The 51,635-nt window shown below is 55.3% G+C and carries 40 protein-coding genes and 1 rRNA gene; 23 read left to right on the top strand and 18 right to left on the bottom strand.

Annotated features, from left to right (window positions below):
* Positions 1-42 precede the first annotated feature (42 nt).
* A 5S ribosomal RNA gene (gene rrf / locus AC1AY0_RS11650) occupies positions 43-159 on the top strand.
* A gap of 106 nt (positions 160-265) precedes the next feature.
* On the opposite strand, the gene AC1AY0_RS11645 is transcribed toward rrf, so the two are convergent.
* Positions 266-1,663 (bottom strand): ATP-binding protein, encoded by a 1,398-nt coding sequence (locus tag AC1AY0_RS11645; protein ID WP_476524983.1) that lies wholly within the window; start codon positions 1,661-1,663, stop codon positions 266-268.
* A 374-nt stretch (positions 1,664-2,037) separates the two neighbouring features.
* Here AC1AY0_RS11645 and gluB point away from each other — a divergent pair, with 374 nt between their 5' ends.
* From gluB to nrdF, 6 genes are all read left to right on the top strand, one after another.
* Positions 2,038-4,494, top strand: coding sequence for a beta-glucosidase GluB (gluB, locus tag AC1AY0_RS11640; RefSeq protein WP_476524960.1), 2,457 nt, complete (start codon positions 2,038-2,040; stop codon positions 4,492-4,494).
* Positions 4,487-5,029, top strand: coding sequence for a GtrA family protein (locus AC1AY0_RS11635; protein ID WP_476524961.1), 543 nt, complete (start codon positions 4,487-4,489; stop codon positions 5,027-5,029). The genes gluB and AC1AY0_RS11635 overlap by 8 nt, the downstream gene beginning before the upstream one ends.
* A gap of 361 nt (positions 5,030-5,390) precedes the next feature.
* On the top strand, positions 5,391-5,642 hold the full coding sequence (locus AC1AY0_RS11630; RefSeq protein ID WP_476524962.1) for a glutaredoxin family protein: 252 nt from the start codon (positions 5,391-5,393) through the stop codon (positions 5,640-5,642).
* On the top strand, positions 5,639-6,067 hold the full coding sequence (gene nrdI, locus AC1AY0_RS11625; RefSeq protein WP_476524963.1) for a class Ib ribonucleoside-diphosphate reductase assembly flavoprotein NrdI: 429 nt from the start codon (positions 5,639-5,641) through the stop codon (positions 6,065-6,067). Before AC1AY0_RS11630 ends, nrdI begins: the two co-directional genes overlap by 4 nt.
* 166 nt (positions 6,068-6,233) lie before the next feature.
* A complete protein-coding gene (gene nrdE, locus AC1AY0_RS11620) occupies positions 6,234-8,426 on the top strand; it encodes a class 1b ribonucleoside-diphosphate reductase subunit alpha (RefSeq protein WP_476524964.1) in 2,193 nt (730 codons plus the stop codon).
* 249 nt (positions 8,427-8,675) lie between these two features.
* Positions 8,676-9,668 (top strand): class 1b ribonucleoside-diphosphate reductase subunit beta, encoded by a 993-nt coding sequence (gene nrdF, locus AC1AY0_RS11615; RefSeq protein ID WP_033889497.1) that lies wholly within the window; start codon positions 8,676-8,678, stop codon positions 9,666-9,668.
* A gap of 231 nt (positions 9,669-9,899) precedes the next feature.
* Here the strand turns inward: nrdF and AC1AY0_RS11610 are convergent, their stop codons facing one another.
* The 8 genes from AC1AY0_RS11610 to AC1AY0_RS11575 all read right to left on the bottom strand — a co-directional run bounded on the left by AC1AY0_RS11610 (position 9,900) and on the right by AC1AY0_RS11575 (position 17,314).
* Positions 9,900-11,225 carry an ATP-binding protein gene (locus AC1AY0_RS11610; protein WP_476524965.1) on the bottom strand — a complete coding sequence of 442 codons (1,326 nt, stop codon included), beginning with the start codon at positions 11,223-11,225 and terminating at the stop codon, positions 9,900-9,902.
* Positions 11,225-11,962, bottom strand: coding sequence for a LytR/AlgR family response regulator transcription factor (locus AC1AY0_RS11605; RefSeq protein ID WP_476524966.1), 738 nt, complete (start codon positions 11,960-11,962; stop codon positions 11,225-11,227). Before AC1AY0_RS11605 ends, AC1AY0_RS11610 begins: the two co-directional genes overlap by 1 nt.
* A gap of 103 nt (positions 11,963-12,065) precedes the next feature.
* Positions 12,066-12,815 carry an amino acid ABC transporter ATP-binding protein gene (locus AC1AY0_RS11600; protein ID WP_476524967.1) on the bottom strand — a complete coding sequence of 250 codons (750 nt, stop codon included), beginning with the start codon at positions 12,813-12,815 and terminating at the stop codon, positions 12,066-12,068.
* 85 nt (positions 12,816-12,900) lie between these two features.
* Complete coding sequence (locus tag AC1AY0_RS11595; RefSeq protein ID WP_476524968.1) at positions 12,901-13,434, bottom strand: L-2-amino-thiazoline-4-carboxylic acid hydrolase; 534 nt, start codon at positions 13,432-13,434, stop codon at positions 12,901-12,903.
* Between the two features lie 46 nt (positions 13,435-13,480).
* Positions 13,481-14,257 carry an amino acid ABC transporter permease gene (locus AC1AY0_RS11590; protein WP_476524969.1) on the bottom strand — a complete coding sequence of 259 codons (777 nt, stop codon included), beginning with the start codon at positions 14,255-14,257 and terminating at the stop codon, positions 13,481-13,483.
* Between the two features lie 3 nt (positions 14,258-14,260).
* Positions 14,261-14,911: an amino acid ABC transporter permease gene (locus AC1AY0_RS11585; RefSeq protein ID WP_476526482.1), complete on the bottom strand. Its 651-nt coding sequence runs from the start codon at positions 14,909-14,911 to the stop codon at positions 14,261-14,263.
* Between the two features lie 111 nt (positions 14,912-15,022).
* Complete coding sequence (locus tag AC1AY0_RS11580) at positions 15,023-15,868, bottom strand: transporter substrate-binding domain-containing protein (RefSeq protein ID WP_476524971.1); 846 nt, start codon at positions 15,866-15,868, stop codon at positions 15,023-15,025.
* Between the two features lie 264 nt (positions 15,869-16,132).
* Positions 16,133-17,314 (bottom strand): glycosyltransferase family 2 protein, encoded by a 1,182-nt coding sequence (locus AC1AY0_RS11575; protein WP_476524972.1) that lies wholly within the window; start codon positions 17,312-17,314, stop codon positions 16,133-16,135.
* 473 nt (positions 17,315-17,787) lie between these two features.
* Between AC1AY0_RS11575 and AC1AY0_RS11570 the strand changes: the two genes are divergently transcribed.
* Together AC1AY0_RS11570 and AC1AY0_RS11565 are read left to right on the top strand one after the other, a co-directional pair.
* A complete protein-coding gene (locus tag AC1AY0_RS11570) occupies positions 17,788-18,915 on the top strand; it encodes an ABC transporter ATP-binding protein (RefSeq protein WP_034535199.1) in 1,128 nt (375 codons plus the stop codon).
* Positions 18,916-19,090: 175 nt separating this feature from the next.
* Positions 19,091-20,497, top strand: a complete 1,407-nt coding sequence (locus tag AC1AY0_RS11565) for a DUF4032 domain-containing protein (RefSeq protein ID WP_101626506.1) — start codon at positions 19,091-19,093, stop codon at positions 20,495-20,497.
* 92 nt (positions 20,498-20,589) lie between these two features.
* On the opposite strand, the gene rlmB is transcribed toward AC1AY0_RS11565, so the two are convergent.
* Positions 20,590-21,588, bottom strand: coding sequence for a 23S rRNA (guanosine(2251)-2'-O)-methyltransferase RlmB (gene rlmB, locus AC1AY0_RS11560; RefSeq protein WP_101626505.1), 999 nt, complete (start codon positions 21,586-21,588; stop codon positions 20,590-20,592).
* 75 nt (positions 21,589-21,663) lie between these two features.
* Between rlmB and AC1AY0_RS11555 the strand changes: the two genes are divergently transcribed.
* Positions 21,664-22,920, top strand: coding sequence for an MDR family MFS transporter (locus AC1AY0_RS11555; RefSeq protein WP_101626504.1), 1,257 nt, complete (start codon positions 21,664-21,666; stop codon positions 22,918-22,920).
* A gap of 168 nt (positions 22,921-23,088) precedes the next feature.
* Here AC1AY0_RS11555 and AC1AY0_RS11550 read toward each other — a convergent pair whose 3' ends face one another.
* Positions 23,089-24,447 carry an ATP-binding protein gene (locus AC1AY0_RS11550; RefSeq protein ID WP_207553090.1) on the bottom strand — a complete coding sequence of 453 codons (1,359 nt, stop codon included), beginning with the start codon at positions 24,445-24,447 and terminating at the stop codon, positions 23,089-23,091.
* Positions 24,448-24,716: 269 nt separating this feature from the next.
* Between AC1AY0_RS11550 and AC1AY0_RS11545 the strand changes: the two genes are divergently transcribed.
* Positions 24,717-25,535, top strand: coding sequence for an alpha/beta hydrolase (locus AC1AY0_RS11545; protein WP_101626594.1), 819 nt, complete (start codon positions 24,717-24,719; stop codon positions 25,533-25,535).
* Positions 25,536-25,714: 179 nt separating this feature from the next.
* Entirely contained in the window at positions 25,715-28,753 is a 3,039-nt protein-coding gene (locus tag AC1AY0_RS11540) for a cation-translocating P-type ATPase (protein ID WP_476503845.1), read from the top strand.
* Positions 28,754-28,863: 110 nt separating this feature from the next.
* Here AC1AY0_RS11540 and AC1AY0_RS11535 read toward each other — a convergent pair whose 3' ends face one another.
* A complete protein-coding gene (locus AC1AY0_RS11535) occupies positions 28,864-30,567 on the bottom strand; it encodes an FIVAR domain-containing protein (protein ID WP_476524973.1) in 1,704 nt (567 codons plus the stop codon).
* A 98-nt stretch (positions 30,568-30,665) separates the two neighbouring features.
* Entirely contained in the window at positions 30,666-31,247 is a 582-nt protein-coding gene (dcd, locus tag AC1AY0_RS11530) for a dCTP deaminase (protein ID WP_476503847.1), read from the bottom strand.
* Positions 31,248-31,626: 379 nt separating this feature from the next.
* Between dcd and AC1AY0_RS11525 the strand changes: the two genes are divergently transcribed.
* The 3 genes from AC1AY0_RS11525 (at position 31,627) to AC1AY0_RS11515 (ending at position 34,226) form a co-directional block, all read left to right on the top strand.
* The gene (locus AC1AY0_RS11525; protein ID WP_476503848.1) at positions 31,627-32,496 is read left to right on the top strand and encodes a hypothetical protein; all 870 of its coding nucleotides are present in this window, start codon (positions 31,627-31,629) and stop codon (positions 32,494-32,496) included.
* Between the two features lie 106 nt (positions 32,497-32,602).
* Entirely contained in the window at positions 32,603-33,361 is a 759-nt protein-coding gene (locus AC1AY0_RS11520; protein WP_476503849.1) for an alpha/beta hydrolase, read from the top strand.
* A 61-nt stretch (positions 33,362-33,422) separates the two neighbouring features.
* Complete coding sequence (locus AC1AY0_RS11515; protein WP_476503850.1) at positions 33,423-34,226, top strand: sulfite exporter TauE/SafE family protein; 804 nt, start codon at positions 33,423-33,425, stop codon at positions 34,224-34,226.
* Between the two features lie 102 nt (positions 34,227-34,328).
* Here AC1AY0_RS11515 and AC1AY0_RS11510 read toward each other — a convergent pair whose 3' ends face one another.
* Positions 34,329-36,401: a Na+/H+ antiporter gene (locus tag AC1AY0_RS11510; RefSeq protein WP_476503851.1), complete on the bottom strand. Its 2,073-nt coding sequence runs from the start codon at positions 36,399-36,401 to the stop codon at positions 34,329-34,331.
* Between the two features lie 116 nt (positions 36,402-36,517).
* On the opposite strand from AC1AY0_RS11510, the gene AC1AY0_RS11505 reads away from it, so the two are divergent.
* Together AC1AY0_RS11505 and AC1AY0_RS11500 are read left to right on the top strand one after the other, a co-directional pair.
* Positions 36,518-36,994, top strand: coding sequence for a nucleoside deaminase (locus AC1AY0_RS11505; protein WP_476503854.1), 477 nt, complete (start codon positions 36,518-36,520; stop codon positions 36,992-36,994).
* A 124-nt stretch (positions 36,995-37,118) separates the two neighbouring features.
* On the top strand, positions 37,119-39,446 hold the full coding sequence (locus AC1AY0_RS11500; protein ID WP_476503852.1) for an alpha-galactosidase: 2,328 nt from the start codon (positions 37,119-37,121) through the stop codon (positions 39,444-39,446).
* A gap of 364 nt (positions 39,447-39,810) precedes the next feature.
* Here AC1AY0_RS11500 and AC1AY0_RS11495 read toward each other — a convergent pair whose 3' ends face one another.
* The gene (locus AC1AY0_RS11495; RefSeq protein WP_476526480.1) at positions 39,811-41,025 is read right to left on the bottom strand and encodes an ROK family protein; all 1,215 of its coding nucleotides are present in this window, start codon (positions 41,023-41,025) and stop codon (positions 39,811-39,813) included.
* A 178-nt stretch (positions 41,026-41,203) separates the two neighbouring features.
* On the opposite strand from AC1AY0_RS11495, the gene AC1AY0_RS11490 reads away from it, so the two are divergent.
* The 5 genes from AC1AY0_RS11490 to ilvA all read left to right on the top strand — a co-directional run bounded on the left by AC1AY0_RS11490 (position 41,204) and on the right by ilvA (position 47,844).
* Positions 41,204-42,493 carry an ABC transporter substrate-binding protein gene (locus AC1AY0_RS11490; protein WP_476526478.1) on the top strand — a complete coding sequence of 430 codons (1,290 nt, stop codon included), beginning with the start codon at positions 41,204-41,206 and terminating at the stop codon, positions 42,491-42,493.
* 22 nt (positions 42,494-42,515) lie between these two features.
* Positions 42,516-43,439, top strand: a complete 924-nt coding sequence (locus AC1AY0_RS11485; RefSeq protein WP_476526477.1) for a carbohydrate ABC transporter permease — start codon at positions 42,516-42,518, stop codon at positions 43,437-43,439.
* 23 nt (positions 43,440-43,462) lie between these two features.
* Positions 43,463-44,335: a carbohydrate ABC transporter permease gene (locus AC1AY0_RS11480; RefSeq protein ID WP_476526474.1), complete on the top strand. Its 873-nt coding sequence runs from the start codon at positions 43,463-43,465 to the stop codon at positions 44,333-44,335.
* Between the two features lie 341 nt (positions 44,336-44,676).
* Positions 44,677-46,497 carry a glycoside hydrolase family 13 protein gene (locus AC1AY0_RS11475; protein WP_476524977.1) on the top strand — a complete coding sequence of 607 codons (1,821 nt, stop codon included), beginning with the start codon at positions 44,677-44,679 and terminating at the stop codon, positions 46,495-46,497.
* Positions 46,498-46,578: 81 nt separating this feature from the next.
* Positions 46,579-47,844 (top strand): threonine ammonia-lyase, encoded by a 1,266-nt coding sequence (gene ilvA / locus AC1AY0_RS11470; RefSeq protein ID WP_476524978.1) that lies wholly within the window; start codon positions 46,579-46,581, stop codon positions 47,842-47,844.
* Positions 47,845-47,909: 65 nt separating this feature from the next.
* Here the strand turns inward: ilvA and AC1AY0_RS11465 are convergent, their stop codons facing one another.
* Both AC1AY0_RS11465 and AC1AY0_RS11460 read right to left on the bottom strand, forming a co-directional pair.
* The gene (locus tag AC1AY0_RS11465; protein WP_476526473.1) at positions 47,910-49,199 is read right to left on the bottom strand and encodes a hypothetical protein; all 1,290 of its coding nucleotides are present in this window, start codon (positions 49,197-49,199) and stop codon (positions 47,910-47,912) included.
* 150 nt (positions 49,200-49,349) lie between these two features.
* Complete coding sequence (locus tag AC1AY0_RS11460) at positions 49,350-50,096, bottom strand: LuxR C-terminal-related transcriptional regulator (protein ID WP_476526472.1); 747 nt, start codon at positions 50,094-50,096, stop codon at positions 49,350-49,352.
* A gap of 116 nt (positions 50,097-50,212) precedes the next feature.
* On the opposite strand from AC1AY0_RS11460, the gene AC1AY0_RS11455 reads away from it, so the two are divergent.
* A complete protein-coding gene (locus AC1AY0_RS11455; RefSeq protein WP_476526470.1) occupies positions 50,213-50,551 on the top strand; it encodes a hypothetical protein in 339 nt (112 codons plus the stop codon).
* A 25-nt stretch (positions 50,552-50,576) separates the two neighbouring features.
* On the opposite strand, the gene AC1AY0_RS11450 is transcribed toward AC1AY0_RS11455, so the two are convergent.
* The gene (locus AC1AY0_RS11450) at positions 50,577-51,329 is read right to left on the bottom strand and encodes a Sir2 family NAD-dependent protein deacetylase (protein ID WP_476524982.1); all 753 of its coding nucleotides are present in this window, start codon (positions 51,327-51,329) and stop codon (positions 50,577-50,579) included.
* Positions 51,330-51,635: the final 306 nt, after the last annotated feature.

The following is a 51,635-nucleotide window of genomic DNA, read 5'->3' as shown; positions in this document are numbered from 1 at the left end:
AATGCCGGCGGACGATACGTCCGGCCGATAGAATTGAAGATTTGCGGCGGTCATGGCCCAGGGGAGACGCCCGGTCCCATTCCGAACCCGGAAGCTAAGGCCTGGCACGGCGATGGTACTGCACCCGACAGGGTGTGGGAGAGTAGCACACCGCCGCATTCACACTTTGAAGGGAAGGCCCCCACGCTGATGCGTGGTGGCCTTCTTGCATATAAGGACATAAAGGAGCCAAAGAACAGAATCCACTAACATCAGCGCGTATGACTTAGCACAACGCCCATTTCCAGGCGGGCAGCACATTGATGCGTCCCGAATCCGTGTCGATTGTTTCCTCATCGTGCATTGTCAGGATGATGCCATTGCTGAGTTGTGTGCGGCGCATTACTGCATCCAATGAACCGACTTCCCGTGCACGGGTTCTAGCGGATGTCATGTCGGCTGTTACTTGGATTAACGCGTATGGCTCGGCAGCCAGCGCATCGCCGATTAGAAAATCAACCTTTTCCTGACGCTCGCCAGGCATTGTATAGGAAGTCACAGCTTCGGTTCGTCGTCCTGTAGTACGGCGGCGCAGTTCGCAGAACACCGCCGTCTCTAGCCTCTTGCCGAGATCCTGCTGATTGGCGCGTGAGACGGCGTATACCATGCCCTGATCAACTGCATACGTTTTTGGTACGTCAGTGCTGCCTGGTTTGAGTGCGGTTCGGTATTCACGCAACTCATAGACCAGATATGCCTGTCGGAACAGTTCTAGTAATGCATTGATTTTGTCCCAATACACTTTCCAACCGTCAGTCTTAAGTGCCGCCGTCAATGAGTTGACTGACAACTCACACGCCGTGTTGCGCAGTAGATACAATGCGGTCTGTGTAGCGAGTGCAATGTTCTCGCGCCCCAGACGTTCAGCCACATCGCGTGCCACTACGTCGCGCATATAACCTTGTAGCATTTCGATGCGATCTGCTTCCATGAGCTGTTGCACGCCCGGGAATCCGCCAATGGTGAGGTACTGTGCATAAGCGCTTTCGAATTCGGTAGTCTCCTGAGGCGAGAATGCAAGGTCATTGAGACCCTCACTGATAGCTTGTGAGTCAGTTTGCTCCATGGACGGTACGTCCATATTGCGGAATGTGCAGAATTCTCGGAAAGATAATGGCAACATCTCGTGCGGATGTGAGCGCCCGCGGAAGTTGGTGGCAATTTCGTCGCTGGAGAGTTTCGATGATGACCCGGTGATGGTGAGCGTCACTTTCTCGTGCTCGGCGATACGCTGGCAGAATCCTTGCCAGTTAGCACATTCCTGTACTTCATCTAGGAACAGGTATGCGCCATCGCGCCGGGCCTCGGGAACTTGTCGCCAGTATTCGTTGACGATATCGTCGAGCACACTGTTTGGCATCGGCCGCAGCCGGTCGTCGGCGAAATTGAAATAGAAAATTCGGTTTCGTGGTATGCCGGCATCTAGCAGGTCGTGGATTTTCTGGAAGAGGTAGAACGTTTTGCCGCAGCGACGCACGCCGGTAATGATGTGCACGATGTTGAACATGGCGGGTTCATCAAGTTGACGGATGACTTCATGACGTCGGGATGGTGTAGGTAGATCCGTGCGCATCGCTTCGCGCACCAGCATCGCATACGATTCACGAGGGTTGTCCGGTACCATTGCGGTCACCTGCCTTCTTGCCTGGGCTTTCTGTGCTATCTACTATTCCAAGGTATCACTTCTTAATTTTTTTGAGAAGATAGAGCAAAATCTTCCCAGAAATTTTGAGAAGTACTCAGTCGAAGGGCTGTATAAACACCGTCTATGAAATAGAGCCGCAAGGCGTTAAGCTCCTTCCGACCGATTGTGCGTGCGAAATGACAGGTTGTGTAATGTACGGGGTGAAGCCTTGCAGAACCTGATTGAATCAAACTAGCGGCGAGATGTCCGAACGTCACAGCGGTGTCACATCGGACTGGTTTCAATCGCAGGACAACTGCGAAAGCCACAATCGCCTGGAGCGAGCAATTAGTGCAAGGAAGGACGAGTCAGCGATGGAACTCGAAGAACTCTCGGTAGCCGAAAAAGCGGCGATGCTTTCCGGTGGCTCTGAATGGGATTCGCGCGGTAACGATCGCGCAGGCATCCCCAGCTTCGTGATGAGCGACGGCCCCCACGGTGTGCGTCGTCAGCTCGGTGAAGGCGATCATTTGGGCCTGGGCGCATCCAAGCCCGCCACATGCTTCCCGACAGCTGGCACAGTGGCCAATTCTTGGGACCCTGAGCTCGCCGAAGAAATGGGCGAGGCGCTGGGCCGTGAAGCCCACGATTTAGACGTGAACGTGCTGCTGGGCCCGGGCCTCAACATTAAGCGAAACCCGCTGTGCGGTCGTAACTTCGAGTATTATTCCGAAGACCCGATTGTGGCCGGCCGTATGGCTGCCGGCCTGATTCGCGGCATCCAGTCCAACGGCGTTTCCGCATGCCCCAAGCACTTTGCGGTCAACAGCCAGGAGTTGCGTCGCCAGGCTTCCAACTCGGTGATTGATGAGCGCACGATGCGCGAAATCTACCTGACTGGTTTCGAGATTGCCGTACGCGAGGCGGCTCCGATGACCATCATGACCTCCTACAACGAGATCAATGGTGTTTACGCACATGAGAACAAGCACCTGCTGCAGGATATTCTGCGCGACGAGTGGGGCTTCGACGGTATGGTTGTCTCCGATTGGGGTGGTTCGAACTCTGCTGTAGCTGCCGTTAAGGCTGGCGGATCGCTGGAAATGCCGTCTCCTGGCTATACCTCTGTGCGTGAGCTTGAAGGTGCTGTGGCTGCCGGAACGCTTTCTGAAGCGGACATCAATGCTCGCGCTGCTGAAGTGGCAAAAATCGCACGTTTGACCCGCGCTGAAGGCGTTGGTCGTGATGATCTGCTGACTGACGCTATCGTCGCCGCCCATCACGAAGTGGCTCGCAAGGTGGCTGAAGGTTCATCCGTGCTGCTGAAGAACACGGATGCGACGTTGCCGTTGAAGTCCGGCGTGCGTGTGGCTGTTATTGGCGATATGGCGAAAACTCCGCGCTTCCAGGGTTCCGGTTCCTCCAAGGTCAACGCCACTCATGAGGAAAATATTCTTGATGAGCTCAAGGCTGCAGCGGAATCCACTGGCATTACCGTAGCCGGTTACGCGCAGGGCTATGACCGTCAAGGCGGGGTCAATCGCGAGCTGGTTACCGAGGCTGCCGCTCTTGCTGCACAGCCGGACACTGATGCAGTGATTGCTGTAATCGGACTTGATGAACGCAGCGAATCCGAGGGTCTTGATCGCTCGACCATGGCTATTCCGCAAGTGCAGAATGATTTGATTGCTGCCTTGGCTGCTACCGGTAAGCCCGTTATCGTGGTGCTCGTAGCAGGCTCTCCGGTTGAGCTGCCTTGGTTTGATGATGTGGCCGCTGTGCTGTATGTGGGACTGTCCGGCCAAGCTGGCGCTTCCGCTACTGTGCGTGCGTTGACTGGTCAAATTAACCCGTCCGGCCATTTGGCTGAAACCTGGCCGCTGGCGTACGATGACTGCCCGTCTTCTGGCTGGTACCCGGCTGTGGGACGCGATGCCATTTACCGTGAAGGCCCGTTCGTTGGCTACCGTTATTACGAAACCGCTCAGGTTCCTGTCCGCTTCCCGTTCGGCTATGGTTTGAGCTATTCGAGCTTTGCATATAGCGATTTGGTGGCTGATGAAACCGGTGTGCAGTTCACGGTAACCAATGATTCCGATGTGCCGGGCGCTACTGTCGCTCAGCTCTATGTTGCTGGTCCGTCTCGCTCTGAAGATCATGCTGCCGGTGTGCTGCGCCCGGCTCGCGAGCTCAAGGGCTTCACCAAGGTTGCTTTGGATGCCCATGAATCCAAGACTGTGCGCATCGAATTCGACCGCTACACGTTCCGTCATTTCGATGTTGCTGCTAACCGTTGGGCTACCGAATCAGGTATTTGGACGTTGTCCGTAGGCGCCAATGCTGAAGATCTGCCGCTGAGCACGCCGTTCGCAGTTGCCGGTGATGTGGATGCAGTTCCCGCTGATTCTGCTCTCGGCCACTATCTGACCGGCGACGTCAAGCATGTCACCGATGCAGAAATGGCCACGCTGTTCAACCACGAGGTCATTGCTCCCGGCAAGCCCACTACGTTTGGTGTGAACGACCCCATCTCCAGCTGGGTAGATTCACGAGGTTTCGTGGCTCGCACCATCGCCAAAACATTGAGTAATCGTGAGGCTTCAGTACGCCAAAAAACCGGCGCGCCTGATCTCAATACTCTGTTCATTCTCAACATGCCACCGCGCGCGATGAGCAAGATGACTCAAGGCATGGTCGATTCGACCATGGTGGACGCCATCGTCACTATCGCAAACGGGCACACCTTCCGCGGGCTCGGCGGCTTGATCGCCGGATTCTTCCGCAACCAATCCGCCAATAAGCGCACAGCAAAGGAGCTCAACAATGACTGATACCAACACCGCCAACGCTTCCGAAGGCAAGAAGCTCGGCCCGATTCGCCAGTGGATTAAGGATCACCCCACCATTTGGGAGTTCATCCTGTTCAATGTGCTGTCGAACATCTCCACGATTTCCCGTTTCGTGGTGACGTGGATTGGTACTGCGATTTTCGTGGCTGGTCTTGGCATCACGACGCCATTCCACTTCCTGATTTTCAACTATCCGGAATCCGGCAACGGTCTCGGCGGCTTCCTTACCTTCCTCTTCGCTGAGGTTATTGCTCAGGTAGTGAACTTCTTCGTGCAGATGAAGTGGGTGTTTAAGTCTGACTCCAGTTTCAAGGATGCCGCATGGAAGTACGCCATTCTTGCTGTGGTGATCGTGGTAGTGAACCTCGTGCTGCCGGGCTATGTGACCTCCCTGTGCCAGGGTTGGGGCATGAACGCCGGCGTGGCTGGCACTATCGCTTCCGTGGTCAACACCCTGCTGGCTGTGGTGGTGAGCTACCCGTTGCTCAAGTTCTGGATTATGCCTAAGAACAAGTGAGGCATGCCTATTGAACCTACTGCAGTAAATCGAACTTCTCTCTAAAACTTCTTCCTCTACTTGGCTGGCGGCACTTTTCCCAGAGTGCCGCCAGCCAAGTTTTTTTATGAACTCCTAATAGATTCCGCTTCCTGCCAGAGATAGAACCAGCGGCAAATGTGAACAATGCCACATCTCGCGTTTGGCCAGCGTAGAACCCTTAGTGATGATCAGTGTGATAAATGGCGGAAAATCAACGCAAAACACTATATCTAGTGATATTTACTGCAACACGCCACTACACATAGTGGCTTGATTGCAAATCACACGGTTGTAATATGGCTCTCGCTTCATTTTGAATTGCTGCCAGAAGGGGAGTTCCATGACCATTACCGTGTTCACCAAGCCTCATTGCCCGCAGTGCGAGGCCACCAAGCGTCAGTTCACCAAGCTGGGTGTTCCGTTTGAAACCGTGGACCTGACGGAGAACCCCTCCACTCTTGAACAGTTGCAGGCCGCAGGCTTCCAGCAGGCCCCAGTTGTTATCACTCCGGACAACTCTTGGACCGGCTACCGTCCGGATCTGATTCGCGAAGTTGCCAAGCAGGCCGCTGCAACCCCGGTGAACGCGTGACGGGAGCGCTAGTCTACTTCTCATCGGCCTCCGAAAATACCGCACGATTCGTTGCCGGATGTCATCTGGAGGACCATGGCATCAACGTATACCGGATACCGCTCAAAGCCTCCGAACCAGCATTGAACGTGCGCGAACCCTACGTCATCATGGTTCCTACCTATGGCGGGGGAGTCATCAAAAAAGCAGTGCCGATTCAGGTCAAACGCTTCCTGAACGATCCTGAGAACCGTAAATGGATTCGCGGCGTTATCGCATCAGGTAACACGAACTTCGGTGAGGCGTACTGTGCGGCAGGAGACATCATCGCCGCCAAATGCCATGTGCCTTTCCTCTACAAATACGAGCTGATGGGCACCCCGGAAGATACCGCTGCAGTCACCAATGGCCTTGTGCGGTTCTTTGCCGACTCAGCGAAACAGTGACGGCGGCCCAAAATTTCGAAGAAAACGGCGACTTCGTGAAAATGCGCCATTGAGTTGCTGCCAGCGGCGTATTTTTTCGAGATAAACCCACTGTTCGTGAAAATATGCCATTGAGTCATCGTCAGTGGCTTATTTTTTCGAAAACAAGAAAGATTCTCACCTAACTATGACCGACTTCACCAATACCGAACTGGCTCTCGACAACACATCGCATGCTGCCGAGCCCACTGATCCGGCACATGATTACCATGCGCTGAACGCGATGCTCAACCTTTACGATTCCAATGGCCAGATTCAGTTCGACAAGGACAAGGCTGCCGAGCGCGCTTACGTAACCAATCACGTAGCTGCCAACACAGTCACGTTCCCCACTACCGCCGAGCGATTGCAGTACCTTATCGAAAACCAGTACTACAACCCGCAGGTGTTCGCCCAGTATTCTGCCGAATTCCTCGACAGCTTCTACGAGCACGTGGAATCTTCCGGTTTTGAATTCGGCACCTTCCTGGGCGCCTTCAAGTTCTACACGTCTTATGCGCTAAAAACCTTTGACGGCAAGCAGTACCTCGAAAACTTCCCGCAACGTTGCGCCGCCGTGGCATTGGAACTTGCAGCCGGCAATGAACAGCAGGCCGTCGAATACGTGGACGAAATGCTGGCCGGACGCTTCCAGCCCGCCACTCCGACCTTCCTGAACCTCGGTAAGGCTCAGCGAGGCGAGCCGGTGAGCTGCTTCCTCGTGCGCATCGAAGACAACATGGAATCCATTTCCCGCGGCATCAACGCAGCTCTGCAGCTTTCCAAGCGTGGCGGTGGCGTGGCGCTGCTGCTGAGTAACCTGCGCGAACTTGGCGCTCCGATCAAGCACATCGAAAACCAGTCCAGCGGTGTGATTCCGGTGATGAAGCTGCTGGAGGATTCCTTCTCTTACGCTAACCAGCTCGGCGCTCGCCAGGGTGCCGGCGCAGTGTACCTGAGCGCCCATCACCCGGATATTCTGCGATTCCTTGACACCAAGCGCGAGAATGCCGACGAGAAGATTCGTATCAAGTCCCTAGCCCTTGGCGTGGTGATTCCGGACATCACCTTCGAACTCGCCAAGCGCAAGGAACAGATGGCGTTGTTCAGCCCCTACGATGTCGAGCGCGTCTACGGCAAGCCGTTTGCGGATATCGCCATCACCGAGCACTATGCGGAAATGGTGGCGGACAATCGTATTCGGAAGACCTACATTGATGCTCGCAAGTTCTTCACCACCATCGCCGAATTGCAATTCGAATCCGGCTACCCGTACATCGTGTTTGAGGACACCGTCAACCGTGCAAACCCGATTGAAGGCCGCGTGACCATGTCGAACCTGTGCTCCGAAATCCTCCAAGTTCAGGAGCCCAGCGAATACAACGAAGACCTGACCTATAAGTATGTCGGCCGCGATATTTCCTGCAACCTTGGCTCCCTCAACATTGCTAAGGCCATGGATGGCGGACTGGCCCACACGGTGGAAACCGCGATTCGTGCACTCACCTCAGTCGCCGAACACACGTCGATCAACGCCGTGCCATCCATCCGCCGCGCCAATGAGGAAGGCCACGCCATCGGTCTCGGACAGATGAACCTGCACGGATTCTTGGCCCGCGAAGGCATCATGTATGGTTCCGAGGAAGGCCTTGACTTTACGGACATGTACTTCATGACCGTGGCCTACCATGCGTACCGCGCCTCGCATGCGCTCGCCGTTGAACATGGCCAGGCATTCAAGAGCTTCCCAACCTCCGACTACGCCAAGCCAGCCGGTCAAGGCAACTACTTCGACAAGTACACCGATGGCCGCCGCTCCCTGGAGCCGCGCACCGCTCGTGTGCGTGACCTGTTCGCCAAGTTCGGCATCACTATCCCGACCGTGGCTGATTGGGAAGCGTTGCGTGACGCAATCCTCAAGGATGGTATCTACAACCAGAACCTGCAGGCCGTGCCGCCAACCGGCTCAATCTCCTATATCAACCATTCCACGAGCTCAATTCATCCGATTGCTTCCAAGATCGAGATTCGCAAGGAAGGCAAGATCGGCCGCGTCTACTATCCGGCAGCCTACATGACCAACGACAATCTCGAGTATTACAAGGACGCTTACGAAATCGGCTGGAAAGCCATCGTAGACACCTACGCCGAAGCTACTCAGCACGTCGATCAGGGCCTGTCGCTGACGCTGTTCTTCCCGGACACCGCCACCACCCGCGACCTCAACAAGGCTCAGATCTACGCCTGGCGCAAGGGCATCAAAACCCTCTACTACATCCGCATCCGACAGCAAGCCTTGGAGGGGACAGAGGTCCAAGGCTGCGTAAGTTGCATGTTGTAATTGACGCGGTGGGGAATGGTATGTGTTGCTCGACACACTCAAGGCCGTTCGGCCAAGCTTACGGTCGAGCAACACATACCATTCCCCACCGCTGCGCTCTGCTGATTCACAAATCGTCATAATTATTCAATAGGTAAGCGGTTGGTTGGTGGACGTGTTGTCAGACCGTAAAGACTTGGCCAGAGCGGCCTGGAGCGTGTCGGACAACACGTCCACCAACCAACCGCGCCAATCAAATAAGGAAGAACAATGCCACCGATTTCTATTCCGCGTAAGCCGTTGAAGCTTATTGATCGTGTTTCTGCAATCAATTGGAACCGTTTGGAAGACGAGAAAGACCTTGAGGTCTGGGATCGACTGACTGGTAACTTCTGGCTGCCTGAAAAAGTGCCGGTTTCCAACGATATTCCTTCTTGGCAGCAGATGAGCGAAGAAGAGCACACGCTCACTATGCGCGTTTTCACTGGCCTAACTCTCCTCGACACCATTCAGGGCACGGTCGGTGCAGTCTCCCTGATTCCGGATGCGCTCACTCCGCATGAGGAGGCCGTGTACACGAACATTGCGTTCATGGAATCCGTGCACGCCAAGTCATACTCCTCGATTTTCTCCACCCTGTGCTCCACCGAGCAGATCGATGCAGCATTCGACTGGAGCGAGCAGAACGAATTCCTGCAGAAGAAGGCTGAAATCGTACTCGACTACTACGAGGGCGATAACCCGTACAAGCGCAAGGTGGCTTCTACGCTGCTCGAATCCTTCCTCTTCTACTCCGGCTTCTACCTGCCGATGTACTTCTCCGCACACGCCAAGCTCACCAACACCGCGGACGTGATTCGACTCATCATTCGCGATGAAGCTGTGCACGGCTACTACATTGGGTACAAGTATCAAAAGGGTATTGCCCAGCTCACCGATGCTGAGCGCGCTGATCTGCAGGACTACACCTATGACCTGCTCAACGAACTGTATGACAACGAGGTGGGCTACACCGAATCCCTGTACAGTGGCGTTGGCCTCGTGGAAGATGTGGAAAAGTTCCTGCATTACAACGCCAACAAGGCGCTGATGAACCTCGGCTATCCGGCACTGTTCCCGGCAGAAATCTGCGATGTGAATCCTGCGATTCTCGCCGCACTGAGCCCGAACGCTGACGAAAACCACGACTTCTTCTCCGGCTCCGGCTCCTCCTACGTGATGGGCAAGGCCGAGGAAACCGACGACGACGATTGGGATTTCTAGCGCATTCCTTGAGACCACGGGGCGAACGGCGTCTCTCCCGTATGACTTGACTGTCGGATTTCCAACGTTGACTGTAGGTTTTCAGTCACTGACTGTAGGGTTTTGGATATTGACTGTAGGGTTTCCAACGTTTTTCGTCGGATTCCCTACAGTCAACGTTCGATTCCCTACAGTCAGTGTTGGAAAACCTACAGTCAACGTTGGAAATCCGACAGCCAACTATTACTAGAGTCACCGCGGAATGAGCGCGGTCAGTACGAACCAATGATCGTCAGTGCGAATCGTCACTTCGCCGCCGTATTGTGCGGCGATGTGACGAATCGACTTCACACCAAAACCATGCCGTGAAGCATCGCGCTTCGTTGTGCGCAACGCGCCAGTCGAATCCTTCTTCAGTGCGGAATCGTAGTAATTCTCCACACGAATCACAGTGAACTGCCCCTGGCCATACAAGGCCAGTCGAATCAGACGCTGCTGCTTATTCGGCAGTTTGCTGGTTGCTTCAATCGCATTATCCAACGCATTGCCAAACAATGAAGCAATATCCATCGATGACATACCATCCAACAGTTTGCCATCCGCCACTGCGGTCAGGGTAATACCACGATCCGCGCAGGTGCGCATTTTGGAGGTCAGAATCACGTCCAGTACCGGATTGCCGGAATGCTGTTGGGCGCTCGCCGCAGCCACGGACGCCTCCAACTGCTCGAATCCGGCCGCTGCATGTTCCGGATCCACTTCAGCTCGCAACGCAGCGATCTGATGCTTCAAATCATGAGCCAGTCGACCAATAGACTCAATATTTTCCTTGGACGCCAAATATTCCTGATGCTGGCTGGCCAATTGCGCATTGATAGACGCCAGCTCCGCGTTGGCTGCCATACGCCGTGCCTGCTCCTGCTGCGCGTACAGAATCGCGAACCCGCAGAAATCCACCAATGTGCGAATGTAGAACACCTCTTGGCCGACCGATCCAGAGAACGGGGTGTTAGTGGAAATAAAGCTCAGGTTACTCATGGCGAACGTCACGATGGTGATGGCGATTGTGCCCACCGAAAGCTGCCAAGTAGTGCTCGTAGGCGCATCGTGCGCGAAATTGCCGCGCTCAACTAGCCATGCCACAGCGAATGCAACCGCATACGTACCAATCAGCACCAGCGTGGCGAATGGCTCATGTATCTCCTTGCCAAGCCCATATTGCAGGAACGTCACCAGCTGCCAATGCAAAGACGCCACCAACTCAGCCAGTACAAATGCGCGGGCAGTAATATACAAACCCTCGCGATTACCAGTACCCGCACCAAAGCGCACAATCGTCCACATGCCGCTGAATGCCAACAGCATGCCGATAACCCAGAACCATAGCGGCATCGCGCCATCGAGATATTGGATGCCAATCATGCCAGCCAAACCGACGATGCTCACTGTGGCTGTCCGCTGCCAGCTCACACGCCGGTAAATGGCCATGATGTACACCATGCATGCCAGCCACTCGCACAAAGCGGTGTACAGACGCGGAATATCCGGCAGCGCGTTGGTAATGGTGCTGGTGTCCATCAGAGAGCGCCCATACCCATGTAGTTCGTCAACGCAGTCAAGAACGCTTTCTTGCGCGGACGGCTCACACGCAGCGCCTCTCCATTCGACATCACGCAATCCTGCCCGTCCACGCCGGTCACATGGCGCAGATTGACTAGATAACAGGAATTCGAACGGAAGAAGTCCTGCTCAGCCAAGCGCTCTTCGAAATCCTTCAGCGTACCGGTCACCGACAGTTTGCCGCTCAACGTGTGCACAATAATCGTGTGCCGAATCGATTCGATATACAGCACATCCGCCAGCTCCACACGCATCTGCCGACCGCCGGTATCAATCATCAGCGAACCATCGCTGCGCCGCCGAACCATGTCAATAGAACGCTTGATTTCCTGTCGGAAGGCAAAATATGGTACCGGCTTCAGCAAATACGAGAGAGCCTGCACCTCATAGCCATTAATGGCATATTGCGGGGCGGCGGTGATGAACACAATAACCACCGAATTATCGCGCTCGCGGATTTTACGGGCTGCAGCCATGCCGTCCATGTGCTGCATTTCGATGTCCAGCAACAGAATGTCATACGTCGGCGTGTATTTTTCAACAATTGCCTCGCCGTCGTCGAATACGGAAATCGTGAACTGCGTGCCGGTTTCGCTCTGATATTGGTTCAGATAATCAAGTACTCGCTGGCAGGCGGTGGGATCATCTTCGACCACTCCAACCCTGATATCGCGCATGACCAACCCTCCCGTCATGGTTCTCCTTGAGCCATCTTATCCGCATGCCTCGGCCTCGCGCGGATTTGAACAGCACTATTGAAAAAGCCCGGCTGATAAGGCCGGGCTTGAATAAGGCAGATTACTTGTCGTTGATGCGACTCAGGAAGGCTTTAGTGCGTTCATGCTTCGGATGGTCGATAACCTCTTCAGCAGTACCTTCTTCCACAATGACGCCCTCGTTGACAAAAATGACTTTGTCTGCGACTTTGCGCGCGAATCGAATTTCGTGCGTGACAACCACCATGGTGATGCCCAGCTGAGCCACTTTCGTCATCACGTCGAGTACATCGCTAACAAGTTCAGGATCCAAAGCTGAGGTTGGCTCATCGAACAGGATGACAGTTGGGTTCAGCGCCAAAGCGCGGGCAATGGATACGCGCTGCTGCTGGCCGCCGGACAACTGAATCGGATAGTAGTCGGCAAAGTCCGACAAGCCAACCAGTTCCAGTTGCTTGCGTGCAATGGCCTCAGCTTCAGCCTTTGACTTCTTCTTAACGGTGATAAGACCTTGGGTGATGTTCTGCAGGGCTGTCTTGTTCTTGAACAGGTTGTAATCCTGGAACACCATGGCGGTTTGGCGGCGCAGCGCCAGTGCGTCAGCATGCTTGATTTTCTTCCCGCAGTCCACGCTAACTCCGCCGATGGTAATCACACCGGAATCAGGCGTCTCCAACAGATTCATGCTGCGCAACAGCGTTGTTTTACCGGAACCACTAGGGCCGATAATCGCCGTTACTTCGCCTTTAGTGGAATGCAGAGAAATGCCTTTAAGGATTTCCCGGTCGCCGAATGATTTATGCAGGTTTTCGACGTTGAGTGCGTATTCCATGAAACGACCTTTCTGGGGGATAGTCCTTCAGCTCATCCCTAAATCAGTCACCGAAGTGGGTAAGAAGTGGGTAAAACAATTGCGATCAGTTGTTGTCGGTTTTAATGAAGCCATCGGCTTCCTTGCGGCGGGTGAAGCGCAGCGTGCACACGTCCTTGCCATCAGCGATAGTGCCTTCCAAAGCAAAGTCGAGGCAGGGGAATTCCTTGGCGAAAGCATGGTCACCAGCCATGGCGATTTCGCACAGTCGCGAGATTTGATCCGGAGTCTTGCCCTGCTTCACCCATTCGGTGACGTACGGGCAGTAGTGGAAGTGGATTTCCAGTTCGTCGTCGTTATCGACCACGCGCTCCATTTCGTAGATGTCCTTGTTGTGGTCAACGCCGAAGCCGTCAGCGAACTGGCGGAACGTCGGATTCTTGCCCAAAGACTGTGCGTATTCCTTGCCGTTATCCGCGCCATACGTCCATACAGCGTCATAAGCGAACTGGTCGTCCAAGCCGCGCTTTGCAGCTTCGTCGATCATGTTGCTGATAGTGGCTGCACGCCTAGCGGAAATATCGCGCAGGCCATCCACAACGGGGTTGACGATATGTGGTGTGTTGTTTTCAAAAGCCATAATGATGCTCCTTCAGTGGTATTCGATGCTGACCTTACGCCTAGGATTAGGCGATAACCGATGCGACGTTGCGTAGACGAGACTGGTTCTTCTTGCTCGAAGAACGTTCGCCAGGAGCGCCATCCTTGAAATTGAATCGACCAAGCTTGCTGTACAGCAGTTGCAGCAGACGCTCAGCAATCACACAGACTACCCAATACAGCAGCGCAGCTACCAAATAGGCTTCCAAGAAGTCGTAGTTTTGGCTTGCGCTGATTTTCGCAGTGCCGAGCAGCTCAGCCACGCCAACCAGTGACGCGACGCTCGTGCCCTTGAGCAGCCAAATGAAATAGTTGCCCATATCCGGAATGGATACCACAACCACTTGGGGCAGCAGAATATGCCAGATGATCTCTCGGCGGCGCATGCCGCAAGCTTTGCCTGCTTCAATCTGTCCGTGATCGATTGCTCGTACGGAAGAAACCACAACATCAGTGATGTATGCGCCGAAGTTCAAGCCGAGAGCCAGAACCGCAGCAGGGAAGTATGGAGGGTTACGAGGATCGAAATGATATCCCAGGAAGCCATCAAGTCCCTTAGCCACAATAGGAACCGCGTAATAGCAGAACAGCAGCTGGATGACCAGCGGAACACCTTTGATAAAGGTATTGATTGCAATAACCAGCTGCCACAGCACCGGTATGCGAATGAGAATAAAGGCTCCGCACAGAATAGCGAAGGCAAGGGCCACAATCATCGACCACAAAGTGAGGTTGAGCGTGGCAGGCAGTGCGCGCAACAGGACGGGAATATCCTGCCCCATGAACTCATAATCGAGCGTCATGACTCATACCGCCTTTCCATAACGTTCGTAATGCTTGGCAGCCAAGTTGAACAGCGTTTCGAGAATCGCGCACAGAGCGAAATAGATCACTGCTGCCGTGCCAAGCACCCACAGGCGGCCGACGCCCGAATTCAAACCAATCATGCGATCGGCATATCCCATGACTTCAATGGCACCGATGGTGTACGCGAGCGAAGCGCCCTTGAGTACATCAATGGAAAGATTTTTCAGGTTCAGTACGGCGTTCTGCAGAGTTCCAGGAACAATCACATGCAGGAAGCATTGCCAGCGGCTGTAACCAATGCTGTAGCCGGCTTCGATTTGGCGATAATCCATGGCAAGATAGCCGCCACGATATGCTTCAGCCACAAAGCACGACAGATTCAGTGCCGTGGCGATGATGTAAAAGGTTCCCGCAGACAGGTCGCTGATATCAATGCCGATAAGCAGGAACAACCTTGGCAGGCCGTACAGAATGAGGAACAGCTGTACCAGTTGTGGTGTTCCACGGAAAAATGACACGAACAGGGAGACCAGCCAATAGATAACCCCTCGTTCCCTCAATCGTGCTTTGCAGATGGCTATGGCCAACAATGCCGCGATGACGCTTGGCACAATTGTGTACACAAGCGTCATCGGGATGTATTGGATCATACCCGGCAGCACATTCCCAATGATTTGCAGACCGGAATTCATATGGACCTTCGTTCGGAACCTGATGCGGTGTATGCGTTATATGCGTGGTATGCGTGAGGTCTCAGCAGATCAGCCGTTGTCGGCAATGCCGAGCTTCTCAGCCAGGGCGAAGTTATCCTGCTTGAACCACTTCTTGGTGAGCTTGGCCAGGCTGCCATCCTTGGTGAGTGCCTCGATGGACTTGTTGACTTCCGCCTGGGCGGCCGTGTTCTTCTTGTTGAGCAGGAACACGGTGTCGCGGCCGTCGACCGGGTCGGTGACCTTCATCTGGTAGCCGAGGCTGTCCTTGACACCGTCGAACTGGTCCTTGGAGAGGTACACGGCGTCATACGTGCCGTCATGCACCTGCTGAATCATGTCAGTGAAGGTCGGCTGGGTGGAGGAGGCCTCCATGGTGATCTTCACATCCGGGTGCTTCTTCTGCCAATCGCGGAAGGCCACGTAACGGCCGTCGGTGGATTCGATCGGTACAACGGACTTGCCGTTCAAGTCATACATGGTCTTGATGGTGCTGTTCGGGTTGACGATGAGGTTCAGGAAGTAGTAGTTGTACGGCTTGGTGACCAGGTAGTCCTTCTCGCGGGCCGGAGTGCGGAAGAACGTGCCGCTAACCAGATCGTACTTGCCTTCCTTCAGGCCGATAAGAGCGTTCTGATACTCCTGAGTGGTGTATTCGAACTTGAGGTTCTTGTTCTGAGCGTCGATTTCCTTCAGTGCCTCGTATTCGAAGCCTGCCGGGCTGCCGTCCTTTTCTGCATAGGCGTACGGCTTGTTCGGCACAACGAGTGCAACCTTCAGCGTCTTTTCGCCGCTGTCGCTAGCGTTGGCGGTGCCGCATGCGGCCAATCCCATCAAAGTGCCCAAGGCCGAAACTGCGGCAATTGCTCTGACAACTGTCTTCTTGATATTGCGCATTTGGAGTCATTCCTCTCTCTTGTCATCACTCCACATGGTTTTGATATTCGAAGCAATACGAAAGAAGAGCCGCAAAAGACACCCTCAGCGTACAGAGGATTGAGATTTCTGAATCTTCTTCCCGAATAACGGTGTTGATTCTAGAAGCCTCATGCCGGGCAAAGCGGCAAAATGCTCGTTATCTCGTATATGGATTATTGATAGCCCTTTAACAATCCTTGGAAAATCAAGGTTTTTGAGGTTGTATAGCTTACGGGGCGGGTCCTATTCCTGTTCAAAGGTGACGCCATTGCGGGCGGCGAGGCGTTCGGCTTTACGCTCATCCTTGCGCTCTTCTACGGCTTCGATGTGTTGAATGCGCAGTTGACGCCAATCATCGCGCATATCGCGGAAGCGTTCGGACAACGTTGGTTCGGGCTCTTCTTCGCCTTCCTCCGGCGAGGAAGGCGCCAGTGCATCCACGGCATTATCGGCGAACTTCGTCACGCCGAGCTTGAGCAGACCAAGCAGCTCGCGCAGCGTATCTGGAATTGGCTCGTCGCTTTCGTTAGCGGTTTTGGACAGTCGATCGATACGGCGCCGGATGGCGTCGGCGTCTTCGGGATCGATTTTCAATCCGGCAATCAGCGACTGGCGGATGGTTTCATAATCGAGATTGGCGAAGAAGTTGAGCTGCTGCAGTGTCATAAAGCCCTTGAGTTCAGGGAAATGCGACACAATATATTCTTCGCGATCGTCGGCAGCGCGAGTCCAATCGCGCGTGAGTTTCGGATCCCAGCTGGCGGTGATGGAACCTTCGCGCATGCGGTAGTGGTACAGCACTTTTGGAATGCGCACTACGCGCGTCGCTTCGCCGATTACATTGCAAATGCGGGAAAGATCTTCGATTTTGCGGCCGACTGGGAATGCAAAACTTGTGTTTTGGTATGTGGATGCGGGGGCAAGGAAAGCCCAGAAATATCCGTCGATTTCTGCTTTGACTTGTTTTTTAATTGCCTCGACTGGGGTGAGAATTTGGACCTCGTCAAAGTCGTTATGACGGTAGTTGGAGAGCAGCGGCTTGCCATTTTCGGAAATAGTGTCGAACTGGAACATCACGAGATCGGCATCGTAGTTGCGCATGTCGGCAAGGCAGTCTTCGACCAACGTGGGGGCCACGGTGTCGTCGGAATCCGCGAAATAAATATAGGAGCCGGTTGCCTGCGCGATGCCTGCGTTGCGCGCATCGGAAAGACCGCCGTTGGCTTTATGAATCACGCGTACGCGAGAATCTTTGCGTGCCCAAGCATCACACATCGCGGGGCAAGAATCAGGAGAGCCATCATCGACGAGCAGGATTTCGAGATTCCGGTATGTTTGCGCGGTTACGCTGGCCACGCAATCGTCGAGAAACTGCTCGACCTTGTAAACCGGAATGATAATGCTAACCAGTGGCTCCTGTTCCATGGTTTAAGGGTAGCGCCGGCCCTCGCCGCATTCCGGGGATTGCGCCGCTCGTGGTGAGATTTTTCGCCGCATTCCCGGAATTGCGTCGTGAAACGTACCGTGAAACATGCGTTTTGCGCTACTTTCCGGTAATTGCGTCGCTGGTGGGGCGGTTGTGCGTCGCATTTCGGGGAATGCGTCGCTATGGGGAGGGCGTGCACTGCATTCCCGGGAATGCGCCGCGGGGAGGGAGTCCTTTGCGACACGCTTCGCGAAATATTTCGCGTTTCCGGCCTTGTTTTTGTACCTGGCGCGTGTATAGTGAATGGTGGCTCAACGAAGAGAACCTTCACTGAACCGGAAAAAGTAAACGCTGAAGCTTGCAGTTCCGAGAAGCGACGTTGTATGTCGGTGTTGTGGGTAGAAGCAAAAGGAAACAAATCCCTTTACAACGGATCGTGAGGCACGTACCTGCCTCTGAAAGGATTGAAATTATGGCAGAAGTCGTATTCGACCACGTCACTCGTATCTACCCGGGCAACGATAAGCCCTCTGTGGATGATTTGAATCTTGATATCAAGGATGGCGAGTTCCTCGTCCTCGTTGGTCCTTCTGGCTGCGGTAAGTCTACGACCCTTCGTATGCTCGCCGGCCTGGAAGAGGTCAACAAGGGCCGCATCCTCATCGGTGGCAAGGACGTCACCACGATGCAGCCGAAGGACCGCGACATCGCAATGGTGTTCCAGAACTACGCTCTGTACCCGCACATGACCGTCGCCGACAACATGGGCTTCGCTCTGAAGATCGCCGGCACCCCGAAGGAAGAGATTCGCAAGCGCGTTGAGAAGGCCGCTGAGATCCTCGACCTGACCGAGTACCTCGACCGCAAGCCGAAGGCTCTGTCCGGTGGTCAGCGTCAGCGTGTTGCTATGGGCCGTGCAATCGTTCGTGAGCCGAAGGTCTTCCTCATGGATGAGCCGCTCTCCAACCTCGATGCAAAGCTTCGTGTCCAGACCCGTACCCAGATCGCTGCTCTGCAGCGTCAGCTGGGTGTCACCACCCTGTACGTGACCCACGATCAGACTGAGGCTCTGACCATGGGCGATCGCATTGCCGTCATCAAGCTCGGCATTCTGCAGCAGGTCGGCGCTCCGACCGAGCTGTACGATCGTCCGGCCAACGTCTTCGTCGCTGGCTTCATCGGCTCCCCGTCGATGAACCTGAACACCCACCCGGTGGTCAACGGCAAGGCAAAGATCGGTGAGGACACCGTGGATCTGCCGGCTGAGGCTGTCAACAAGCTCACTGCTGAAGACAACGGCCAGATTGTGGTCGGCTTCCGTCCTGAGGACGCAAGCCTGGCTGCTTCCGACGACCCGAACGCCTTCTCCCTGAAGGTTGTGAACGTCGAGGATCTGGGCTCCGACGGCTACATCTACGGCAACATCATCACCGATGGCTCCGCAGCTGAGGCTTCCCAGGTTATGTCCGACCAGAACAAGCTCACCACGATTCGTGTGAACCCGCGTGCGCTGCCGAAGGTCGGTGCAACCGTCAAGATCAAGATTGATCCGGCCAAGATGCACCTGTTCGCTCCGTCGACCGAGCTGCGTCTGAACTAGTAGATACTTGGCGAGGTCTAACCGCTTCGTCAACCATTAAACGAGGTTATTCTCTTCCTCTCTTATGACCTCGTTGGAAAAGCCCTGCACAGCTGCGGGGCTTTTCTTTTTCTGTGCCTCGCCACACCTATAATGGCAACCAGTTATTCCCTCTAACTCAGTACGATGGAGTGCTATGGAAGTAAACAATCTGCCCCAGATGGATCCGCGTGCGTTGAAAGCCACTTCTGTTAAGGCTGAAGACGAGCACGCCAATTCTGCCGAGCCGCAGGCACTGAAGATTACTGCCGCAAGCTCGAACCCGAAGATGTTCACACTGCCGTGGCACAAGCCATTGGCTACATGGCCGGAAGATTTGCTTGCCAACCTGCCGCGAGGCATTTCCCGCCACGTGGTGCGTTTCGTGCACGTGGGCGATGAAGTCTACGCCATGAAGGAAATCACCCGTCAGGTGGCTGAACGAGAATATGAGATTCTGCGCCGTCTGCAGAAGCTCGAGCTGCCTACGGTTACCCCGATTGCCGTGGTCACCGGTCGTCATGATAAGAATGGTGAGCCGCTTGAAGCTATTTTGGTAACGCGTCATCTCAAGTTCTCGCTGCCGTACCGTGCACTGTTCGCCCGCAATCTGCAGCATGATACTGCCGAACGACTGATTGACGCGCTTGCCGTGCTCATGGTTCGTCTGCACTTGGCTGGCTTCTACTGGGGCGATGTATCTCTGTCGAACGTTCTGTTCCTGCGTGATGCTGATGCTTTCTCCGCCTTCTTGGTGGACGCCGAAACCGGCGATTTGCAGGTGCAGCTGACCGATGGTCAGCGCGAATACGATATCGATTTGGCTCGAACCAACATCATTGGCGAACTGATGGATTTGGCTTCCGGCCGACTGCTGCCGAGCGACGTGGACGAAATCGAAGTAGGCAACCGCTTGGTTGACCGTTATCATTCGCTGTGGAGCGCTCTGACCGATACCGATAAGTTCGGTCCGGATGAAATGTGGAAGATTGAGCAGCGCGTCAATAAGCTCAATGAGCTGGGCTTTGATGTGGACGAGCTCGAAATGAAGACTGCCGAGGATGGTAAGCGTGTGCTGGTACGTCCGCGTGTGGTTGATGCTGGTTATGCAAACCGCAAGCTGCTGCGTTTGACTGGTCTTGATGTGCAGGAGAACCAGGCTCGCCGCCTGCTCAATGATCTCGATGCCTACCGTGCTTCCACGTGGCGCGATGGTGAGGAACTTGAGATTGTGGCCACCGACTGGATGCGCGAAGTCTATGAGCCGACTGTTCGCATGATTCCGCGCGATTATCGCTCGCAGATTGAGCCTGCCCAGTTCTTCCACGAGGTGCTCGATCACCGCTGGTTCCTGGCAGAAAAGGCCGGCCACGATGTGCCGATGGCTGAAGCCGTGACCAGTTACATCGACAATGTGCTGCCAAAGTACAAGCTCGATAAGAAGGATCTCGACGAGCTCAACGCCGAAGCCGATTCCGGTGTGGTGGATGACGAATACACCTATGGCGACTACGACGGCTACAACCCCGACGACGACCCCGACGCGGCTGTGTGGAGCCACTGAGCAGTAACACGAGTGAAGCCCCTCACCTGAGGGGCTTCACTCATATCAATTGCAATAACTCTAGTTCCGCTTTGAAGAGGGGAGTTACTCGCTTACTTCGCGGCTTCGCCAGCCTTACGACGTGCATTTGCCACAGCGTACAGGCTGATGCCTGCAGCCACCGAAGCGTTCAGCGATTCCACGGTCGAGCTGATCGGAATACCGGCAATCGCGTCGCACGCCTCACGAACCAGTCGGCTCAAACCGGAACCTTCGGAACCGAGCACCACAACCAGCGGATCGGTTTCAAAGCCGGTTTCGCCGACGAGCTTATCGCCGCCGCCGTCAAGGCCCACCACGTAATAGCCGCGTTCCTTCAAGCCCTCAATAGCCTTGGTCAGATTCACCACGCGAGCCACCGGCATATGAGCGGCAGCGCCAGCAGATACCTTCCAAGCCGCAGCGTTCACCGAGGCAGAGCGACGCTCCGGCAGAATCACACCATTAGCACCGAATGCAGCAGCCGAACGAATCACGGCACCGAGGTTCTGCGGATCCGTCACACCGTCCAAAGCAATGAACAGCGGACGTGCGGCGATGCGAGCGGCAGCGGAATTCGCGGCCTCCATAGCCTTCGCCTTCTTTTCCGCGCGCTCCACCAGCTCATGCACTGAGGAATACTGGTACGGTTCCACCTTCAAGATCACGCCCTGATGGTTGCCGGAGCGAGCGATACGATCCATCTCCAGACGGTCGGCTTCCATCATGTGCAGGCCGTTCGCGCCAGCAATCTTCACGATTTCGCGCGTGCGATCATCGTGCTCGATGCGGGAGAGAATATACAGCGTGGAGCTTGGCACGCCTACGCGCAGTGCTTCCAGCACGGAATTGCGGCCGAATACCAGATCGGACGTATCCGCGGATGCGAACTTGTCCACGCGGCGGCGGGCTGCCAGACGCGGATCAGAGCGAAGTCGGCGCTCCGCTGCCTTCTTGGCCTTGTAGGCCTTGTGATACACGCGGTCCTCGGCCTTCGGAGTGGGGCCGTATCCCTTCAACTTATTACGATGTTTTCCACCCGACCCCTTGGTCGGTCCCTTTTTGATAGCCATAGGTGCCATTGTCCCAGCACCCCGCGCCAAATGCCCGGACTGTAGCGCCTCAGAGCTCCGAGTACAGTATTACTAGTGAAGAAGCAACGCGAATTATTCGGACTGTCCCCGCTGTACTGGGGTTTGTGGCTGGCAATCCTGATTTTGTGGATGGGGCGCTTCGTCACATCATTCCTATCCATTTACCTGGTGTCCGCGCTGCATATCAACGAGGGCGTGGTAGGCACAGTCGTTTCCATGTACGGTTTCGGTTCCATCCTCGGCTGCCTATTCGGCGGCACCTTATCGGACCGTTTTGGTCGGCAAGTGATGATTATCATCGGCGAAATTGGTGCAGCAGCAGCTCTATTAGTGGTGTCTGTGCTCACTCATCCGATTGGACTCGGCGCGGCTCTGTTCGTATATGGCACGTTCGCATCCCTGCCGAGCCCAGCCATCGCCGCATATATTGCAGACGTGGTACCGATCCAGCGCCAACAACGCGCGTATGTGCTGCAATCCTGGGCCATCAACTTTGGTTACGCCATCGGTCCGATTGTGGCGAATCAGCTGGTCAAGATTTCGTATTCTCTGATGTTCTACGTTGAGGCTACGGTGATGATCGGCGTCACAATATTGCTTATGATTTTCTTCCGCGAAGTCAAGCATCTGGGAATGGCAGTACCGGCGCCGGGCAGTGAGCTTCCCACAAGCGATTCCGCATCGCCACAATCCGGCTCTATGGCTAGCAATTGGCGGCGGGTGCTCACTGATATGCCATTCCTCGCATTCTCAGTATTGATGTTCGGCTACTTCCTGGTGTATTTCCAAAGCACATCCGGCCTGCCCATCGCCATGACCAACCTGGGCTTAGGGCTCGGTGATTACTCGATTCTGCTCACCATCAATGGATTCATGCTCTGCGCATTGCAGATTCCAGCGATGAAATTATTCGCGCGCATGGGCAATTCGCGTGTGCTGATAGCAGGCCTTGCCGTGACCGTGCTGGGCTATGCAGTGCAGATTGTGGCCGATTCGTGGGCTGGTTTTGCGCTCGCCGTAGTTCTGTGGACGCTCGGCGAGCTGGGCACTTTCCCCATCGCAACTACTACAGTTGCCGCGATGGCGCCAGCAGATGCACGCGGCACATATCAGGGTGTGTACAACGTGCTGTGGTCGCTATCGATTGCTTTGGCGCCAATGATCGGCGGCTGGATTATCAGCGATTTTGGCGGCCGCGTGCTGTGGATCGCTTGCACAGTGATGCTGATCGCAGTAACTCTTGGCCTGCGCGTGACCAAAGGTTCCCGGGATCGTGCGATGGCCGCCAGCTTGCGCGATGCCTCACGGTAGATGATTCTCGCCAGGAACAGTGTGAGGCAACCGAACTTCTCCGCACATTCAAGCAGGCCTGAAACGGCGGGATATCGCGGATATGATGCTCTGTATGCGCGATTGGGATTCAGTAATCCTCTCACCTTTCTTGTTGAGAATCATTTGCTGAGATACGTTCTAGAATCATCACAGGCAATGCGCCATATACAACGGCAGATATAGTCGGTCTCCTTCAACGCGCATTGGTCTGGGATGCAGCACGTATTGCATGCCAACCCGGCTGTCGAATTTATTCTTGAACTTATCGAGCGATGTGGTTTTGTATCTCTTTGTCGATTTGACCTCCACGGGGCAGACCCTGGCCTTCATGGCGGCGTTCGAATACTCTCCGATAAGCAAAAAATCAATTTCCATGCGATCTTCTGCCTGACGGGAGTATCGGGAATAGAAGAACAGACGATGACCTGAGGCTCGGAACTGCTGTGCAATAGCATTCTCCACCAGCATGCCTTCGTTCACTTCCAGTTTGCCGAACAGGATATCGCGGTACAGCTCATTCGACGTGTATGCGCGGTCGGCAAACACCTGTGTTACCAACAATCCGGTGTCTCCCATATAGCATTTCATCGTGGAGTCCTCTTGATGCAAGCGTAGGCCCACATGTGGATCCGTGGCGTTCATGCAGCGGTTGATTAGGAACGATTCATCTAACCAGAAGAAAGCGTCGCCATATTCACGTTCGCGTGCGTTTTCGCCTAAAGACGACAGTGTGAACTTCTTTTCATGCTTGGAAAGCTGCCCCGGGATTTCATCGAAGATACGTTTGACCCGTTCTTTCGAATCGCCGCCGTATTTCTCGATGTCCTGAGCGTACAGACGTAAGATTTGACGCTTCACTCGGTCGACATTGCCCATATCGGATGTTTCCAGATAACGCTCTATGGCCTGTGGCATGCCTCCCACCAGCATGTATTCACGGAACAGGCGCTCCGCCTTGTTGTCCAGCAGCGGAGACATCGCCTGCCTGTCTGCGAAAGATTGCCGTATCGCATCAGCGAGTAATTCTTCTCCTCTGGCCCATAGAAATTCCTCAAAATCCATGGGAAACATGCTCACCGATTCTTCCTCGGAAGGAATCAAGATGTTTTCGACGTTCTTCTTAATGGAGATTAGGGAGCCGGTCTCCATGAAGTCATATCGGCCATCCGCAACGAGTTGTTTAACCGCGCTGCGGGCAAAGGGAAAGAGTTGTACCTCGTCGAAAATAAAGAGGGTGTCACGCTCATACAGACGTACGCCGTAGTAGACGGAAAGGTCCATGAACAGTGTGTCCAAATGATTCAGATTGTTGCGGAACGAGTCTCGCACTGCCTGCGGAGCCTTCTGCCAGTCAATAAGGATGTATGAACGGTATTCGTTTTTCGCGAATTCCTCGGCGATGGTGCTTTTGCCGACGCGGCGGGCTCCCTCGATCATCAGCGCAGTAGTTCCATTACTTTCGGACTTCCACTGCCGTAGACGGTTGTATATCTTCCTCTTATACATGACGAGCTCGCATTCCCAGTATTTTCAGGACTCTTCATGGTATTGTATCACGATTCCTAAGTTATAAAATGACGTTATGTACACGAATCCTAAGTTATGAAATGCTTGAATTCTCACGATTCCTAAGTTATGCATCAAATGGGGCAGGCCGGCATGTCTCCTTCCTCTCCTCTTCATCATGCCGTTGCGCACTATGATGTAAGGCTGAGATAAGTCTGAAGCAAGACGGGCGCAGGCCGATGCAGGCCGTCGCTCGCGGGGAGATGCGGATGCAATACATTGAGCGCGCAATCACTGGAATCGACGGCAGCGAGGCCCGATTCATCGGCTATGTTCCAGACAATAGCCCAGAAATGGATTCTGACCGACACCGCACTTCGATTCTGATTCTGCCCGGCGGCGGGTATGCCATGACGTCCGACCGTGAATCCGAACCAGTGGCTCTGCGATTTCTGGCCAAGGGCTTCAACGTGTTTATTCTGCGATACTCGGTGAAGCCGAGTCGATACCCGGTAGCGTTATTGGAAGCTGCCGAGGCGATGCGGCTTATCCGCGCACATGCCGACGAATGGCACGTAAAGCCCGAAGCAATTGCCATACTCGGCTTTTCTGCAGGCGGCCATCTGGCCGCTAACCTGGCCACCAGTGCTGGCGACGATACGATGCGCGCGCATAACGTCAACCCAGACGAAGTGCGACCAAACGCGCTGATGCTTGCCTACCCGGTAATCACTGCTGGCGAGTTCGCCCATCGCGGTAGCTTCCAATGCCTGCTTGGCCTGGAAGCTCATAATCCAGAGCTGCTTGACGAGCTCTCCATTGAGCGCCATATCGACGCCAAAACTCCACCGGTGTTCGTTTGGCACACTATGACCGACGCCACTGTGCCAGTGGAAAATACGCTGATGCTCATTCAAGCATGCCGCGCGGCGGGCGTGAGCGTGGAAGCGCATCTGTACCCGGAAGGCACGCATGGCTTGTCCCTCGCCAATGAGGAGACCGCGGGCGCCGGCAAATATGCGCACATAGTCGAATGCCTGCAATCCTGGCCCGAGCTGGCCGAAACGTGGTTGCGCCGCCTGTTTTAGTCAAAACGCATTACGCTGTACGCCGACCAATCCACGGCACTATGCAATAATGGCAAAGTATGCATCGGCAGCAGTTGCGTCGGTGCCCACAACCGCGCAGTTCTACGGGCAGCTGGGGGAGATAACCCGGTGGTGATAGGTAGGGCTGACTACTCCGCGGCAATACCAAGGAGAACATCATGGTTGATCGCCAGAATGATCAATCCGCCAACGCTGCGACCGCAACGGAAGAGGTCGCGCTGAATACCGCGCAATCGGTGCAATCTGTGCAGGATCAAGCGGTGGAATCAGAAGAAGTCCGCGCCCAAGAGGCGTTATTGGGGGATACCGACCCCAGTTTGACCAGTGCCGAAGACGTGGCCAAAGCCTTGAACGTCGACCCAAGCCGGGGCTTAAGTGATGAAGAAGCCAAGCGTCGACTGGCCAAATTCGGTCCGAATGAGCTGGCCAGTGCGCCGCCAGTGCCGAAGTGGAAGAAGTTCCTAGCCCAGTTCCAAGATCCGCTGGTGTATTTGCTGCTCGCAGCAACTGTAATCTCGGTTATCGCTTGGTTTATTGAAAAAGCCAATGCTGTACCGGGTGCTGAAGGGGGAGAGGCACTCCCGTTCGATGCTCTGGTTATCGTCCTGATTCTGATTGTTAACGCTGTGCTCGGCTATATGCAGGAAGCCAAAGCCGAGGCGGCAGTAGAGGCACTTGCCCAAATGACTGCGCCGCAGACGTCAGTGCTGCGTGACGGCAAGGTTCAGCGTATTAATACCACGGACGTTGTGCCAGGCGACATTATCGTCCTCGCTGAGGGTGATTCGGTATCCGCCGATGGCCGCTTGGTCAATGCAGCCAGCCTGCGCATCGCCGAAGCCAGCCTGACCGGCGAATCAGTGCCGGTCGGCAAGAAGCCGGATACGCTGGCCGAAGCCAAAGCTCTGGGCGACCGCGCCAATATGATTTTCAACGGTACTTCGGTGACCCAGGGTACCGGCCGCGCGATTGTGACCGGCACCGGCATGAACACGCAGGTCGGCAAGATTGCAGACATGCTCTCCGCCACTGAAGACGAGAAAACCCCGCTGCAGAAGGAAATGGACTACGTTTCCAAGATCCTCGGTATTGCAGTGTGCATTATCGCCGTAGTGGTACTGGTGGCGCTCGCTGTACTGGAAGGCTTCAATGACATTCATGATGTGATTGATTCCCTCCTGCTTGCCGTTTCCCTGGCTGTTGCTGCCGTGCCGGAAGGCTTGGCTGCGATTCTGACCGTAGTGCTGGCGCTCGGCGTGCAGCGTATGGCCGCGCACAACGCCATCGTCAAGAAGCTGCATTCAGTGGAAACGCTCGGCTCCGCATCCGTGATTTGCTCGGATAAAACCGGTACGTTGACCCGTAACGAAATGACCGTGGAACGTGTGGTCACGCCTAGCGGCGAAGTGCAGATTACCGGCACGGGGTACGCGCCTGAAGGCCGTATGGTGATGACAGGCGGCATCGACCCGCAATCCGAACAGGCCAAAACCGTGGCCGATGAAGTTGTGGCTACTTTGCTTGCCGGCACGCTGGCAAACGATGGTGAACTGCGCCAAGATGCCAACGGCCGTTGGGAGACGGTTGGCGATCCTACTGAAGTGTCCCTGATTGTGGCCGCCCGCAAGGTCAAGGCCGATCACAAGGCACAGCGTTACACGCGCGTTGGTGAAATCCCGTTTACCTCCGAGCGCAAGCGCATGTCCATCATCGCCAAGGACGACACCGATTCCGGCAAGCTCACCGTATTCGCCAAGGGTGCTCCCGACGTGCTGCTGAGCTACTGCTCCCGTATTCGCGTGGGCGGTCAGGTCAGGAAGCTCACCGAAGGCGACCGCCAGACCATCCTGTCCACCGTCGAACGCCTCTCCTCTGAGGCATACCGCACGCTCGGTGAGGCATGCCGCCCGCTCGAAACCAGCTCACTGGCTGACGTGCCTGGCGTCGCCGTCAATGCGGCCGGCCAGGTGGCCGATATCGCTGACCAGGCGGAAACGCTCGAAACCGACCTGATCTGGAACGGTATGGTTGGCATTATCGATCCGCCGCGCACCGAAGTCCGCGATTCCGTGGCCGAAGCGCATCGTGCCGGCATCCGCACGGTAATGATTACCGGCGATCACCCGCTGACCGCAGCCCGTATCGCTTCCGACCTTGGCATTATCGCCAAGGATGGTAAGGCGCTTACCGGTGACCAACTTGACGAGCTGAAGAGCGAAGCCGAGTTTGATAAGGCTACCGCAGACGTTTCCGTCTATGCGCGCGTGGCTCCCGAGCACAAGCTCAAGATTGTGGAATCCCTGCAGCGCCAAGGCAACATCGTGGCCATGACCGGCGACGGTGTAAACGATGCTCCGGCAGTCAAATCCGCAGATATCGGTGTGGCCATGGGCATTACCGGTACTGAAGTGACCAAGCAGAGCGCCAAGATGATTCTGGCGGATGACAATTTCTCCACCATTGTGGCTGCCGTACGCGAAGGTCGCGTGATCTTCGATAACATCCGCAAGTTCCTGCGCTACCTGCTGAGCTCCAATGTGGGCGAAGTGTTCACCGTGTTCCTTGGCGTGGTACTGGCCGGCTTCCTTGGCATTCGTCAGCCGGAAACCGTGGGTGTTACGGTGCCGCTGCTCGCCACACAGCTGTTGTGGATTAACCTGCTCACTGATGCTGCGCCGGCGCTCGCCATGGGCGTGGATCCGCAAACCGAAGATGTGATGGGTCGCAAGCCTCGCAAGATGACCGACCGCGTGATTGATGCTTCGATGTGGGGCGACATTATCTACATCGGCATCATCATGGCCATTGTCACGCTGATTGGTATGGATATGCACTTGGCTGGTGGTCTGTTCACCGATCGCTCGGTGGAAGCGATTGGCCACGAGGCTCAGATGACTGAGGCTCGCACCATGGGCTTCACCATTCTGGTGTTCGCGCAGCTCTTCAACGCACTGGCTTCCCGCTCTCACCTGCAGTCCGCATTCGTAGGCCTCTTCTCCAACAAGTGGCTGTGGGGCGCAATCGGCTTGTCTGTGGCATTGCAGCTCGTGGTGATTTACGTGCCGTTCCTCAATGGCCCGTTTGGCACCACGCCGCTCAGCCCGCTCGCTTGGGTGGAATGCCTCGGATTGGCTGCCATCGTGTTCGTTGCTTCCGAGCTGCGCAAGGTAGTTTTGCGAGCTATGGCTAAGCGATAGTCGCACATGTAATTAACTCGCGTATAGCAGAGGGGCTGATGGAAATCGATTCCATCAGCCCCTCTGCTTTGCTATAGCGCTATAGCTCTGGCTCGTGCAATCAAAGAAGATTACTCATTAGTGTCAGTGGAACCAGAAGAAGTGCCGCTATCAGTGCTGCCGTTGCTGTTCTGCTGATTCTGCAACTGCTGCTGAGCCTCTTCCTGTGCTTTCTGCTGAGCTTCCTCTTGTGCCTGCTTATCAGCATCAGCCTTCTGCTTGGCCTGCATAGAAGCATTGACATCAGATTCAGCCTTCTGCAATGCGGAAATAGCATTATCTACGTCTGCATCAGACGGGTTGGAGCTGTTCGCGATGGTGTTGGCGTTAGTGATAGCCGTCTGCAGGGCGGTACGAGTATTTTCGTCCGCAACATTGCCGGCAGAGTTATTCAACGTGCTTTGGGCTTGAGACACTGCAGAGCTGAGCTTGGACTTCTTAGAGTTGGTATCCGCGGTTTTCTCCGAAGCGTTCACCGCCTTGATGGCACTATTGATGGCATCAGTTTGATCAGTCACCGTGCTGATTTGCTTCTGCATATCCTGAGTCTGCTGCTTGAGCTGATCTGCAGAAAGCGAAGAATCACAGCTGGCAGTATCCTCAGGATTCTGGCCCTTTTCCACAGCCGCATTCAAAGTATCAATGGTGGTGCTGTCCGCAACCTTACCCTTGGAAACCTGCACAGAAGTCTGGCCCTTAGACACTGCGGTGGCGAGCTTCTTCTTGGCGGCATCGTATTGCTTTGCTGCAGCCTTGCATTCCACCAGTGCGGCAGCCTGGCTTACTTTGCTGCTGTTAGAACGCCACCAGAACAGGCCGCCGCCAATCAAAGCAATAACCAGCACTACCACGCCAGCGATAATCGCAATTTTGCGTGTATCTTTTTTGTTTTCGCCACCGTTATGACGGCCGTTCTTGTCGCCATCGCCAGACTCATCTTCATCGGCGAATTCTTCAAGCGGAGAGATGGTTGGCGGAAGCGGCTGAGCGGGCTCTTCAAGACCGGCAAGCTTAACCGGAGCGTTGGTGACCGGCTGGAATACCTGAGTAGCTTCCCCATCGGCCGGGGTGTTGCCGGCCGGAACTTCTGCAGATAGTGGGGTTGCGGGAGTCTGATTCAGTGCGGAATACGCCTGAGTGGCTTCAGTCTGGGGTGCATTGCCGAATGGAGAAGCAGCTGCTGGGGTCTCGACAGCAGAGAAGATCGCCGGCTGGAATACCTGAGTGGCACCCTCCGTTGCTGCTCCTGCATAGGTTGGCTGCGGAGCTGCAGGCGCGTAAGGAGACTGCTGTTGCGGCTGTGCATAGGGCATAGCCTGAGTCGGTGCCGCGGGAGTAGCCGGTGTGGCTGGTGCCGTAGACGTAGCCGGTGCTACTGGGGCTGCCGGAGTAGCTGGAGCGGGAGCAACCGGGCGGAAGCTTTGCGTGGCCTGATCCCAGACGTACTGCTGCTGGCCAGGTGCAGCAGCTACCGGCTGGGTTGCCGCAGGCGTCGCAGGAGCTGCTGGAGCTACAGGTGCGGTCGGCTGCGTATAGGCTGCTGCTGCCGGCTGAGCAGGCTGCGCAAACTGACTGGGCGCGGCAGGCGCTGGCTGAGACGGGGCGAATGGATTGAACGCCTGGGTCTCCTGACCTAGATCAGTAGGGGCTGCAGCGGGCGATTGCGCCGGCTGCAGCGGCTGCTGCGCTTGTGTGGGGAGCGGCGGTACTACCGGCTTGATTGGTTCGCTATTGTTCTGGAAATCGAACTGAAAACCACCATCACTGTTGGTCATTACATCTCCTTGATGTGCGAGCAAAGCACCGGTGCATAGGCCGGTGAGTAGTCATCAGATGGTTGCAGCCATCTGTGTTGGATAGACGAAAAGTGGCCTCAGTCGTCGATATGAGCTCGATAGAAGTTCTCGTAAGAACGGCTTGGCGTCGGGCCGCGCTGACCCTGATAATGTGAACCGGTACCTGCGGAGCCATACGGGTGCTCGGCTGGAGAGCTCAACTGGAAGAAGCACATCTGGCCGATTTTCATGCCCGGCCACAGCTTGACTGGCAGCGTGGAAACATTAGACAGCTCCAGCGTGATATGCCCCTCGAAACCAGGATCAATAAAGCCTGCAGTGGAATGAGTCAAAATACCCAAACGACCCAGCGAGCTCTTACCTTCCAAGCGAGCTGCAATAGTCGGATCAAGCTTGACATATTCCCATGTGGAGCCGAGGGCAAATTCACCCGGGTGCAGAATCCACGGTTCATCCGGGCCAACCTCGAACTGTTCGGTTAGCGCACCTTGATTTTCTGCCGGATCAACATAGGTGTACGCATGATTGTTGAATAAACGGAAATAACGATCCAGCCTCACATCAATGGAAGCAGGCTGCACCATTTCTGGGGTCCACGGTTCGAGTGAAATATGGCCAGCGGACTGTGCGGCGATAATATCGCGGTCGGACAGCAGCATAGAAACTCCTTGAATTACAGTATTGTCCCCAAGTCTAGCGCCCAGTGCGGAAACAAATAGGGCAGAGACAGCAGAACCGAGCTGCTAGTAAGCCTTTCGCAAGCCAGAATTCTCAGGTTATTCTCAGAAAACCTCAGCTTTAAACACAGAATCCAATGGTTATATAAAAGATGTCAGCGGAAAGCTGATCAGGAACAGCAGCAGTTCCCGATAATTGAACCCCTTTCTTCTTCTCTCTCTCCTTTCTCTCCCCGGCGGCCCGCACCGCCGGGGTTCTTTTTTGCTTACGCTGCTCCACCAGTTACTCATCCTCCGGAATGACTGCCATGCCTGTGCCTCGGCGGTATACTGACAATCAGTCGGCAGAGAGGGCGGTTGTATGGGGAAGAACAGCGAAGAATATGACTTTTTCGGCGGTGCCGAATACGAGGACGAGAATCAATCCGTGCGTGCTCGAAATCAGCGCACACCGCAGCGTCCAAATAAGCGATCTCGCAAGTTGAAGGTCGACAGTCCTGCCTCCAAAATACTCAGGCGTTTAGCATTGTTCACCGGCCTGTTGGCAGTGGCTGCTGCAGCATCATCGGCAGTGCATGAAATCGCACCATACGCCATATCGTTCTTGGTTACTGTTCCTGGCCGTTATATTGCGGCGACTGCTGCCGCGCTTATTGGCCTGACCTTAATGTTTGTGATCGGAGCAAGAACCACAATGCCGCGCAATTCCACGCATGGTGGCGTGGGCGGTGGCGGCATCGTGACCATCATGCTGGCCTGCGCCTGCTTGGTAGTCGGCGTGGCTGTGGGCGTGCTGTTTCCACAAGGCTTGATTTTGCCGGACAATGACAAAGCTCCAGTAGAAAATACTGCGCAAATGGAACAAGGTATCGAGCAGGCGGCTGGCCAATGCGCGTCCGGCTGGCAAGGTCTGGATGCTGGCGGTCTCCCGGGTGTGACCACAGTGCAGATGTGCACGGAGCCTCGTATGGCGTTTGTGTCATTTGAATCGGAAACAATGGCATCAGTAGGCAAATCGCCGATCAAGGTGAAGATTGCAGAACTGCTGAATCAATACTCTGACAATGAAAATGCTCAAGGCGATTGGCGACTACTCAGCGGCAAACGTTGGATGGTGTTTGGCGAGGCAGACAAGATGACCGCATTGCAGCAGCAGTGGGGCGGAGACCTTGAAACCATTACCGCAGCCGACGATTCCGCCGATACCACAAGCACCGATTCCGTTCAATAAACCAGTAACGCAGCGGCCCATTACCAGTGGCTGGATACTGCTGGTGTGACCGAAATCATAAGCATCATGCGCAATCCTCAATAGGAACCCTTTATATTGGATTGCTATGAGCAATGAAGCCAACGCGTACCAGCCATTAATCGGCCGTGAATCCACGGAAGTGCCAGGGCATTATGGCGACCCTATAACGGTGGAACATGCCTTGCCTTCGCGCGGCGGATTCAACCAACACCTCACGCATCCGCTCTTCCTATGCTTGCACGGATGGGGCTCCAATGAGCAGGAGATGGCGGATATTATGCGGCTGATTGCTCCCTACAATGATTTCGTTGCACTCCGTGGTCCGTTCACCTTAGCTGAAGCGTCTGCGGATTCCCGAGACCCCGGTAATTATGCTTGGCTGCACGGTTCTTTGCCGGTCGGCGAAGACCTTGATTATGACGCGTATGCTGCGGCTTGTGCTGTTGACGCTTGGGTGAGCGCCAATATTCCTGCTGACCGCGATATTGTGCCGCTCGGCTTCTCCCAAGGCGGATTGGTCGCAGTGCATCTGTTGCGCATTAATCCGGAACGATACCGTGCAGTGATCAGCCTTTCCGGATTCAATGCCCCGGGCCAAGTGCCGGGTACTTCTCCGGCCGACGATCGCCTTGCGCAATTGGATATCCCCGTGTTCTACACCTATGGCAAAAACGATGGTGTTGTGCCGAAATACGAGCTGTTCGCCACCGCCGCATGGCTTGAGGAACATACGTGGTTGAAAACCAAGAGCTATCACGGGCTCGATCACAATGTGAGTCTCGAGGAATTTGCCGATTTGCGGCAATGGCTGCTTGATAACGACATTACTTCCGGCGTGCTGTAAGCCTTGCACCAATCGGACATAGCAGCAGGCCGTTCGCGCTGCGGTCATAGACTAAAGTCCCATGAGCGAAGTGAGTACTGAAGAGAATCATCTGGATGAGTCTCCGCGTGGCATCGCAGTGATGGCTTTGGTGGGCGTGCTGGTTGGCCTGTTGTCTGGATTATTTGGCATTGGTGGCGGCACGATTATTGTGCCGGCGCTGGTATGGCTTGGTTTGACTCAGCGCCACGCTGCTGCAACCTCTATGTTGGCGATTGTGCCTACTGCGGTATCCGGCGTGCTGGCTTATGCGGTTAATGGCAATGTTGATTGGATTGCTGCGCTGCTTATGTTCTTAGGCATGTTCGTCGGCGGACAGATTGGTTCGCTGCTCCTGTCTCGATTGCCTGAGGTTGTGCTGCGTTGGGCTTTTGTGGCATTTATGGCATTCATTATTGTGAGCCAGTTGATTTTTGTGCCCTCACGTGATTCGTCGATTGATTTGAATTTGCTTACTGGATTTCTGATGATTGTGTTCGGCGTGCTGGCTGGCATTCTCGCTGGATTGCTGGGCGTGGGCGGTGGTGCGATTTGTGTGCCGTCGCTTTCGATTCTGTTCGGAGCATCCGATTTGATTGCGCGCGGCACGTCGCTGCTGGCAATGTTCCCAAATGCTGTCACTACTACGGTGGCGAATGTGCGGCGCAAGATGGTTCACGCTAAAGCCGGCCTTATTATCGGCATCGTGGCTGCGATAACCGCACCCCTTGGCACATGGATTGCCGGCGCAATGAGCCCTCGCGCCGGAGAAATACTCTTCGCCCTATACTTGACCGTTCTCCTGATTCGCAGCATCTGGGTAGCGCTGAAGGTCAGCAGAAAATAGTTAGATGCCGGAGTCGGCGTCGACTTGCCGAGCCGTATAACAGACAGCCCAGTGGGCTGTCTGTAGGCGAGGGGAGCGGCTATGCCGCGACGGTTATGCAAGTTAGATGCCGGAATCGGCATCAACTTGCATAACGTAAATGTTGCGGCGCAGGGTTTTGGCTTGGGCTCGGTTGATGTCGCCGGCTTCGAGCATGTCTTGAATCACGCCGAGTTCGATGGCGTAGCTTTCTTTCTTGACTTCCTCAACTTGGCTAATCATGGCCGCAGTACCGCTCATATTCGGGCGAGCCTGCAGTGACGCTTCAGCACGTCGATAATCCAAGAGCAGTGCAGAGCAATGCTCAGTGTTGTAGGTGCTATTGCCCATTTCATCCACCAAGCGATCAATCACATGATGAATCGCTTCAATCTGCAATTCGCGCGTGCGAGTGAAAATCTGGTCTTCGCTCACCAGCGGCGTAGTGTGACGAATCTTGGAAATCGTGCGTTTCGCGTAATTGTTGACTCGGCGCTGCAGCATGCGTGCACGTCCGCGAATCTGAGAGACCGTATGCCCGGAAGCCGGGTCGGTAGACGCGTGACGCAGCGTGTTCATGATTTGGTCGAGCATGCGCTCGCAAGCTTCCACATTCAGCTCCTGCGTGGCAGCATTCGCATCAGGATGCGCCTTCGCCTCCGCGAGTCGATCGCGCACGAACTCCTTCTCCCAGTGCAATGCTTCAATCTGGAGTCGCTCCAAGCCTTGCGGATCGGAATCGCCGTTGCGCTGCTTCAATCGGCTGATGCGCTTGGTGTACAAATCAATAACCATCAATACTGCACGACGGTTTTCCGGTGTGATTCGGCCAGTCAATTCCTCTACTGTGGAGCGCAACACCTCAATAGTGATAGGAATCATTTCCGCACTCGGATCCTTGCCGCGGTTCGGAGCCAGCAGCGGCAGCAGGAAATTAGCCAGAATCAAAGTCATAACAATGACGCCGGAAGCGATGAAAATCAACTCATCGCGCATCGGGAACACAGCGCCACCCGCGATGTAATACGGGATCGTAAACATCAAGGACAGTGTAATCGTGCCCTTTGGTCCACCAAAGGTCATCACTGCCGCAGAGCGCCAACGTTCAAGAGTCATCTTGCGGCGTTTGCCGGTATTCATATCGCGCGCAATGCGCAGCATGGCTGCAACCCAAATAAATCGCAGCACAATCACCACCGCAGTCACCAGCAGAATAATGCCGATAAGTAGCGTGTTATTGATGTACGGATCAGACCAGCTGGCAGTCATCGCCTGCGGCAGCTGCATACCCAGCAAAATGAACACAGCACCGTTGAGCGAGAAGCTGAGCACGCCCCACACTGAGGACGACACAATATTCGTGCGCGCCACATTCGGGCCCACGCCACTGCGGTCGAATCGGATGAACAAACCAGCCGCCACTACCGCCAAAATGCCGGATACGCCAAGTTCCTCAGCGCCCAAATACAGCAGGAATGGCAGGAACAACTCCATCAGAATACGCGTAGTGGTGGTTTCCCAACCCAGCGATCGCACGGTTTCGAACACCCAGTTGGCAATCGCGCCCACCACGAGGCCGAACACAGTGCCGCCAATAAAAGACACTACAAATTCGCCGGCAGCCTGGCCCACGGCAAATGTTCCGGTGAACGCCGCGGCTAATGCAAATTGGAAGCCCACGATGCCGGACGCATCGTTGAACAGCGACTCGCCTTTGAGCACGCCTCGCTGACGTTGGGAGAGCGAAGCCTCTTTGCCCAGCGAGCTGACGGCCACGGCATCGGTCGGCCCCAATGCTGCGCCGAGAGCCAACGCGGAGGCAAGCGAAATCGCAGGCCAGACGGCATGCAAAATAAAGCCGACAGCCGCCATCGTCGCAATCGCCAATCCAATAGCCAGCGAAAGGCTTAATTTCAAGGTTTTCAGTAGCGCAGACTTATCGATTTCATGCGCTTCGAGATACAGCAGCGGTGCGATGAACAGCACCATGAACAATTCCGGGTTCAGCTGCGCATTCGGGAAGAACGGCAGATATGCCACGAGTACGCCCAGTGCAATCTGCACGAGCGGCGTGGAGACTTTAGGAATGAAGCGACTGGCGAACGAACTCACTACCACTGCCGCGATAATGCATAGGATGAGTTCAAAAACTGCCATGACCTGCCTCTCTTCTTACCTCGGGTCCCGGCTAGTATATGAAATCTATTGGTAAATCGCGTTAAGCCGAGCGCCGAACATGAGACGCAACGGTTTAGACTCGTCGTATGTCTCCTATGCTGCACGAACAAGCAATGCGCACTGCAATAGAACTCGCGCAACAAGCCGCTGCTGCTGGCGATGTGCCGGTGGGCGCCATCGTGCTGAATAGTTCAGGAACGATTATCGGGCGCGGCTATAACACTCGCGAAACTCACGGTGATCCGCTGGCGCATGCCGAAATTCTTGCCATGCGCGAAGCTGCGCAATACCGCGCACGGCAAGACGGTGATGATTCTGAGCATGCGTGGAATCTCGCCGACTACACGCTTGTGGTCACGTTGGAACCATGCCCGATGTGTGCCGGCGCATGCGTGCAAACGCACATCGGTTCGATTGTGTTCGGTGCTTGGGATGCAAAACTGGGCGCTTGCGGTTCGGTATGGGATATTCCGCGCGACCCGCATGTTGGGCATGTGCCTGACGTATATGGCGGTGTGCTTGAACGCGATTGCCAGCAGCTGCTTACCGATTTCTTTGCCGCACGTCGTTAGCTAGCGTCCTCTTTTCTTACTTTCTTCAGCCAACACGCGGCATGAAGTCAACATATTCGATTCTTTCTACCATCGAATCAGCAGTACAGAACCATTCCAGCCAATGTCAAAGGAGACCAGACCCATGGCCGAGAACGAAGCATTGACCTTCACTGGAACCGCATCAAACGGTACCGAACTCACCGCCGTCTACCTTGCCCAGCCCACCGCCAATGTGGCGCTTGGCCTGATTTTTGCAGGGGGTGAGCTGCCGCGCATCGTGCATTGGGGCCGTCCTCTCGCCAATCCTGAAACCTTGCTCGACGCTTATGATGCGTTGAAGCCACAGCGCGTCTCTGGCGCGCTTGACGAAACTGCTTGGCCTTCTGTGCTGCCGACTCAGGCGGAAAGCTGGATTGGTGAGCCGCGCGTGGTGCTGCGCCGCGCAGGCATTGAACTGTTCCCGAAGTTCACCGTTACCAATATCGATATTGATGGTGTGCTTTCCGCCAGCCTCGACGCGGTAAGTGCGGACAGCTACACGGATGTGACCGGCCACACTCGCACCACCGGCCCGGTTCGTGTGCCGGGCGTTGTGGTCACCGCTGAAGACAAAGAGAACGGTCTCGCTATCGAATGGCGACTCGAACTGCTCGACGGCGGTTTGGCTCGCCAGAAGGCGACTGTCACCAACCTGGGTGCTCCGGAAGGTGCCGCTGATAGTGCCGCTGCAGCCAATCTTGAAGTCGGCAAGATCGAACTAGGCTTCCCGGTGCCTGAGCTCGCTGGTGAGATTCTCACCACCACGGGCCATCATCTGCGCGAACGTAGCCCGCAGCGTCAGCCGCTGACTGTTGGCCGATTTGAAAAGCCGCAGCTTGCCGGCCGCCCTGACTTTGACGCTTCTCTGCTGCTGACTGCAGGCATGCCAGGCTTTGGCTTTGAGCATGGTGAGGCCTACTCCGTGCATGTGGGCTGGAGCGGCAACTCGGTGCTGTCCGCTGAACGACTGCCGTATACGCAGGGCATCATCGGCGGCGGCGAACTCCTGTTCGGCGGCGAAGTGACGCTGGCTCCGCAGGGTGAAGGCGAAAGTTCTTACGAGACCCCGTGGCTGTTCGGCTCGTTCGGCGATGGCCTGAACGAGATTGCCGCGCGATTCCACGCATACGTGCGCTCCCGCCACCCGCGCCTGTTCGCGCACGGTCGCCCGGTGATTCTGAACACCTGGGAAGCCGTGTACTTCGACCACAACTTCGATACGCTGGCGGCGCTCGCCGACAAGGCTGCTGACTCCGGTGTGGAACGTTTCGTTGTGGACGACGGCTGGTTCGGTTCCCGCCGCGACGATACTTCCGGTCTCGGCGATTGGCAGATTTCCCAGGATGTGTGGCCGGATGGCGATAAGTCGCTGAAGGCGCTTGCCGACTATGTGCATGCCAAAGGCATGCAGTTCGGCCTCTGGTTCGAGCCGGAAATGGTGAACATTGATTCCGACGTGGTTCGTGCTCACCCCGATTGGATTCTGTCTCCGACTGCCGGACGCCTGCCAATGCAGGGCCGCAGCCAGCAAGTGCTTGATTTAACCAATCCGGATGCGTTTGACTATGTCTTTAACGCGATGGATTCGCTGGTGGGCGAGCTCAAAATCGACTACATCAAGTGGGACCACAACAAGCTCGTGACGGAAGCTGGCTCTCGTCGTTCCGGCCGCCCGGCTGTGCACGCACAGACCTTGGCCGTATATGAGATCTTCAAGGGCCTGAAGACTCGTCATCCTGGTCTTGAGATTGAAAGCTGCTCGTCCGGTGGCGGCCGCGTGGACCTTGGCATTCTGGAATATGCCGATCGTATTTGGGCTTCCGATTGCGTGGACCCGGTGGAGCGTGCGGATATTCAGCGGTACACGTCGCTGCTGGTGCCGCCGGCCATGATGGGCGAGCATGTGGGTGCCAGCCCGGCCCACTCCACTCAGCGCGCCACCAGCCAGGAGCTGCGCATGGCGATGGCCTTCTTCGGTCACATGGGCATCGAGTGGAATCTGCTCAAGGAGCCGGAGGATGCGCTCGCCAAGCTGGCTGTGTGGGTGGCCGAGTTCAAGAAGCATCGTGACTGGTTCGCCATTGACACCTGCGTGCACGCTGATGCCAATGATCCGGCCGTGCGTTTGGACGGCATGGTGATGCCGAGCCGTGATGCTGCGATTTACCGCTTCACTCAGCTGACTACTGGCCAAACCTATCCGGCCGCTCCGGTGAGGCTCCCTGGTTTGGATCCTGCTCGTCGTTATCGAGTGACCCCGCTGGATCCAAGCCTCGACCTGACTGGTCTGACCAACGGTCAGAGCACGCTCGGCTGGTGGAACGAAGATGGCGTAGTGATGACCGGCGAAGCCCTGCAGCGCTACGGCATCCGCCCGCCGTCCCTCCACCCCCAGCAGGCTGTGCTGTTCAAGGCCGTAGCGTTAAGCTGACAATCCAGTGGATTGTCGGTAGCGACGGCCTGAGCGAGCCGGTAGGTGAGCGAAGGTGATGCTGAGCCTCGCTGTAGGCGAGTCCGAAATTGCTGGGCCGTAGCGTTAAGCTGACAATCTCTGTCTGCTAGACAAAGTGTTGTCTTGGCAGCTATAGACTGTAGGTTTTTGAACACTGACTGTAGGTTTTTCGACATTGACTGTAGGTTTTCGAACATATTTCGTCGGAAATCCTACAGTCAATGTTAGGAATCCGACAGTCAACGTTGGAAATCCTACAGTCGATATCGAAAAACCGACAGTCAGTTACAGTCAGTACAGCCGATACAGCCAATATCGGTGACGACGGACACGTAGGCGACCGTCACCCAATATGCTTTACGATGACGCGGCTGGCGGCGGCTTTGGCCCAGAGCTGCCAGTCGTGGTTCATAATCGTGAACTTCACCGGCTGGGTCTGACTATGTCGGTAATACCGGATGCCGTCGCGCAACGAATCAGTACCAAGCTTGGCCAAAAACGCTGATTCGCCGGCAATCATCACATGGCCAGGCATGGCGATATTCGCCACCATCGCCACCAACGCACCCAGTCGGAAACACGTACGATTCACCAGCTGCGTAGCCTGCGGTACGCGGGCACGAGCGTCATGAGCAAAGTCCTCAAACGTCACTGGTTTGCCCACAATCGCCGAATACTGTTCGGCAATGGAATCATCAGTCAAACATTGCGAACAACCAATATGTCCGCTCACACAACGTGGGCCTTCCGGATCAACCAGCACATGGCCCACCAAACCATAGCTTTTATCCGGATAACTTACCGGCTCACCATGCACGGCCAGCGAATAGCCAACGCCGACGCCGATTGTCACCACAGCGAACATATCCAACCCGACTCCCGGGCCAAACCATGAGGCATCCACCAGTAGCGAATCAATGTCATTGAACACGCCGCACGGTAGTCCGGTCTGCTGAGCCACCATGGCTCCCAAATCAGTGGGTCCTTCCCAGTGCAGGAATGGCGCGAACGTCACCACCGAATCCTCCACCACATGACCGCCCACAGCCACGCCAACCGCAGTGGGGGAGGGCAGGCCGGTGGCAATCACATCGGCAGTGCAGTCGGCAGTCAATTGCGCAATCGACGCAGCCACATATTCCGGCGACTGATCTTCGCCGATGGGTAGCTCATGGCGGCCGGATACCACTTCGCCATGCGCGTTCACCGCAGCGGAAACAATCGACGTGCCATGTACCTTCACGCCCACAAACGTGCGAGCGTTCGAACACAACATCAGCGAAGTCTGCGGGCGGCCGCGCCGATCAGAACTCTCCTTCGGTGTGAACCGTTCCGGCAATTTGCCAACCATTCCAGCGGTCGCGCTCGCCGGAAGCTCCTCAATCACCCCCGCGTAAATCAAATCACTGGTAATACGGGAAAGTGCACCTTGACTCAGTCCCAACATCTGAGCCAACGTAGTGCGAGCGATCGGTCCGTACTGTGCCACAGCTGCCGCCACGCGGTGCGTATGCTCAGAACCGGCAAACCATTGTGGAATCGCATTGGAATCAGCCAATTTATGCCCCTTTGCGAATAATTAATTGCGTTAATCACAAAATAGCGCGTTTTTACTTGCCTACGCAAGCAGGCTCGCAGGCACTGGGAATGAAAACCCTGAATCGTTACCTTTGAGAGTGGAGGAATTGCCGCCAGTGTTGGAGCTGGCGGTGGAAGGAAAGACAAAGGAGTCAGCAATGCTTTCAGATTCCCTATATCCAACTTCCAGACTGAAGCGTTTAGGTGTACGCGTGGCCGCAACGGTGTGCGCGCTCGCCGTGGGCTTTGGCCTGGCAGGCTGTGGTTCCAGCACCGCAGGAACCGTCACTCTCGACTTCTTCCAGTTCAAGTCCGAGGCTGCAGACACATTCAAGGCCATCGTTCAGGACTTTGAGAAGCAAAACCCGACCATCAAGGTCAACATCAACAACTCTGCCAACGCACAAACCGATTTGCGCACCCGCTTCGTGAAGAACCGTGTGCCGGACGTCATCACGTTCAACGGCGACATCAGCTTCGGCATGTTCGCCGCTTCCGGAGTGTTCTACGACTTCACCGACGAGCCGATTGTGGATACGCTCAACCCGGGCATGGTGAACATCGCCAAGAACCTCGTGCAGACCACCGATCCGGCCAAGAAGCGCCTGTACGGTCTGCCGTTCGCCGGCAACGCCTCCGGCTACATCTACAACAAGGACCTCTTCAAGCAGGTCGGCCTTGACCCGGAGAACCCGCCCACCACGTGGACCGAGTTCACGGACATGCTCAACAAGTTCAAGGAAGCAGACATCAACCCGATTCAGGGCACTGTAGCAGACGCTTGGACCACGCAGGCACCGCTCGCTTCGCTGGCCGGCACGCTGGTTCCGGAATCCAAGTACACCGAACTGAAGCAGGGCAAGACTACCTTCCAGGAGCTGTGGAAGACCACGGTCGAGAAGGAAGCCGACCTGTTCACCTACTCCACTGCAGACACTGGCGTCACCTATCAGCAGGGCACGCAAAGCTTCGCTCAGGGCAAGGCCGCGATTATTCCGCTTGGTACTTATGCAATTCCGCAGATTCTGCTGATTAACAAGGACATCAACCTGGGCTTCGCACAAATGCCGGCTACTGATGATGCCAGCGAGCAGATTCTTACTGCAGGCGATGATGTGATGCTCACCATCGGTGCCAATACCAAGCACAAGGCAGAGGCTATGAAGCTGGTGGAATTCATGATGCAGAAGGAGCAGCTGGATTCCTACGCTGACGCCCAGTCCGCCATCACCCCGCTCAAGGACACGTACTTCGGCAACGATGCGCTCGAAACCGTGCGCCCGTTCTTCGAGGAGAATCGACTGGCCGACTTCTGCGACCACTACATCCCTTCCTCCATCAACATCGGCGGTTACCTGCAGACCATGGTGACCTCTGGTAACACCGACCGGTTCCTGAACCAGATGCAGACCGAATGGGACAAGGTCCAGGCCAGGACCTTCGAGTGACGAGTAGGAGAGGAGAGCAATCATGTCTAATGCAACCGCTGCAAAGCCAACTAAAACCGCCAAAAAGAAGGTTTCCACCTTCTCCAAGCGCAAGGTTGATCCAACCTTCTACTGGATGGCTGTTCCGGCCGCCATCATTTTCGCCTTCTTCCTGTACCTGCCATTCGTGGACGGCGTGAAGTACTCCTTCACCAACTCCCAGGGCTACGGCGACTACAAGTTCATCGGTTTCAAGAACTACATCGCCCTCTTCCAAGACAACCGCGTAGGACACGCCTACCTGTTCACCTTGCTGATCGCAGTGGCCATCACCGTGCTCATCAACGTGATTGCACTGTTCCTGTCGGTACTGCTGAACTCGAAGATCGCCTTCAAGAACGGCTTCAGGGCCATCTTCTTCGTGCCGTACACCCTCTCCGTGCTGGTCATCGGCTACGTGTTCAAGTACATCTTCATGAACCCGCTGCCGGAACTCGGCAAGGCGCTCGGCATTGACTGGCTGTCCACTTCGCTGCTGACCAACGAGCAGCTCAGCTGGATTCCGATCGTCTTCCTCGCAGTCTGGCAAGGCGTGGCTTACTCCGTGCTGATTTACCTGGCCGGTCTGCAGACCATTGATGATGAAATCTACGAGGCAGCCGCCATCGACGGCGTGAACGCATGGCAGAAGTTCTGGAAGATCACTTTCCCGCTGATTGGACCGTTCTTCACCATCAACCTCGTGCTCTCCATGAAGAATGCACTCGGTACCTTCGATCAGGTGGTGGCATTGACCGATGGCGGCCCGAACTCGGCCACGGAAACGGTCACCTACCTCATTTGGAAGGGCGGTTTGACCGGTGGCGAATACGCATACCAGACTGCTAACGCTGTGCTCTTCTTCATCGTTCTGGCCATTATCGCCTTCATTCAGCTGCGCATCTCTCGCAGCCAGGAACAGATCTGATTTACGCGGGGAGAGGATTCATTATGACTACTGCAACCGTTACTTCATCTCCTAAGTCCGGTGCTGCGCCGGCCAAGTTCCGCAAAGACCACAACATCAACTGGTGGCTGACCGCCGCTGTGGCTGTGCTGTCGCTGACGATTCTGGTGCCGCTGTACTTCACCGTTGTCACCGCACTGAAAACCCCGGCCGAAGCCGGCACGTTCGCGTTTCCGACTTCCTGGGAGTGGCATAACTTCGCCGATGCTTCCGCCAAGGTCAACTATCCGAAGGCCGCACTCAACTCGGCAATCATCACAGTTGCCGCCGTGGTGCTGACCCTGCTGACCAACACGTTCGTGGCTTACGCGGTGGCCCGCAACATGGATAAGCGATTCTTCCGCTTCCTGTACTACTTCTTCATCGCTGCCATGTTCGTGCCATTCCCGGTCGTCATGCTGCCGATTGCCAAGCAGATGGGCTCCCTGCACCTGGACAATCAGATCGGTCTGATCATCCTGTACACCGTGCTCGGCTTGGGTACCAACCTGTTCATCGCAACTGGATTCATCCGTTCGATTCCGGTTTCGCTGGAAGAGGCGGCACGCATTGATGGCGCATCCACTTGGCGTATTTTCTGGACCATCATCTTCCCGCTGATGAGCCCGATTAACGCCACCATCGCCATCCTGACCGCACTGTGGGCTTGGAACGACTTCCTCCTGCCGTTGATTGTGCTCACAGATCAGTCGAACCAGACCATCCCGCTGGCCCAGTACGTCTTCAGCTCGCAGTTCGCCACCAACTACCCGATGGCATTCTCCAGCTACCTGATGGCCATGGCCCCGATCCTAGTCGTCTACATCTTCGCTCAAAAGTGGGTTGTCGGTGGAGTGATGAGGGGAGCCGTTAAATAAACAGCCCGGTGGGCTGTTTATAGGCTCCCCCGAACGACGACAGTCGTGAGGCAGAATGGCAGTCCGCCGTAGGCGGTCGATTACTTCACAGCGCCGAGCGAGACGAGCCGATTAAGGAAACAGTCCAGTGGACTGTTTCCCGGCTCGGGCGGACGATAGTCCGCGTACTCGCGAGGCAATGATGAGTCTCGCCGTAGGCGAGTCCGTAATTGCAGGACGCTGTGAAGTAATTACTTTCCGGCACGCCCGTTAAACAGCCCGATGGGAATAAAACCATCGGGCTGTTTGAATAGTTACCAAGTATTAATCAACGATGATTCCACACTAGAAAGGCCGTAACGATGACTACTGCACAGCGCACTGTAATCCCCGACTCCGTTCGTACCAACGGTGCCACCCCGAATCCGTGGTGGTCCAATGCCGTGGTCTACCAGATCTACCCCCGTTCCTTCCAAGACACCAACGGCGATGGCTTCGGCGATCTCAAGGGCATCACTTCTCGTCTTGACTACCTTGCCGATCTCGGCGTGGACGTGCTCTGGCTGTCCCCGGTGTACAAGTCTCCGCAGGACGATAACGGCTACGATATTTCCGATTATCAGGACATCGACCCGCTGTTCGGCTCCCTCGAAGACATGGACGAACTGCTTGCCGAAGCTCACAAGCGCGGCCTCAAGATCGTGATGGACCTGGTCGTGAACCATACCTCCGACGAGCACGCATGGTTCCAAGCTTCCAAAGATAAGAACGATCCGCATGCTGACTGGTACTGGTGGCGTCCAGCCCGTCCGGGCCACGAGCCAGGCACTCCCGGTGCCGAGCCAAACCAGTGGGGCTCCTACTTTGGCGGCTCCGCATGGGAGTACAGCCCGGAGCGTGGCGAATACTATCTGCATCAGTTCTCCAAGAAGCAGCCTGACCTGAACTGGGAGAATCCTGCTGTGCGTCGCGCGGTGTACGACATGATGAACTGGTGGCTCGATCGCGGCGTTGACGGCTTCCGTATGGACGTTATCACTCTGATTTCCAAGCGCACGGACGTCAATGGCAAGTTGCCTGGAGAGTTCGGTTCTGAACTCGAGGATTTGCCTGTGGGCGAGGAAGGCTATTCCAACCCGAACCCGTTCTGTGCGGACGGCCCACGTCAGGATGAATTCCTGGCTGAAATGCGTCGCGAAGTGTTCAACGGCCGTGACGGCTTCCTCACCGTGGGCGAAGCTCCGGGCATTACCGCGGAGCGCAATGAGCACATCACCAATCCGGTGAATGGCGAGCTGGATATGCTCTTCCTGTTCGAGCATGTGGACTTCGACTGCGAGGGCGTGAAGTGGAAGCCGCTGCCGCTGAACCTGCCTGGCTTGAAGCGCATCATGGCCGGCTACCAGACCGCAGTCGCCAAGGCCGGTTGGGCCAGCTTGTTCACTGGCAACCATGATCAGCCGCGCGTAGTGTCTCGCTGGGGCGACGACTCCAATGAGGAGAATCGCGTCCGCTCTGCCAAAGCATTGGGTCTCATGCTGCACATGCATCGTGGCACGCCGTACGTCTATCAGGGTGAGGAACTGGGCATGACGAACGCTCATTTCACTCGTCTTGATCAGTACCGTGATTTGGAATCGCTGAATGCGTATCGCCAGCGTGTTGAGGAAGCCAAGGTTCAGACTCCGGAATCAATGATGGCCGGTATCGCTGCGCGCGGTCGCGACAACTCCCGTACGCCAATGCAGTGGGACGGCTCGACCTACGCCGGTTTCACTGCTCCGGATGCCGCTACCGAACCATGGATTTCCGTAAACCCGAACCATGCGGAAATCAATGCAGCGAGCGAATTCGACGACCCGAATTCGGTGTACTCCTTCTACAAGCAGCTGATTGCACTGCGTCACGAAAAGGCAGTAATTGCTGCCGGTGACTGGGAGCTGATTGATGCTGATGATGAGCACGTGTACGCTTTCACCCGCACGTTGGGTTCCGAGCGTCTGCTCGTAGTGGTCAATCTCTCCGGTCGCACGGTTGATTTGCCGCATGATGCAGCGGAACTGGTTGCCGCTGGCGTCACCGAGCCGGATGTGCTGATCAGCACCTACGATGCCAGCCACGCTGTGGTCTCCCTCGCCAACCGCGAGCTCGACCCATGGGAGGGCATCGCCATTCAGCTGTAATGCTGCCAATAATGGTGTAAGTGAGCGCTTACTGAGACGGCGGGCCGCGCCTAACGGCCCGCCGTTTTACAATGAAATACCATGGAACAAAAGGATGTTTTGAAGGCGCTGCAACGTGATCACGCAGCGGAACTGAAGCTTGCCGCCGAACGACTCAAGGGCACTGCCCGCCACACGGAGATCATTCCCTCCCCAACGTTGAGTGAGATGACCGGCCATGAGATTCTTCTGAAGCCGGAAAATCTTCAGGTCACCGGATCCTTCAAGATTCGTGGCGCCTATAACAAGATCGCATCCCTTTCCGAAGAGCAGCTGGCCCGTGGCATCGTGACCGCTTCTGCAGGCAACCATGCGCAAGGCGTGGCATACGCCGCTCGCGAACGTGGTGCCAAGGCCACCATCTGTATGCCGCAAATCACCCCGCCGCTCAAGGTGGATGCCACCAAGGCATACGGTGCTGACGTGGTGCTCTACGGCGATGTGTTTGACGAAGCCGCCGCTCATGCCGCTGAGCTCGCCAAAACCGAAGGCATGATTTACGTGCCGCCGTTCGATGACTACGAGGTCATCTGCGGTCAGGGCACTATCGGCCTTGAAATTCTCGAAGATGTGCCGAACGTCACCGATGTGGTCGTGCCACTCGGTGGTGGCGGTCTGGGCGCAGGTGTGGCGCTCGCCATCAAGACGTTCAAGCCGGAAGTGCGCGTGATCGGCGCAATCCCGGAAGGCAGCCCGGCGTGGAAGAATTCGTTCGCAGCCGGCCGCGTTACCGAAGCCGATCAGGTGATTACTTCCGCTGAAGGCGTCGCCGTCAAGCATCCGGGCGACCTGCCGTACGCGCTGCTCAACGAATTCCTGGACGATCTGGTAACCGTTACCGAGCGCGACATCAACGAGATGATTCTGCTCATGCTCGAAAAGCACAAGCTGGTGGTTGAGGCTGCCGGCGCTGTGTCATTGGCTGCGTTGGAGCATCTGAACCTGCGCTCCCGCAAGTTTGCTGCCGCTAATGGCCCGCATGTTGTGGTGCCGATTATGTCCGGCGGCAACATCGATACCGTGACTATGGGTGCCGTGATTCAGAAGGGTATGATCGCCCGCGGCCGCATCATGAACTTCGAGGTCGAACTGCCTGATACGCCAGGCCAGCTGGTCAAAGTCGCCACATTGCTCGCCAAAGAGCGCGCGAATGTTATTGCCCTGGACCACGATCAGTTCAAGGCATCCGGCCACTACACGAACGCGGTGTCGCTCGGCGTCACTGTTGAAACCAACGGCCCCGACCACATCGACCGCATTCTCGCTGCCCTCAAGGAAGCCGGCTTCCAGCCCAAGCGCATCTACTGAACAACGAGTAGTCGCAGGACAGGCTGCCGCATTGATGCGACTGGGGAAAGAGACTTCGTTCTTGGCTAGAACGGTATGCGGATGTACAAGGTCCACTCCCCATCTTCAATACAGGAGTTGACAGTGCCTCCCAGTCGCTCGATGTTCCGGCGATGCAGTGTGAGACCTTGGTGCAATCCTGGCATGTCCGCTGTCGTGCCATGCTCATCGGCGTTCTTTCGACTGAGAAGAACGCCGTTTGATTGCATGATGGTGAGTTCATCGCAATCCCATGTGATGGTTAGATAATAGAGCTCGCTTTTATCGGCGTATTTGCTGATATTCGTGTACAGCTCGGTGATGAGATTGGTCAGGTTTTCGTTCGTCAGATAGCTGTCCGACAGGTTATCAGCGGGTTCATCAGATTTTTCTGATAAACGATGAATGATTGCCTCGCCCTGGAATCCGAGCAGATGCAGCCGTCGATCGCCTTCTGCGCAGGTCTTTGCGATAAGGGTGAATACGGTGTCACGCATATTGTCGGCACGTTGTTCCTGCACATCCGACGCATCGTTGACGGTTTGTACGCCTTCCCGAGGCTGTTGATCCAACAGACGGATAATCGCGTGTACATTATCGAGTGCATTCAACGCCGCTTGGTTCACTTCAGCCCAATCCGTTGTATCGGCATTGTCTCCTGTGTGACTGGAATGAGCCATGTTGTTTTGCGCCGTGAACGCGATGAACGACAGCATGCCGGTTACGCTATCGTGCGCTTTGCTGGCAATTGCATTGTCTCTCGCCAATGCCTCCGCCCGTTCCTGTTCCCGTTCAGCTTCCAACTGTTGCGTCTTCATTGCGCGTATCATCACACGGTGTCCCTGCACGAACAGGAATACACCGATATAGACCAGATATATAAGACAGATTACTGATTGTGCCCACCGTAATGCTGAACCTCTCAGCATATGTCCGGCGACGTTGACCAATACCAGTTCAATGAATGGAATGATGATTACGCTTGCTAAGAACAGCAGGTCGTTATCGATTATCTGCTCCATCTTTCTTATCCAACGTCGTCGTAAAGATGATTGTGACGCTGATTGTGAACTGCTTTGTGCCGATGCAGCTGTTCCGCGGAAACCATTGATGACAAATGCCGCAAAATAGATGATTACGGCGATTAATGCGATTGCGGACAGCAACAACCAGAATATGTCATTGGTTATGCTCCAGATTTGAGCGGCGATTGCATATCCGCATGCGAGGGGAACGACATATGAAAAGAAATGCCGCAACGAGTGAGCGTCATTATGAAGGTCGCGTTTCACTGTTTCCCATGCCGGATCGTTGCCGTTATTCTCTTGTGCTTCCATCGAAGCTCCTTCATTTTCGCGCCATAGATGATTATGAATGTGGTTCACCATTGTGTGGTGGGATGTCTATGGTGGAATTCCCATATAAGCAGTACTTTGCTGGCAATGAGTGCCCTGTGTAACCCGTTCAGATGACGTGGAACTAGGTCGCTATTGGCCTGTATGGGCTGGCCGGTTCATCTCGTCCCAATTTATAAGCCTCATCCAGACCGCTATGGCTTGCCCTCGGTTGGAGACGCCGAGTTTGGTGAATATGCGGGTCGTATAAGTCTTGATCGTATTAACTGATACTCCAAGCGATTCGGCTACCTGGCCAGTGGTATGCCCCTGTGCATACATGTTCAGCGTCTGTCGTTCACGCTCCGAGAGATTCGGTGGTGCCTTGAGCACGATTCCCGTCGATTCCAGTTGACTGTGCTGCATGTCTTGTTCGGATATGGCCAAGGCATGTGCTCTGATGCTGGTCATGAACTCGTGCGTGAGCTCGTGCTCAGATAATGATTTGGCCCATATCTGATTGGAGCTCACTTGCTCGATGGCTTCGATGATGGTCCGCAAATCACGTTTCGCTACAATGCCTTGAGCTCCTGCACATGCTGCGGCTGACGCATATCTGTTCAGTGGAAACGACGTAATCGCCAATATGGGAACAAAAGGCGTTGCGCGTCGGATTCGTCGCACTACATCAACACCTTCCATATCGGATAGTGACATATCAGCCAGTAGTACATCGGGCCGAGTGGCTTGGTCGAGGCAACGATTGATTGCAGTTTGACCTTTAGTGGTCGCCCACAGAACGTGTATCCGTGGGGAGCGTGAACATAGATACCGTTTCAACGCACCCAAGGTCAATTCATCGTTGTCCAGCAATGCCAACGCAATCGGTTTCGCCTCCATACCACCACCATAGACCTTGCCTCATGGTGGTGCGGAATCCTCCAATGCAAGATGTCACCTATTCGTATGACAGCCGTACTCAACGCCACGACAGAACGTCATACAGTCGCATATAGATGATGAGAGGAGAAGACATGTGCCATTGGATTCGAGCGATTGCTCCATGGCTCGCTTTGGCGGGGGCATGCGTGCTGGCGTATCTGGGGTATCGAATTGTTGCCATTGTGGTTATCGTCGTTACGCTAATCGTTGACACACTTGCCAGATGGGCATCCGGAGACGTTGTCGGCTCGTCGTCTCCGGATACCCGCGAGGAGGTTCGTCGTATTCCCGTGCAGGAAGTTAAGGAATACCGAATAACTCATCCAGAGGTTTCCATTATGGAAGCATATTCGCGATTGGACCATGCAAAGTCAGAGCGGACACATGACGTTGATTCGCCTATGTCTGCCTAGGAAAAAGAGCCGGTGCATACCTCAGTTATTCTGCTGCAATCGTTTCATCTACCAGTTTTGGCAGGGCGACTGCAATATCCTCGTGAATCAGGCGCGTGGCCAGACGGTCATACTGTGTGCGGCCCATATTCATAATGGTGATTGGTACTCCGGCCTGTGCGGCCACCGGCACGATGCTCGCGGCCGGGTACACCTCCAGTGTGGAGCCGATTACCCACAGTTCATCGGCTTTGGTGGCGCGATCGTAGGATTTCTCCATAGCTCCGTCTGGCAATGCTTCGCCGAAATACACCACATTCGTTTTGATGATGCCGTTGCATGGCATATCGCCGCGATACTTGAGCTTGCGATGGCAATGCGGATCCGGTTCCTCATCCAACCGGGCCATAATGTCCGCAGTGTTGTACTTCTGGTGGCACTTCATGCAATGGGAAGTGCCGATAGTGCCATGCAAATTGACGATGACGTCAGGACTATTGCCTGCCTTCTCATGCAATGCATCAAAGTTTTGCGTGGCGAGCAATGTAAGCATGCCTGCCTTCTCAAGCTTGACCAGTGCTTTATGAGCAGCGCCCGGCTGAGCATTCCACACAGGTGACTCTTTCTGCCAGCGCCAGGAATACTCGCGATCTTCCTTATTGTTCATGAACAGGTCAATGTCATAGACACTGGTTTGTTCAGGGTGCTTGGTCCAGACGCCGTCCGGGCCGCGGAAATCAGGAATGCCGGCCGAGGTAGAGATGCCGGCGCCAGTTAATACAGCAATTTTCTTCGTCATGATTACAGGTATACCCGGGTTCGATGAACGAGAAGTGATGAATGCTGGGTGCGATTGCTGGGTGATTGCGCCTGAATTTTTGCCAATGGTGTCTCATATTTCTGAATTTGTTTCCTTGCAGGACACGTTTGGAGCGTATGTTGTGCAGTAACGGCGTTGTTGAGCTTTGGTTTGGCTTGTTTGCGACACGCCGTGGGAACGCTGTCGTTGCAACGGTTTCAGCGTCGGTTTGTCATGCCGGTTTGCGTTGGTTTGGGTTTTCGTGTAGGTTATTCATCTGTTGCCGCTCGGCACGGCGGGTCTTCT

This window comes from Bifidobacterium sp. LH_416 (assembly GCF_056357055.1).
This window is presented reverse-complemented; position numbering and strand designations above follow the sequence as displayed.

Bases quoted from the DNA above. Each gene is read 5' to 3' on its own strand.
- AC1AY0_RS11645 (WP_476524983.1), bottom strand. From the start codon at position 1,663: ATGGTACCGGACAACCCTCGTGAATCGTATGCGATGCTGGTGCGCGAA.
- gluB (WP_476524960.1), top strand. From the start codon at position 2,038: ATGGAACTCGAAGAACTCTCGGTAGCCGAAAAAGCGGCGATGCTTTCC.
- AC1AY0_RS11635 (WP_476524961.1), top strand. From the start codon at position 4,487: ATGACTGATACCAACACCGCCAACGCTTCCGAAGGCAAGAAGCTCGGC.
- AC1AY0_RS11630 (WP_476524962.1), top strand. From the start codon at position 5,391: ATGACCATTACCGTGTTCACCAAGCCTCATTGCCCGCAGTGCGAGGCC.
- nrdE (WP_476524964.1), top strand. From the start codon at position 6,234: ATGACCGACTTCACCAATACCGAACTGGCTCTCGACAACACATCGCAT.
- nrdF (WP_033889497.1), top strand. From the start codon at position 8,676: ATGCCACCGATTTCTATTCCGCGTAAGCCGTTGAAGCTTATTGATCGT.
- AC1AY0_RS11610 (WP_476524965.1), bottom strand. From the start codon at position 11,225: ATGGACACCAGCACCATTACCAACGCGCTGCCGGATATTCCGCGTCTG.
- AC1AY0_RS11605 (WP_476524966.1), bottom strand. From the start codon at position 11,962: ATGACGGGAGGGTTGGTCATGCGCGATATCAGGGTTGGAGTGGTCGAA.
- AC1AY0_RS11600 (WP_476524967.1), bottom strand. From the start codon at position 12,815: ATGGAATACGCACTCAACGTCGAAAACCTGCATAAATCATTCGGCGAC.
- AC1AY0_RS11595 (WP_476524968.1), bottom strand. From the start codon at position 13,434: ATGGCTTTTGAAAACAACACACCACATATCGTCAACCCCGTTGTGGAT.
- AC1AY0_RS11590 (WP_476524969.1), bottom strand. From the start codon at position 14,257: ATGACGCTCGATTATGAGTTCATGGGGCAGGATATTCCCGTCCTGTTG.
- AC1AY0_RS11585 (WP_476526482.1), bottom strand. From the start codon at position 14,911: ATGATCCAATACATCCCGATGACGCTTGTGTACACAATTGTGCCAAGC.
- AC1AY0_RS11580 (WP_476524971.1), bottom strand. From the start codon at position 15,868: ATGCGCAATATCAAGAAGACAGTTGTCAGAGCAATTGCCGCAGTTTCG.
- AC1AY0_RS11575 (WP_476524972.1), bottom strand. From the start codon at position 17,314: ATGGAACAGGAGCCACTGGTTAGCATTATCATTCCGGTTTACAAGGTC.
- AC1AY0_RS11570 (WP_034535199.1), top strand. From the start codon at position 17,788: ATGGCAGAAGTCGTATTCGACCACGTCACTCGTATCTACCCGGGCAAC.
- AC1AY0_RS11565 (WP_101626506.1), top strand. From the start codon at position 19,091: ATGGAAGTAAACAATCTGCCCCAGATGGATCCGCGTGCGTTGAAAGCC.
- rlmB (WP_101626505.1), bottom strand. From the start codon at position 21,588: ATGGCTATCAAAAAGGGACCGACCAAGGGGTCGGGTGGAAAACATCGT.
- AC1AY0_RS11550 (WP_207553090.1), bottom strand. From the start codon at position 24,447: ATGTATAAGAGGAAGATATACAACCGTCTACGGCAGTGGAAGTCCGAA.
- AC1AY0_RS11545 (WP_101626594.1), top strand. From the start codon at position 24,717: ATGCAATACATTGAGCGCGCAATCACTGGAATCGACGGCAGCGAGGCC.
- AC1AY0_RS11540 (WP_476503845.1), top strand. From the start codon at position 25,715: ATGGTTGATCGCCAGAATGATCAATCCGCCAACGCTGCGACCGCAACG.
- AC1AY0_RS11535 (WP_476524973.1), bottom strand. From the start codon at position 30,567: ATGACCAACAGTGATGGTGGTTTTCAGTTCGATTTCCAGAACAATAGC.
- dcd (WP_476503847.1), bottom strand. From the start codon at position 31,247: ATGCTGCTGTCCGACCGCGATATTATCGCCGCACAGTCCGCTGGCCAT.
- AC1AY0_RS11525 (WP_476503848.1), top strand. From the start codon at position 31,627: ATGGGGAAGAACAGCGAAGAATATGACTTTTTCGGCGGTGCCGAATAC.
- AC1AY0_RS11520 (WP_476503849.1), top strand. From the start codon at position 32,603: ATGAGCAATGAAGCCAACGCGTACCAGCCATTAATCGGCCGTGAATCC.
- AC1AY0_RS11515 (WP_476503850.1), top strand. From the start codon at position 33,423: ATGAGCGAAGTGAGTACTGAAGAGAATCATCTGGATGAGTCTCCGCGT.
- AC1AY0_RS11510 (WP_476503851.1), bottom strand. From the start codon at position 36,401: ATGGCAGTTTTTGAACTCATCCTATGCATTATCGCGGCAGTGGTAGTG.
- AC1AY0_RS11505 (WP_476503854.1), top strand. From the start codon at position 36,518: ATGCTGCACGAACAAGCAATGCGCACTGCAATAGAACTCGCGCAACAA.
- AC1AY0_RS11500 (WP_476503852.1), top strand. From the start codon at position 37,119: ATGGCCGAGAACGAAGCATTGACCTTCACTGGAACCGCATCAAACGGT.
- AC1AY0_RS11490 (WP_476526478.1), top strand. From the start codon at position 41,204: ATGCTTTCAGATTCCCTATATCCAACTTCCAGACTGAAGCGTTTAGGT.
- AC1AY0_RS11485 (WP_476526477.1), top strand. From the start codon at position 42,516: ATGTCTAATGCAACCGCTGCAAAGCCAACTAAAACCGCCAAAAAGAAG.
- AC1AY0_RS11480 (WP_476526474.1), top strand. From the start codon at position 43,463: ATGACTACTGCAACCGTTACTTCATCTCCTAAGTCCGGTGCTGCGCCG.
- AC1AY0_RS11475 (WP_476524977.1), top strand. From the start codon at position 44,677: ATGACTACTGCACAGCGCACTGTAATCCCCGACTCCGTTCGTACCAAC.
- ilvA (WP_476524978.1), top strand. From the start codon at position 46,579: ATGGAACAAAAGGATGTTTTGAAGGCGCTGCAACGTGATCACGCAGCG.
- AC1AY0_RS11465 (WP_476526473.1), bottom strand. From the start codon at position 49,199: ATGGAAGCACAAGAGAATAACGGCAACGATCCGGCATGGGAAACAGTG.
- AC1AY0_RS11460 (WP_476526472.1), bottom strand. From the start codon at position 50,096: ATGGAGGCGAAACCGATTGCGTTGGCATTGCTGGACAACGATGAATTG.
- AC1AY0_RS11455 (WP_476526470.1), top strand. From the start codon at position 50,213: ATGATGAGAGGAGAAGACATGTGCCATTGGATTCGAGCGATTGCTCCA.
- AC1AY0_RS11450 (WP_476524982.1), bottom strand. From the start codon at position 51,329: ATGACGAAGAAAATTGCTGTATTAACTGGCGCCGGCATCTCTACCTCG.